Raw genomic sequence first — 56,813 nt, 5'->3', positions numbered from 1 at the left:
TACCCGGATCGCAACGACGCCGAGTACATGCAGCACACCATGGCCTACAAGGTGGGCGACGGTCTGCTCTCCGACATCCGTCTCGACTACAAGCCAGTGGTCCAGACCCGCTACGAGCCCATGGAGCGTAAGTACTGATGTCCGCACCTGTCATGGACAAGGACGCACCCGCGCTGCCGCCCGTTCCCGAGGGCGCCGTCATGGTCACCCTCAAGATCGCCCGGTTCAACCCGGAGGACGGCGAAGGCCAGCGCTGGGAGAGCTTCCAGGTCCCCACTCTGCCGACCGATCGTCTGCTGAACCTGCTGCTGTACGTGAAGGGCTACCTGGACGGCACCCTGACGTTCCGTCGCTCCTGCGCGCACGGCGTGTGCGGCAGCGACGCGATGCGGATCAACGGCGTCAACCGTCTGGCCTGCAAGGTCCTGATGCGCGACATGCTGCCCAAGGACGGCTCGCCGATCACGATCACCGTCGAGCCCATCAAGGGTCTGCCGGTGGAGAAGGATCTACTGGTCGACATGGAGCCCTTCTTCGACGCGTTCCGCGCCGTGAAGCCGTTCCTCATGACCTCGGGCAACGAGCCGACCCGCGAGCGCATCCAGTCGCAGGCGGACCGTGCACGCTTCGATGACACCACCAAGTGCATCCTGTGTGCCTGCTGCACCACGTCGTGCCCGGTGTACTGGAGCGACGGCAGCTACTTCGGCCCGGCCGCGATCGTGAACGCGCACCGCTTCATCTTCGACAGCCGTGACGAGGGCGCCGCCGAGCGTCTCGACATCCTGAACGACAAGGAAGGCGTGTGGCGCTGCCGCACCACCTTCAACTGCACCGACGCGTGCCCCCGTGGCATCCAGGTGACGAAGGCCATCCAGGAAGTCAAGCGCGCACTGCTGTTCGCCCGCCAGTGATGTTCCGGTAAGCCACGCACCACCCGTTCTGCGCACTTGCCGCTGTTCCCGACCAGTTCGGGGCAGCGGTGAGTGCGCAGAACGCGTTTGGGGGGGCGCGTAGTGTGTGAAGACGCTGCGACACGCCAGTGACCGGCCTCACAGCGACACGCTGGGTCTACTTCCATACCCTGGACTCTCGTTATGACTGCTCTCGACAAGACTGCGCGACGGCGTCTGCTGCTGACCGCCACAGCCGCCACGCTCGCCTTCGGCGCCGGGGCCGCCCCCGCCGCCGCTCTTCCCGCGGCAGCGCAGCAACCGTTGGCAGCCGACGTGGACCCCTCGCCCACCACCACTCCCCCGTTCAGCACCCCGAGCACCGACAGCTGCCCGCACCGGCAGTCACCACCGCCGGCGATCGATCTGTCCGAGGTGCCGCGCCCCGGCGAGTCGGCGCCCGCTCCCGTCCCGGTGCCGGACGACCCCGTCGGCGGCGACGCGCTCGGCAACTGCGGCATCGTCACTGCCCCGGGCACCCCGCCTCTGCCCGCGGACCTGTCCGCGACCGGCTGGATCCTGTCGGACCTCGACACCGGCCAGGTACTCGCCGCGAAGGACCCGCACGGCCGCTACCGGCCGGCGAGTACGATCAAGATCCTGTTGTCGCTGGTCGCCCTCGACGAACTCGATCTCGACAAGACCGTCGTCGCGGACGCGACCGCTGCCGCTACGGAGGGCAGCTCGGTGGGCCTCGGCGCCGGCGGCACCTACACGAACCACCAGCTGATGCAGGGCCTCGTGATGCGCTCCGGCAACGATGCCGCCCACGCCCTCGCTGCACAGCTCGGGGGCGACGAGGCCACCGTCGCCAAGATGAACGCCAAGGCACAGTCCCTGGGCGCGTTGGACACCCGGACGGCGTCGGTCTCGGGCCTGGACGGTCCCGGCATGTCGACGTCGCCGTACGACCTCGCGCTGTTCTTCCGTGCGGCGATGCAGAACCCGACGTTCGCGCAGCTGATCTCCACCGACGAGGTGATGTTCCCCGGGCACCCGGCAGACCCGACTGTGCCCGACAGCAAGCCGGTCGAGCCCTACCCGATCTACAACGACAACCTGCTGCTCGCCAACTACGCGGGGGCACTCGGCGGCAAGACCGGTTACACCGACGACGCCCGCCAGACGTTCGTGGGCGGCGCCGATCGCGACGGGCGGCGGCTGGCGGTCACGCTGATGGCCGCCGACGTGCTGCCCATCCGTCCGTGGGAGCAGGCCGCACGGCTGCTCGACTACGGCTATGCCCTCGATCCCGACACTTCCGTGGGCGCACTCGTGGATCCGATGTCCGCGACCGACGGCTCGGCGGTGGCCGTCGCGGGACCGGACAGCTCCGACGCCGGCGGTATGGATCTGGCATCCGGATCGGATCTGCCGAACAAGGACGTCGCCGGTCGGGTCGCGGTGGGGATCGTCGGATCGGGCGTGATCATCGGGCTCCTCGGCTGGGCCCGCGCGCTCACCCGCCGCCGGCGCCGCTGAGCGTCGGTCAGTCCCCCCGGCGCTTCCACAGGCCGGCCAGGCCGATGGCGGCGAGCGCGCCGGCGCCGGTGAACGCGAGCGCCTCCTTCACCGTCGGGCCCGCCCGCAGTTGCACGCGCGGGCGGATGACCGCCGAGTCCGGCGGCGGCACGAACGCGTTCTCGAGGTTCTCCCGCGCGGTCGCCGCCCACGCGGTCGCGAAGAGGATCAGGCGCGCGGTGAGATTGCTGAACACGAGCAGGCCGAGGATCGGTCCGAACGCGATACCGGCCGGCCCCTGACTGACAGCCGCCAGATAGAGCGCTCCGACCTGTCGGAAGATCTCGAACACGATCGCGGCGGCGAAGGCGGCCCGGGCGGCGCTGCGCAGCGTCACCGGTTCGCGGGGCAGGCGCGCGATCACCCAGGTCAGCACGGCCCACGTCGCGAGCAGACCGATCACGAGCGACACGATCCGCACCGCCACCCCGACACCGGTGATGTTCTCCGCGCCGAGCCATTCGACGACCTTGCCCGACAGGGGCCCGTTGCTGAGAGCGGACAGTCCGAACGACACGAGCATCGTCAGGCCCAGCCCGAGGAGGGCCGCGAGATCCTTCAACTTGGTGACGATGAAGTTCCCGGACTCGTGGGTGGTCTCCCACATCGCGGTCAGCGCGTCGCGCAGGTTCGCCATCCACCCGAGTCCCGCGTAGGCGGCACCGAGCAGACCGAGCACACCGACACCGGTACGCGCCGAGATGGCCGAGTCGATCAGGGAGTTGACGGTGTCGCCGAGCCCGCCCGGCATGTTCTTGCTGACCTGGTCCTGGATGTCGGTGATCCAGTCGGGATTACCGGCGAGCACGAAGCCCGCGACGGCGAACGCCACCATCAGGATCGGCACGATCGCAAGGATCGTGAAGTACGTGATCCCGGCGGCGTAGTAGTCGCCCTTCTGCTGCTGATAGCGCCCGCCCGCGCGAACGAGGTGATCCAGCCACGGCCGCGCCGCTCGCTGCCTGTCGAGAAAGCTCGGCGCCTCGTCCGTCATGTGCAGATCTACCCCTTACTGGTAAGGAATCCCACCTTCTCATAGACCTGGCCGAGTGTCCGGGCAGCAACTTCACGGGCCCGATCGGCGCCGGCGGCGAGGATCCGATCCAGCTCGGTCCGGTCGGACAGGTACCCGTCGACCTTCGCGCGCAGCGGGGTGACGAAGTCGGCGAGGACCTCGGCGGTGTCGGACTTGAGGTCGCCGTAGCCCTTGCCCTCGTACCCGGCGACCAGATCGTCGATGCTCTTTCCCGACAACGCCGACTGAATGGTGAGCAGGTTGCTCACGCCCGGCTTGTTCGCCTGATCGAAGCGGATCTCGCGCTCGTTGTCGGTGACCGCGGACTTTATCTTCTTGGCCGAGATCTTGGGGTCGTCGAGCAGGTTGATCAGGCCGGCCGGGGTGGGCCCGGACTTGCTCATCTTCGACGTCGGGTCCTGCAGGTCGTAGATCTTCGCGGTGCCCTTGATGATCTGCGGCTCCGGAATCACGAACGTCTTGCCGAAGCGGGTGTTGAAGCGGCCGGCGAGGTCGCGCGCGAGTTCGAGGTGCTGACGCTGGTCCTCGCCCACCGGCACGCGCTGCGGGCGGTAGAGCAGGATGTCGGCGGCCATCAGGACCGGGTACGTGAACAGACCCACGCTCGCGTGGTCACTGCCCTGCCGCGCCGACTTGTCCTTGAACTGCGTCATGCGGCTGGCCTCACCGAAACCGGTGATGCAGTTGAGCACCCACGCCAGCTCGGCGTGCTGCGGCACCTGACTCTGCACGAACAGCGTCGACCGCTCGGGGTCGATGCCCAGGGCCAGCAGCTGCGCGACGGCCCGCAGGGTGCGCATGCGCAGTTCCTTGGGGTCCTGCGGCACGGTGATCGCGTGCATGTCGGGGATGAAGTAGAACGCGTCGAACTCGTCCTGCAGGGGCACCCACTGCTGCAGCGCACCGAGGAAATTGCCGAGGTGGAAGGAGTCGGCGGTCGGCTGGATGCCCGACAGGACGCGAGGCTTCGCGGTCGGAGGGGTCGCGGTGTTCTCTGCAGTGCTCGACATAATCCCCGATACTTTCACGCGTGCGGATCGGCGATGCGAGGGAGGTGCACGCCGACGGCCAGGCATCGGTCGACCACAGCGTCGGCATGGCCGGGCCGCACCTGCAACACGATCGACCCCGGCATATCGCCCACGGCTTCCGCGAACCAGGCCAGCTCCGAGACCTGCTCTCCCAGCAGCGCGTCGGCGTCGAGGACGAACACCACGGGGTCGGGTCCGACGGTGTCGCCGATCTCGCCGAGGCACTCGTCGAACGCGTCCTTGTTGCGGCCGAAGTAGTACGGGAACTGCAGTGCGGCCGCAAACTCGTCGAACAGCGCCGGCACGGTCGACATCCGTCGTCCGCGCACGTGCCGCACCGGACGCCCGGCCGCGCGCAGGTCCTCCTCGATACCCGCCGCCCGGCCCCGATCCGTCACCAGCAGGGACAGTCCGCGCGGGAACCCGGGTGTCATCACAGCGTCCTCGTCATCAGCGCATCCTCACGAATGTTTCGTAATGGTCCGAGGTGTACCACGCGGAGCCGTCGTCACCGGTGATGATGCGTTCGGCGTCGCGACCCCGGCCGCTCTGCTTCCGGTTGACGTCCCACTCCTGGTAGCGGACCTTCTGACCGCTGTCGGACTTGCCGGGCAGCCGGCCCTCGTGATTGCCGAACACCCGCCCGCCCTGCGTGCCGGGCGCGTCGGCGGGCGGCCAGCCGCCGGCGTCGATCGCGGCCAGCGTGGTCCACACGTACTCGGGGACGGCGCTGTTCGCGGCCTTCTTCGCCGGGCTCGTGGTGGCGGTCGGGCTGGTGGTGGTCCTGGTACTGGTGGCAGGGGTGGTCTTGGTGCCGGACGCGGCGACGCTGCTCGTCACCGACGTGACCGAGGCTGCGGCCGGTGCCGTGTCGTCTCCCCCGCTCTGCGTCCCGAGGACGATCGCCACGGCGAGGCCGACGATCGCCACGAGCAGCGCCAGCAGCGAGTTCTTGGGCTTCGGTGACGCCATCAGCGGAACTGGACCGTGACGGGCGCGTGGTCCGACCAGCGCTCGGCGTACGTGGCGGCCCGCTCGACACGGGCCTCCTTCGCCCGCTCCGCCAGGCCCGGCGTAGTCAGGTGGTAGTCGATGCGCCAGCCCGCGTCGGTGTCGAACGCCTTGCCGCGGTACGACCACCACGAGTACGGGCCGTCGACCTCGGGGTGCAGCGTCCGCACGACGTCGACCCAGGCGCCGTCGGTGAGGAGGGCGTCGACCCAGGCGCGCTCGCCCGGCAGGAAACCGGACTTCTTGACGTTGCCCTTCCAGTTCTTGATGTCCCGCTCGGTGTGGGCGATGTTCCAGTCACCGCACACGAGAACCTCGCGTCCCGCCGCGGCGGACGACTCGGCGCTGCGGTTCAGGTGCGCCGCGAACGACGCCATGAAGCGTTCCTTCTGCTCCTGCTTGGGCGTCTCGGCCTCACCGGTGGGCAGATACAGGCTGCCGACGGTCAGGGTGTCGAAGTCGGCCTCGATGTAGCGCCCGGCGTCGGCGAACTCGTCGTCACCGAACCCGATCCGCACGGCGTCGGCGGCGCGACGGGACAGCACCGCGACACCGTTGCGGCCCTTCGCGGACGGCTCCGCGGAGGCGAGGTGCCAGCCGGCATCGAGCGCCGGCGCGAGGGTCTCGTGGAGCTGCTTGTCCGACGCGCGGGTCTCCTGCAGGCACACGACGTCCGCCTGCGAGCCCTCGAGCCACTCGAGCAACCCCTTGCGGGCGGCAGCGCGGACGCCGTTGACATTGACCGTGGTGATGATGTGTGGCACGAGGAGAACGGTAGCCGAGACGCCCGACGAACCGTTCTCCCGCGACAACCGGACCTATGCGGGTGCGTAGAGGTCCTCGATGACGTCCGCGTACTTGTCGTAGACGCTTCTCCGCTTGATCTTCAGGCTCGGCGTCAGTTCGCCGCTCTCCGCGGTCCATTCCGCCCCGAGCACCGCGTAGCGCTTGACCTGTTCCACGCGAGCAAGATCCGTATTGGCCAGTTCGACCGCGCCGTCGAGCTCGGCGATCACCTCGGGGTGGGTGGCGAGGTCGTTCAGGGAATCGAACGCGATGCCACGCGCGGTCGCCCACGCCGCTGCCGTCTCCTGGTCGAGCACGATCAGAGCGACGACGTAGGGCCGACGGTCCCCGTAGGCCAGAGCCTGCCCGACCAACGCGTGCTTGGTCAGTAGCGCCTCGACAGCGACCGGGGCGATGTTCTTCCCACCGGCGGTGATGATCAGATCCTTCTTCCGATCGACGATGTAGAGGTGCCCGTCCTCGTCGAGTCGACCCACGTCGCCGGAGTGCATCCATCCCTCGTCGTCGGTGACCGGGACAACGGATCCGTCGTCCTGGAGGTAGCCGGCGGACACGATCGGACCGCGCACGAGAATCTCACCGTCCTCGTCCAGCTTGATCTCGGTGCCGGGGATCGGGACACCGACCGAACCGAAACGGAAGTCCGTCTCGCTCGTCGAGGTGGCGACACCAGTGGTCTCGGTCATCCCCCATGCCTCGACGATCGCGATGCCCTGCCCCCGGAAATACTCCTGCACGTCCACCGGCAGCGGCGCAGCGGCGCTGCAAGCCCAGGTGACCTGGTCGAGCCCGACGTCCGCGAGCGACGAGCCCGGTCGCGCACGCAGTGCCGCTGCGAGCTTCTCCCAGATCCGGGGGACGCCGAAGACACTGGTCGGGCGCGTCTGACGGAGCACCCCGACCAACTGCCCCGGATCGGGACAGAACGTCACGTAGCCGGCCTTGTGGATGGCCATGTAGACCGACACCATGCGTTCGGCGATGTGCGCCAGCGGCAGGTAGCAGACGCTGCGGAAGTGCTCCGGAGTGGGCGCGGCTGCGTCCCTGGCCTCGGCGTTGGCGATCACGTTGCGGTGAGTCAGCAGCACGCCCTTGGGCACGCCTGTGGTCCCGGAGGTGTAGATCAGCGTGACGGGGTCGTCGGGGGTGATCTCACGCCAAACGGCCTCGAATGCGGTCGGGTCCGCCTCGTCCGTCACGACGTCTGGCCACGCAACGAATCGCGCGTCGTCGACCACGCATGCCTCGGGGTCGAGCACGACCACACGCTCGAGGTCGGGCAGCTGGTCGAGGACGGGCAGCCAACGATCGACCTCGGAGGCGCCTTCGAGCACCGCGACCGTCGCCCCACTGTGCTTGGCCAGGTAAGCGATCTGGGAGGACGGCATCGTGCCGTAGACCGTCGCCGGGAGCGCGCCGAGATGAACAACCGCCTGATCCGTCAGCCAGTGTTCAGGACGGCTGGACATCATGATGGCGACACGATCACCTTTCCGCACACCCAGACGTGACAGCCCCAGCGCGATCCGGGCGATGTTCGCCCGCGTCTCGCTCCAGCTCAGGACGTGTCCGTCGTGGGACAAGGCGGGCATGTCGCCGTACTGCTCGGCGTTGCGGTGGAGTAATTCGGGAATCGTCGACATTGCAGAGCCTTTCTGAGGTGCGGCCGGAGCCCGCTTCGGGTCGGATCGAACGAAATGCATGCAAAGTGCGGTTCAACCGGCCGTGACGGACGGCTGAGCAGATCTGGCGCTCTCGCACCGGAGGTAGTCGGAACGTCGAACGAATCGGGTACGCAGCCAGTACGACAACGTCGACCGCGGCCACAGCAGGGTGTTGCGCCCGGTGACGGGATCCTGGTACCAGCTCTTGCATCCGCCGGCCTGCCACACCGTGGACGAGAGCCTGCCCTGGAGGAACTGGTTGAAGCGGTCCTGGGCGTCTCGCCGTACTTCGATGACGCCGCCTCGACCCGCGAACCGCAGGCACTTGATCATGTACTCGACCTGCGCCTCGATCATGAACACCTGGGAGTTGTGTCCCAGACCGGTGTTCGGGCCGCAGAGCAGGAACAGGTTCGGGAACCCCGACACCGTCGTACCCAGGTACGCCTCCGGCCCGGACGCCCACTCCGCGCCGAGTGGCACGCCGGCGCGCCCGCGGATCGGAACCCGTGTGAGGCTGTTCTGTGCGTCGAAGCCGGTGCCGAAGATGAGGACGTCGGCGTCGTATTCGGTTCCGTCCGTGGCGACCACGGACCGCGCTCGGACCTCCTCGACACCGGCGGTGACGACGTCGACGTGCGGCTTGGCGAGGGCCGGGTAGTAGTCGCTGGAGATGAGCAGACGCTTGCAGCCGATCTCGTAGTCGGGAGTGAGCTTTGCCCTCAGCTCGGGATCGCGGATCTGCTTCGCGAGGTGGGCCGAGGCCAGAGCCTTCGTGGGCCCCATCTTCGAGGAGTCCGAGACGAATCCCTTGGCTCGCTTCTCGTGGATCCAGAACAGGCGCGCGCGTCGATTCCATCGCTTGATCGGATTGCGGCGCATCTCTTCCCGCTCGTCATCGCTGAACGAGCGATTGACCTTGGGGACGATCCACGGGGCGGTCCGCTGGAAGAGTGCGAGCTTGGAGGTTCGGTCGACGATGGCCGGTACGAACTGGATCGCGCTGGCGCCGGTGCCGACGACGGCCACTCGCTTGCCGTTCAGGTCGCATGAATGGTCCCAGTGTGCCGAGTGGAACACCGGGCCCTGGAAGTTCTCGATACCCGGCAGGCTCGGGTACGACGCATGATGCAGAACCCCCATCGCGGACACCAGGAATCGCGCCCGAAATACCGAGCCGTCCTCCGCGCGGACCGTCCACGAGCCGGCCTGGTCGTCCCACTCGGCACCGGTCACCGTCGTACCGAAGCGAATTCGCTCGGTGATCCCGAGTTCCGCGCTGGTGGCCCGGAGATAGTCGAGGATCTCCTGTTGCGGCGCGAAGAGGTGACGCCAGCCCGGGTTCTGCTTGAACGAGAAGGAGTAGAGCGGCGACGGAATGTCGCAGGCGCACCCGGGGTAGGTGTTCTCACGCCACGTGCCGCCCACGTCGTCCGCCTGCTCGAGGACCAGGTAGTCGAGGCCGGCGCGGGAGATCATCGCTGCGGCCGCGAGGCCGGAGAACCCGGCGCCGAGAATGAGTACGTCTGTTCGTGTCGAGTCGCCGGACGTGTCGGCGGAAGTCACGGAGGTCATTGCTGTTCCTGTTCGAATTGCGGCCGCGATCGGACCCGCGCCCGTGGCGGGACAACCTGGCCGAGTGAGCGGTAGATGGCATCGACGAGAACCTGACCGCGCTGGTTGAGCAGCGGTCCTGGGCCCAGCTTGTTCATGGTGTAGCCGACTGTGAGCCCGAACTCGGGGTCTGCGAATCCGATCGAGCCACCCGAGCCGCAGTGGCCGAATGCGTGGTGTCCGATGCGCATGCTGTGGCCGTCGCCGAACTGTGCGCCGTCGCCCATGGACAGCATGAACCCGCCCCGGAACCGGGTCGGCATCAACAACGTCGCGTCGAAGCCGTCGGACGCCGATGCTCCCGGCACACGAGCCGATTCGCGACCACTGAGAGCCGCTGCGAGCGTGCGATTCCGAAGGATTCTCGCGTACAGCTGCGCGAGTCCCCTCCCGTTCGTGACACCGTTCGCTGCGGGGATCTCCGCTGCGCGTCCGGCGCGGGTGTTCACCCCGGTACGAGCCCAGTTTCCCGAGTTGAACAGGAAAAGGTTCGGGATCGAGCCACGCTGTCGGAGGGCCGCCTCGAGAAACGGTGTGGCGGTGGACTCCCCGGCGATACCGTCTGCGATCGGGGCAACGCGCGGCTCGATCTCCTCCGGCAGTCCGATCCAGAAGTCGAGTCCGTACGGTCGGGCGATCTCCGATGCGAAGAACCCGCCGACGGACGAGCCGGTGACGCGACGAACGACCTCACCGAGCACGTGACCGAACGTCACCGGGTGGTATCCGTGCTGGTCCCCGGGGCACCAGAACGGATCCTGGGCCGCGATGTGGCCGACCATGTACTCCCAGTCTTCGAGCGCGTTCGGCCGAAGCGACGCGCTGAGCACCGGTATGCCGGCCGAATGGTCGAGGAGCATTCCTATCGTGATGTCGCTCTTGCCGTTCGCAGCGAACTGCGGCCATACCTGCGCCACCGGCATGTCCTGACGAAGCTCGCCGGCCTGTTCCAGGAGGTGGATGCACAGTGCCACCGCGGCCTTCGTGCACGAGAACACGACACCGACCGTGTCCGATTCCCATCGGCGTCCTGTGTCAGGGTCGGCGACACCACCCCACAGGTCCACGACCGGCGTGCCGTCGACGAGGACGCACAGCGATGCACCCACTTCGCCGCGGTCAGCGAAGTTCCGTTCGAACTCCTCCGCCACCGCAGTGAAGGCCGGGGCGGCCACGCCGCTCACCGGTCCCGCTGTGCCGGCTCGATCGCAGTTCTTCAATGCGGCAGCTCCTTTCACGAGGGCGGGTGTGCCGGGTCAGCGGTAGAGGCCTTCGGTATTGATCCCCGCTCCCCCGTCGACCCGCAGTGACTGGCCGGTGATGGCGCCGGCCCCGGACGACATCAGGAACAACACCGACGCCACCACCTCGTCCACCTCGACCAGGCGCTTCATCGCGACGTTCCGCAGTACCCGATCACGGGTGTCCTCCGACATCGAGAGAACCTTGGGGGTCGCAACAAGTCCGGGGACGATCGCGTTGACCCGGATACCGGAGTCGGCCCATTCGGCCGCAAGCGTGCGGACCAACCCGAGCACTCCAGCCTTGGCCGCCCCGTACGACACCTGACCGGGCAATCCGTCCAGGGCCCCCGTCGAGGAGAAGAGGACCAGATTCGCACGGTCACTCTCGGCCAGGGCCGAGTAGGCGGCCTGCGCCGTCCAGAACTGGGACAACAAGTTCGATTCGATGTCCCGACGGAAGGTACTCGGAGAGAAAGACTTCGCGCGGTGGACGGTTGCAACGCTTGCGGCGGCGCCGATCAGACAGTCCAACCCTCCGAGGAGCGATACCGCTCGTTCGACGGCACCCGCCGCGGCCGACTCGTCCGCGAGATCGGCTCCCAGGAGCGGGATCGCAGCGAGGTCGGCCGGCAATACCGTTCCCGGACGGTCGATTCCGACAACCGCACATCCGAGTTCGGCAAGGGAAGCAATCAGCGCGGCTCCGATGCCTCCGGCGGCGCCCGTGACCACCACCCTCATCCCGGAACTCGGGGCCACACGGGGACTGACTGTCGACAACTCCATGGCGGACTACCGCCTCTCTATCTACACAGACCGACTGGAATACGTTTGAAACCAACATCATTGGGTCGATCAATCGATCGACCACTCGAGTGCGCATCAAGTTACCCACGTCACTCGGCGTCCGTCAATGGGTCGACGGAGGGGTAGACAACCGCGCCGAACCGAAGCTAAAGTGAATTCACTTTACTAATGGAAGGTGGAACATGTACCAGACCCTGATCTACTCCGTCGCAGGTCCCGTAGCCACTATCACGTTCAACCGTCCGGATCGGCTGAACACCATCGTCCCGCCGATGCCCGACGAATTGCAGGACGCCATGACGAAGGCGAACCGGGATCCGGAGGTCAAGGTGGTCGTACTCCGCGGTGCCGGCCGATCATTCTGTGCGGGATACGATTTCAGTGGCGGATTCCGCCACTGGGACGACCAGCTGACGACCGACGGCAAGTGGGACGCCGGCAAGGACTTCGTGATGGCGACCGCACAGTCGGAGTCCCCCACCCAGAAGTTCATGAGCATCTGGCGCAGCCCGAAGCCGGTGATCGCCCAGATCCACGGTTGGTGCGTCGGCGGCGGTAGCGAGATGGCGCTCGGCGCCGACATCATCATCGCCTCCGAGGATGCCCGGATCGGTACCCCGTACGCGCGAATGTGGGGCTGCCACCTGTCCGGCATGTGGATCTACCGTCTCGGGCTGGCGAAGGCCAAGGAGTACGCTCTGACCGGCAAACCTGTCTCGGGCGTGGAGGCAGCGGAGATCGGACTCATCAACAAGGCGGTGCCGTTTGCGGAACTCGAATCCGAGGTTGCACGGCTGGCAGAGCAGCTCGCCAGCATCCCGGTCTCTCAGCTCTCCGCGATGAAGCTCATCGTCAACCAGGCCTACGAGAACATGGGCCTGGCCAGCACCCAGATGCTGGGACCGATCCTCGATGGCCTGATGCGCAACACCCCTGAGGCGCTGGAGTTCATCGAACTCGCCGAGACCCAGGGCGTCGGCGCCGTCACCACCCTGCGGGACACGCCGTTCGGCGACTACAGCACCGCACCCAAGGAAGAGCAGCCGGACCCGAACAATGTCATCATCGCCTGACAGAAGCACCTCCCCCGCACTGACGGCCCGAGGCGGAGCCACTCGACAGAGGCTCATCGAGGCCGCCCGCGCGGAACTGCTGGAGACGGGCGGAACCCTGGAGGTGGCGAAGGTCGCGACCCGCGCCGAGGCATCTCCAGGGTTGCTCTACCGATACTTCGGCGCAAAGGACGGCTTGGTCGCGGCGGTTGTGCACGAGTTCTACGACTCCTACGACACGGCAGTCTTCGCCATCGCGGTGTCTCCGGAACTCGGCTGGACCGAGCGTGAGCGCCTACGCCTGTCCCGGGAGATCGATTTCCTGTGCGAGGACCCTCTCGCGCCGATCATCGTGGGCAGGCGCCTGCGGGAGCCCTCCGCCGCACAGGCCGACGCGGAACGGCTCGCCGCGCAGATCGACATGGCCGCTCGCAACGTCGCGCACGCGCAACGCAGCGGTGAGGTCGATCCCGCGGTCGACGCACGACTCGTCTCGGCCGCATTCCTCGGAGCGTTTCGTGAACTCATGGCCGAGGCGATGAGCCGCGACGTCACTCCCTCACGTCAGGACTTGCTGGACACCATCTGGCGACTCGGCGCCAGCATCATCCCCAGCGCCTGATTACCCAGTCACATTCGCGCACAGACGTTTCCACCGGGTCCTTCTGTGCGCGAAGGAGCTGAAACTCCGAGCCGCGCATCGCGCGCATCCGAAGATTCTGCATGCCCCGGTCCACCTCGACCGCCGCACGAGGTCGCGCCGTGGCTGCGCGACCAGGAGGAAATATGGGAAACCTCGCACTCAATCTCGCGGCGAGTGCCGCGAACACCCCTGGGGCACCAGCCCTCCGCCTCGGCGACCTGACACTGGACTACGCGGCGGTCGACGCCGCCACGGCACGGGTTGCCGGATTGCTCCGGGACCGGGGAATCGGGCCTGGCGATGTTGTCGGGATCTGCCTGCCGAACATTCCGGCATTCGCCATCTGTTACTACGGCGTGCTCAGGGCCGGCGGTGTCGTCGTCCCGCTCAACCCGCTTCTGAAGGAGCGTGAACTGACGTACCACCTCGCCGACTCGGGTGCCAAGGTGCTCTTCGCGTGGGAAGACGTCGCAGAAACGGCCCGGGCCAGTTCCGCCGCTACCGGAACCGAACCGATCATCGTGACCGACAACGGGTTCGACCAACTTCTGGCACTGGCCACACCCGCGCCCCGCTACGAGGAACGCGACGACAACGACACCGCCGTCATCCTCTACACCTCCGGCACGACGGGCAGGCCCAAGGGCGCCGAGCTGACCCACGCGAACCTCGCCGCCAACTGCGACGTCGTGGCCGAGGTCCTGCTCAACCTCTCGCCGAGCGACGTGGTCCTGGGCGCGCTCCCGCTGTTCCACGTCTTCGGCCAAACCTTCGCACTGAACACGGTCGTGAAGGTCGGTGCCCTCCTCACGATGCTGCCCCGGTTCGACCCGACGGCGGCCCTCGAGGTCCTGGAACGAGACCGCGTCACGGTGTTCGAAGGTGTCCCCACGATGTACACCGCGTTGCTGCACCATCCCGACGGCAGGTCGTTCGACCTGTCCGGCCTCCGATTGTGCGTGTCCGGTGGTTCGGCGATGCCGGTCGAGGTGATGCGCGGTTTCGAGCAGGCCTTCGGCTGTACCGTGCTCGAGGGGTACGGACTTTCCGAAACCAGCCCGGTGGTCTCGTTCAACCTCCCCGATCGCGAACGCAAGGCCGGCTCGATCGGACTGCCGGTACCCGGCGTACAGATGCGCCTTGTCGACGACGCCGGACGCGAGGTGGGCGACGGCGAGGTCGGGGAGATCGCGATCCGCGGCCACAACGTGATGAAGGGGTACTGGGGCAATCCGTCCGCGACCGCCGAGGCGATCCCCGACGGCTGGTTCCGCACCGGAGATCTGGCCCGACGCGATACCGACGGCTACTACTTCATCGTCGACCGGAAGAAGGACCTCGTCATCCGGGGCGGATACAACGTCTATCCGCGAGAGATCGAGGAGGTGTTCTACGAGCACGGGGACGTCGCCGAGGTCGCCGTCATCGGCGTGCCCGACGCGAGACTCGGCGAGGAGGTGTGCGCGGTCGTGGCACTCCGGCCAGGCGGCACCGCGACGGCCGAGGACCTGGTCGAGTACTCGAAACACCGGGTCGCTGCCTACAAGTACCCGCGCCACGTGGTGCTCGTCGACGCCCTACCGAAGGGTGCGACGGGGAAGATCCTCAAGCGGGAAATCGTCGTATCCCCGCACGTCGGCTAGATTTTCCTTGCAGGACAACCGGAACCGGGTGGCGGTTCCCGTCGGAGGTGGAAGTGGCGAGAAACCTTGGGCTCGACGCCGGAGTCGATGTGGCCGAGCGGATCCGTATCGAGGCGGCTCGCCTTTTCCACCACCGCGGGTACGGCATGACCGCGATCCGCGACATCGCCGAAGCCGCCGAGATCTCGTCGTCGACGATGTATCACCACTATCGGAACAAGCAGGACGTGCTGTTCGCGATATCCCGCCAGTTCATGATCGATTTCAACGACGAACTCCTCCCGGTGCTCAGCGACCCGACACGTTCACATCGAGATCGACTGGACGATGCGATCAGGCTCCACCTGGCGATCAGCAGTCGGCGCCACGCTGAGCTGCTGACCATTCGGGGCAACCGCAGCGCACTCGCCCCCAGCCAACTGGAGACCGTGGTCGGCCTGCAGACCACCTACCAGCGCGCCGTGCGCGACGTCGTCGCCGCCGTGCAGAGAGCCGACGTCGAACTCGTCGACCTCGAGCTCACCACGATGGCGTTGATGGACCTGATCAACGGGGTATGTCAGTGGTTCGACCCGTCCGGACCACTGTCGATCGACGAGATCGCTGACCGCTACATCCGCATGGCTGATGCCCTCGTCTCGGGGACCGCGCGAACACGCTGAGCGGACCACGAGCTTCGCCCCGTCACCTCCTCGCCGTCACCACCGCGACGGCGAGGACCGCGATGCCCGTCAGGGCCAGCAGCGAGCCCACCAGGGCGGGGGCGGTGTAGCCGAATCCGGCCGCGATGACGACGCCGCCGATCCACGCGCCGAACGCGTTCGCGATGTTCAACGCGGAGTGGTTGAGGGCCGCTGCGAGGGTCTGTGCGTCCGCGGCGACGTCCATCAGCCGGGTCTGGAGTCCGGGCACCAGCGCCGATCCGGCGGCGGCGACGAGGAACAGCACGATCATCGCCGTGTACGGGTTGTGCGCGGCGACGGCGAAGAGCGCGAGCAGCACCACCAACGCGCCCATCATGACGAACAGTCCGCGGGTGAGGGCACGGTCCGCGAGCCGGCCGCCGAGGAGGTTTCCGGCGACCATGCCGAGCCCGTAGACCATCAGCGCGAGCGGCACCAGGGACATCGGCAGCCCGGCGACCTCCGTCATCGTCGAGCTCACGTAGGTGTAGACGGCGAACATGCCGCCGAAGCCGACCATGCCCACCACCAGGGTCAGCCACACCTGGCCCCGCCACAGTGCGCCGAGTTCGGTGGCCGGGTTGCTGGTGCGGATCGCGTGCAGTGGCGGAACCCACACGGTTATCGCGGCGACGGTGACGGCGCCGATGACGGCGACCACCGCGAATGCGCTGCGCCAGCCCAAGCCCTGCCCGATCCAGGTGGCGGCCGGCACGCCGACGACGTTGGCGACCGCGAGACCCGACATCACCATCGCCACCGCCTTCGCGCGGTGGCCGGGTCCCGCCAGGTGGGCGGCCACGAGCGAGGCCACACCGAAGTAGGCGCCGTGTGGCAGACCGGCGACGAAACGCGCGACCATCAGCCCGCCGTAGTTCGGGGCCACGATCGCGGCCGCGTTCCCGACGGTGAAGGCGATCATCAGGCCGATGAGCAGCGCCCGGCGCGGCATCCGCGCGGTGAGCGCCGCGATCAGCGGCGCGCCCACCACGACACCCAGCGCGTACGCGGTGATGACGTGCCCGGCGGTGGGCTCGGAGACGCCCAGGCCGCCGGCGATCTGCGGCAGCAGGCCCATCGCTACGAACTCGGTGGTGCCGATGCCGAAGCCACCCATCGCGAGCGCCAGCATCGCGCGGCGGCGGCCGGTGGGTGAGAGGAACACGTCCGTGGACGTCTGGGCGGGGGCCGAGATGGTCAAGAAGAGATGCCTTTCGGGGCACAGTGAAAACAGCAGACGTTCGACGGTACCGACCGAAAGAAAACGGGACGTTCCCACGAGGGGAACGTCCCGTTTCAGCTGAAGTCAGCGACGCATCAGCGTGACGCGCGAGCCTTCTGCAGGTTCTCGTCCAGCGTGGAGAGGAACTCCTCGGTGGTCTGCCAACCCTGGTCGGGTCCGATCAGCAGAGCGAGGTCCTTCGTCATCTGACCGTTCTCGACGGTCTTGATGACGACGTCCTCGAGCTGCTGCGCGAAGTCGATGACCTCGGGGGTGTTGTCCAGCTTGCCGCGGTGCTCGAGGCCCCGGGTCCACGCGAAGATGGACGCGATCGGGTTCGTCGAGGTGGGCTTGCCCTGCTGGTGCTGACGGTAGTGGCGCGTGACGGTGCCGTGTGCGGCCTCCGCCTCGACCGTGCGGCCGTCCGGGGTCATCAGCACGGAGGTCATCAGACCCAGCGAGCCGTAGCCCTGCGCGACCGTGTCCGACTGCACATCGCCGTCGTAGTTCTTGCAGGCCCAGACGTAGCCACCCTCCCACTTGAGCGAGGAGGCGACCATGTCGTCGATGAGGCGGTGCTCGTAGGTCAGACCTGCGGCATCGAACTCGGCCTTGAACTCGGTCTCGTAGATGTTCTGGAACTCGTCCTTGAACATGCCGTCGTAGGCCTTGAGGATGGTGTTCTTCGTGGAGAGGTACACCGGGTAGTTCTGCTGCAGGCCGTACGCGAGCGAGGCGCGGGCGAAGTCCTGGATGGACTTCTTGTAGTTGTACATCCCCATGACGACGCCGCCGTCCTCGGGAATCTTGCACACCTCGTGCTGGATCGGCTCGGAGCCGTCCTCGGGGGTGTAGGTGATGGTGACGGTGCCGGCGCCGGGGACCTTGAAGTCCGTGGCGCGGTACTGGTCACCGAACGCGTGACGTCCGACGATGACCGGCTTGGTCCAACCCGGGACCAGACGCGGGACGTTGGAGATCAGGATCGGCGCACGGAAGATGGTGCCGCCCAGGATGTTACGGATGGTGCCGTTCGGGGAACGCCACATCTTCTTCAGGCCGAATTCCTCGACCCGGGCCTCGTCCGGGGTGATCGTCGCGCACTTGACGCCGACGCCGTGCTTCTTGATCGCTTCTGCAGCGTCGATCGTCACCTGGTCGTCGGTCGCATCGCGATGCTCGATCCCCAGGTCGTAGTACTCCAGGTCGACATCCAGGTAGGGATGGACCAGCTTGTCTTTGATGAACTGCCAGATGATGCGAGTCATCTCGTCGCCGTCGAGTTCGACGACCTTACCTTCGACCTTGATCTTGGACATGGGGGCTTCGTGTCCTCCTAGGAAGTTTCCCTGGTTCCACGTGCACGGACCACTTTGTGGGCGGGTCCGCCAACGGTTCAATTATCAAACGTATACGGTCCGGATCTCCCGCGTGAGGGCCGATCCAAACATGACGAGCGTACTGCTATCCGCCCGGACCGCAACCACCGGGCCGAAAGCCGCACACCCTACCGTTCAGTAACCAGACTTCCGCAGAGGGCCGCCGCGATTGCGCGCGGCGACCCTCCGTCGGGCGATCAGCCGAGTTCGCCGACGACGGCCTCGGCGCTACCGAGCAGCGCACCCGACGCAACCAACTGCACCGCAGCCTCGATCTCGGGGGCCAGGTAGCGGTCCGTGCCGGGACCCTCGACGTGCTCGCGGAGGGTGTCGCGCACGGCACTGGTCGCAGGCGACGGCTGCAGGGGCGCCCGCAGGTCCAGACCACGCGCCGAGGTGAGAGCCTCGATGGCCAGCACCCGGGTGAGTCCGTCGATCGCGCGGCGCAGCTTGCGCGCCCCCGACCAACCCATCGACACGTGATCCTCCTGCATCGCCGAGGACGGAATCGAGTCCACACTCGACGGCGCGGCGAGGCGCTTGAGCTCGGAGACGATCGCAGCCTGGGTGTACTGAGCGATCATGTGTCCACTGTCGACACCCGGATCGTCGGCCAGGAACGGCGGCAGCCCGTGGTTGCGCGCCTTGTCCAGGAACCGGTCCGTCCGGCGCTCACTCATGCTCGCCACGTCGGCGACGACGATCGCCAGGAAGTCCAGCACGTAGGCCACGGGCGCACCGTGGAAGTTGCCGTTCGACTCGACCCGGCCGTCTAGGGTGACGACCGGATTGTCGACCGCACTCGCCAGCTCGTAGGACGCGATCCGCTCCGCGTGGGCGAGGGTGTCGCGCGCACCGCCCGCGACCTGGGGCGCGCATCGCAGGGAGTAGGCATCCTGGACGACGGTGCAGTCCGGGTTGGCGTGGCTGGCGACGATCTCCGAGCCGGCGAGGATCCGGGTCATGTTTGCGGCCGCGACCGCCTGCCCGGGCTGCGGGCGCAGCGCCTGGAGGTCCGCGGCGAAGACCTTGTCCGTTCCGAGCAGGCCCTCGACGCTCATCGCCGCGGTGATGTCGGCGAGCGAGAGCAGCTTGTGCAGATCGTGGCAGGCGAGGACCAGCTGGCCCAGCATGCCGTCGGTGCCGTTGATGAGGGCGAGGCCCTCCTTCTCCTCGAGCTGTACGGGCTCGATCCCGGCCGCGGCCAGCGCCTCGGCGGTGGGCATCAGCTCGCCGTCGGCGTTCCGCACGGTGCCTTCCCCGATGACGACGAGCGCGACGTGCGCCAGCGGCGCGAGGTCGCCGGAACAGCCGAGGCTGCCGTACTCGTGGACCACCGGGGTGATGCCGGACGACAGCAGCGCCGCGTAGACCTGCGCCACCTCCGGGCGAACCCCGGTGCGGCCGGTCGCGAGCGTCGACAGGCGCAGCAGCATCAGCGCCCGGACCACCTCACGCTCCACCTCGGGACCGGACCCGGCGGCGTGCGAGCGGATCAGGCTGCGCTGCAACTGTGCCCGCAGCTCCAGCGGAATGTGCCGGGTGGCCAGGGCACCGAAACCGGTGGACACTCCGTAGACCGGCTTCGGATCCTCGGCGAGTGCCCGGATACGGGCGCGGCTCTCGCCGATGGCCGACAGGGCCTCCTCGGACAGTTGCACCGTCGCACCGAATCGTGCGACGCGCACGACTTCCTCGGGCGTCACCGCGCCGACACCGACAACGACAGGTGCGATCTCCTTCGCTGCCTGGTCTGCGGTACGCGGGAGGGTGTTCGTGCTCATCTTTGTTCTCCGTTTCGAAAGTAAGGGTCGTGCTCGAAGTTGTGGTCGGTGTCAGACGGGATCGACGAGGATCTCGTCCTCGACTACGGGCTCCGGTCGCGCCCAGCGGCGGTAGGCCAGGGCGAGCAGCACCAGCCACACCGCTCCGACCACGAGTGCCACCCGAGAGTCGGCGTCGAAGGCCAGCACGGCGATGACGAAGACCAGGAAGCCGATCGCGATCAGCTGCCCGTACGGCCAGAACGGCACCGGGAACTTCAGTGCCGCAACCTCGTCCGCGCTCATCTGCTTCCGCGAGCGGTACTGGGCGAACAGGATCATCAGCCAGACGAAGACCGTCGCGAAGGTCGCGATCGACGCGATGACGAGGAAGACCCGGTCCGGCATCGTGTAGTTCAGCAAGACGCCGACCAACAGTGCGGCGACCATGATCACCACCGTCATCCACGGGACCCCGTTGCGGGAGACCCGGCTCATCACCTTCGGCGCGTACCCACGCTGCGCCATTCCGTACATCATGCGGCCGGCGCCGAAAATGTCGCTGTTGATCGCGGACAGCGCAGCGGTGATCACCACGACGTTCAGCACCGTCGCGGCCGGACCGATGCCGAGTCCCTGGAAGATCTGCACGAAGGGGCTGCCCTCGGACCCGATGTTCTGCCACGGGGTGATCGCCATGATCACGGCGAGTGTGAGCACGTAGAAGACGATGATCCGGATGGGCACGGTGTTGATCGCTCGTGGAATGGTCTTCTTCGGGTCCTCGGCCTCGCCCGCTGTGATGCCGATGATCTCGGTGCCACCGAATGCGAACATCACGATCGCGAAGCAGCCGAGGAACCCGCCGAGCCCAGTGGCGAAGAACCCGCCCTCGTTCCACAGGTTCGACACTCCCTCGCTGGTGTCGTGAAGACCGAACCCGAAGATCAGAACCGCGATACCTCCGGCGATCATCGCCACGATCGCCACGATCTTGACGATCGTGAACCAGAACTCCACCTCACCGAAGACCTTGACGCTGAGCAGGTTGATCGCGCCGATGAAGAAGATGACCGACAACACCCAGATCCACCGCGGGACATCCGGAAACCAGAAACCCATGTAGACGCCGAAGGCCGTCACGTCGGCCAGACAGACCACGATCATCTCGAACGTGTAGGTCCAGCCGGTCGCGAATCCCGCGAGCGGACCCAGATACTTGCTCGCGTACTCGCCGAACGAACCCGAGACCGGATTGCTCACCGCCATCTCGCCGAGCGCACGGAGCACGATGTAGATCACCGCGCCGCCGATCAAGTAGGCCAGCAACACGGACGGCCCCGCCTGGCTTATCGCCTCCGCGGAGCCGTAGAAAAGGCCTGTGCCTATGGCGGAACCGAGGGCGATGAAGCGGATATGGCGCGCTGTGAGACCTCGGGTCAGCGCCGGGGCAGTGTCTGTCACAATCGAACTCCCTGGACGGTGGCGTTATCGGCGGACGCAGCGCGGATCGGAAACCCACAGTTTTGTGCGAGTTTTGTGCCCTGCGTCACAACCTGCGGCACATGTCTAGTCCTGTATATACAGCTAAGTCAAGTGGGGCTCGTCACTTTCCCTTCTCGACGCGCTTGCCCGCCCTCCTTCCAACCGCGCGGTCGATACCGCTACTATCGGCGGCAGGTCATGAGTGCCAGCGTCAAGCCCCGGCTCGCTGGTCGGCAACCCTCCAACCGCGGTGGGGTGCCCCGGGTGATGACCAGGTTTCCCGGCGAGAGTCGGGTGACAAGCGCGGGTCCGCTGGGACGGACCCACTGACCGGGCCATGCCCCACCGGAGGTTTCTCATGTGTTGTTGTCGCAGATAGCCCAGTCATTCCGGCGCGCGTACGCCGCAGCGCCGACTCATCACCTCCCCAACCTGGAGTAGACGACTCATGACCGACATCACGGACGCCGCGACCGATCCGACGGCCGACTGGAGCTTCGAGACCAAGCAGATCCACGCTGGCCAGTTGCCGGACGGCACCACCAACGCGCGCGCGTTGCCGATCTACCAGACCACCTCGTACACGTTCAACAGCACCGACCACGCCGCCGCGCTGTTCGGGCTGGCAGAGCCGGGCAACATCTACACCCGCATCATGAACCCGACGCAGGACGCCGTCGAGCAGCGGATCGCCGCGCTCGAGGGTGGCGTGGCAGCGCTGCTGCTCGCGTCCGGTCAGGCCGCCGAGACGTTCGCGATCCTCAACCTCGCCGAGGCCGGCGACCACATCGTGTCGAGCCCGCGCCTGTACGGCGGCACGTACAACCTGTTCCACTACTCGCTGCGCAAGCTGGGCATCGAGGTCTCGTTCGTCGAGGATCCCGACGACATCGAGCAGTGGCGCGCCGCCATCCGCCCGAACACCAAGGCGTTCTACGGTGAGTCCATCTCGAACCCGCGCAACGACGTGCTGGACATCCCCGGCATCTCGAAGGTCGCGCACGAGAACGGCATCCCGCTGATCGTCGACAACACGGTCGCGACCCCGTACCTGATCCGTCCGCTCGAGTTCGGCGCGGACATCGTCGTCCACTCGGCCACCAAGTACCTCGGCGGCCACGGCACCGCGGTCGCCGGCGTGATCGTCGACGGCGGCAACTTCGACTGGACACAGGGCCGCCACACCAACTTCACCACCGCCGACCCGAGCTACCACGGCGTCGTCTACGCGGATCTCGGCGCACCGGCATTCGCGCTCAAGGCCCGCGTGCAGCTGCTGCGCGACCTGGGTGCGGCCATCTCGCCGTTCAACGCGTTCCTCATCTCGCAGGGCATCGAGACGCTGAGCCTGCGCATGGAGCGCCACGTCGCGAACGCGAAGGCCGTCGCCGAGTACCTCGAGGCCCGCCCCGAGGTGACCTCGGTGTCGTACGCCGGTCTGCCGTCGTCGCCGTGGCACGAGCGCGGCAAGACGCTGGCCCCCCGCGGCACCGGCGCCATCGTGGCGTTCGAGCTGGCCGGTGGCGTGGACGCGGGCAAGAAGTTCGTCAACGCCCTCACCCTGCACAGCCATGTCGCCAACATCGGTGACGTGCGGTCGCTGGTGATCCACCCCGCCTCGACGACGCACTCGCAGCTGACTCCCGCAGAGCAGCTCGCCTCCGGCGTCACCCCGGGTCTCGTCCGCCTCGCCGTCGGGATCGAAGGCCTCGACGACATCCTCGCCGACCTCGATGCCGGGTTTGCGGCGGCGGCATCTTGACCGTCAGCTCCGTTCGCAACGCCCGTCCGGCCGGATTCCCTCCGCCGGACGGGCAGTTGGGCACTGTCCACATCGGCTCGATCGAGCTCGAGAGCGGTGCGGTGCTGCCCGACGTCACGCTGGCCGTCCAGCGGTGGGGTGAACTGGCACCCAACCGCGACAACGTGATCCTGGTCGAGCACGCCCTGACCGGCGATTCGCACGTGACCGGGCCGGCGGACGCCGAACACCCCTCCCCCGGCTGGTGGGACGGCATGGTCGGGCCCGGCGCGCCGATCGACACCAACGAGTGGTGCGTGCTCGCCACCAACGTGCTGGGCGGCTGCCGCGGCACCACCGGCCCGGGTTCACTCGCGGCCGACGGGTCGCCGTGGGGTTCACGGTTCCCCGCGATCTCCATCCGCGATCAGGTGACCGCCGAGATCGCGCTCGCGGACCTGCTCGGCATCGAGCGCCTGTCCTCCGTCGTCGGCGGGTCGATGGGTGGCATGCGCGCACTCGAATGGGTCGTCGGGCGCCCCGATCGGGTCGATTCGGCGCTGATCCTCGCGGTGGGCGCGCGTGCGACCGCCGACCAGATCGGCACCCAGACCACCCAGATCGCGGCCATCGAGGCCGACCCCGACTGGCAGGGCGGCAACTATCACGGCACCGGCCGCGTCCCGGCGACCGGACTGCGCCTCGCCCGCCGGATTGCACACCTGACGTACCGCACGGAGAACGAGCTGGACTCGCGCTTCGCGAACGACAGCCAGGGCGACGAGAACCCTTGGGACGGCGGACGTTACGCGGTCCAGAGCTACCTCGAACACCAGGCCGACAAGCTGGTCTCCCGGTTCGACCCGAGCACGTACGTGCTGCTGACCGAGGCCATGAACCGGCACGACGTCGGACGCGGACGCGGCGGTATCGAGGCGGCGCTCGCGTCGACCGACGTTCCGGTGATCGTCGGTGGCGTCGACTCGGATCGGCTGTACCCGCTGCGGCTGCAGAAGGAGCTCGCGGACGGCCTGCCCGGCTCCGACCGGCTGCGGGTCCTCGAGTCGAAGGACGGCCACGACGGCTTCCTCACCGAGGCCGACGCGGTGGCCGAACTGCTGAAGGAAACGATGGAGTTGGCGCGCGCGGCGCGCTGATCCCGTAGAGCAGGTCCCGGCGGTCCGCTCGGCGCGTCAGTCGGTGCCGAGCGGATCGATCGAGACCGCCAGCGCGAGGATCGTGACGCCGACGACCGCCATGGCCGCGACGTCGAACCCCTTGCCCCGCACGGCCAGCAGCCCGACCCGGTCGGGCGAGAGGATGCCGCGCAGGAACGCCGCGAGCAGCATGGCGCCTCCGAGCACGAAGGCGCCACGCCGCCAGCGGTCGGCGAGGACCAGCACGAATGCGGCCGCCACCACGAGGAGGACGGCCAGCATCGGGAGGTTCTGTCGCACGAACCGCGTCACAGGCTGGGACACTGGGCGAGCCTAGTCGCGCAGACCGGCGAGCTGCTCGGCGCGCTCCACGACGTTGGTGAGCAGGAATGCACGGGTGAGGGGTCCGACGCCACCGGGGTTCGGGGAGATGAATCCGGCGACCTCGCGGACGTCGGGGGCGACGTCACCCTTGAGTCCGTCGGCGGTGCGGCTGACACCCACGTCGAGCACCGCGGCACCCGGCTTGACCATGTCGGCGGTGATCAGTCCCGGCACGCCCGCGGCGGCGATGACGATGTCCGCCTGGCGCACCTGCGCCGCGAGATCGCGGGTTCCGGTGTGACACAGGGTGACCGTCGCGTTCTCCGACCGGCGGGTGAGCAGCAGGCCGATGGGACGGCCGACCGTGACGCCACGACCGACGACGGCGACGTGCGCGCCGGCGATCGGGACCTCGTAGCGGCGCAGCAGGTGGACGATGCCGCGCGGGGTGCACGGCAGCGGGGCCTCCTTGCCGAGGACCAGACGACCCAGGTTCACCGGGTGCAGACCGTCGGCGTCCTTCTCGGGGTCGATGCGCTCGAGGGCCGCGTTCTCGTCGAGGTGCTTGGGCAGCGGGAGCTGCACGATGTAGCCGGTGCACTCAGGGTTGGCGTTGAGTTCGTCGATGGTGGCCTCGAGGTCGGCCTGGGTGATATCGGCGGGCAGGTCGCGGCGGATGGAGGTGATTCCGACCTTGGCGCAGTCGTTGTGCTTGCCACGAACGTAGGCCGCCGAGCCGGGGTCGTCACCGACGAGGACGGTGCCGAGTCCGGGCGTGATGCCCCTCTCCTTCAGGGCCGCCACCCTGGCCTCGAGGTCCTCGAAAATCTCGTCGCGGGTTGCTTTGCCATCCAGGATCGTTGCAGTCACGGCGACCATTGTTCCAGGCTGGAGTGACTCCGCGTCACCGGCTCCGAATCTTCGCGGTCACCACGGCTCGACGACGAGTCCCATCGCGGTCGCGTAGGCCACCGCCTGGGTGAGTTCCACCTGGGTCTTGTCGAGCTTCGCGGTGGTCCACAGCCCGGCGTCGACGTGGGCTCCCCGCAGGTCGGCGCCCTCGAGTCGCGCACCCTCGACGCGGGCGCCGAGCAGGTCCACCGACCGCAGGATCGCGCCGCGCAGGTCCGCCTGCACCAGGTTGGCCTCGCGGAACCGGGAGTCGGTGAAGTCGAGCCCGCGCAGGTCGGCGCCGCCCATCGACACCAGCGTGAAGTCCACCTCGTCGATCAGCAGCGGCCGTAGCTGACAGTCGACGAACACCGATCCGAGCAGACTGCAGTTGCGGAAGCTGCTGTGCCACATGGTGGTCCGCGCGAACATGCACGACCGGAACGCACTGCCGTGATGATGCGAGTCGGTGAGATCGGCACCGGTGAAGTCGCATTCGGTGAAGACGGCGAACTCGGTGTGCAGCTCGGACAGGTCGGCGTCCCGGAACGAGCACGCGGTGTAGTGCTGCCGGTTCCAGTTCTCCCGCGACATGCGGGCGTCGGAGAAGTCCTCCCCGACGATCTCCACGAGTTCTCCCGTCATACGTCCATGCTGCCCTCGGGTACCGACAATTACGACCGGTCCTCTAGCAGTTGTCGAACTGCCAGCGAACGTCGATCAGCGTCCAGGTGCGCGGCTCCATCGCGTGCGCGAGTGCGTTCGGGTCCGCGTCCACCGTGACCACCTGGCCCGACGATCCGATCACGCGAACGGTCCAGCTGGTCGGCCGCGGGTCCCGGCCTGCATAGAAGGCGTCGAGCAGACGACGGTAGGACTCGACGTCCCCGATCTCCGCCTGGCATCGCTGCGAATAGAAGTCCCAGGCAGTGTCGGCGTCCTTTGCGGCGGCGGCCAGATCGAGCGCCTCGGCCGCATCCCTGAGACGGTACTCGAGGCCGCCGCGCCCGAGTATCGGAGCACCTCCGGCGCCTGGCAAGCTGAACGCCGTGTTCCGAGTGATGTTCCACGAGCCCCGCATTCCCCCCAATACCGGCAACGCGATCCGGATGGTCGCCGGTACCGGCTGCGAACTGCACCTCGTGGGACCACTCGGGTTCGACCTGTCGGAACCGAAGCTTCGCCGCGCCGGCCTCGACTACCACGACCTGGCCTCGGTCACCGTGCACGAGGATCTCGATGCGGCGTGGGCGGCGCTGAATCCGGACCGGGTGTTCGCGTTCACCGCGCACGCGTCGACGTCGTACGCCGACATCGCGTACCAGCCGGGCGACGTCCTGTTGTTCGGTCCCGAGCCGACGGGCCTGTCGGAGGAGGTTCTCGCCGATTCGCACGTGACCGCGCACGTGCGGATCCCGATGGTTCCGGGCAGGCGGTCGCTGAATCTGTCCAACGCCGCCGCCGTCGTGACGTACGAGGCGTGGCGTCAGCACGGATTCGCCGGAGGCGTCTGAGTCCCGAGTTGGACACTTGACCGATCCGGTGTACGACGACCGGGTCACACGCGCTACAGTGCCCTCGAAAACCTGAATTAGCAGGGGGAATGCGTGTTAGCGCGCGTCGCAGGTATGTCGGGTGCCACCCCTCGGAGTGGCTGAGGGGTCACCATGCGTACTGAAGCAGTGCACCGTCTGCGGAGCGCCTGCGCCGCGGTACTGTCCGTGACGGCACTCGTCGTGACCGGGCTCCTTGCCCAGGCACCCGCGGCGAGCGCCGAACCCGCACCGCGCGTGACCCGGGTGGACGACGACGGCTCACGTGCGGTCACCGCACAGGTCTACTCCCCGTCGATGGACCGGGTGATCCCCGTTCGTGTGCTGCTGCCCGCGGAGACCTCGACTCCTCGCCCGACGCTCTACCTGCTCAACGGCGCCGGCGGCGGGAATACGGACGCGACGTGGCAGGAGAACACCGACGTCACCGAGTTCTTCGCCGACAAGCACGTCAACGTGGTCACCCCGATGGACGGCGCCGCGAGCTACTACACGGACTGGGAGCGCGACGATCCGATCCTGGGCCGCAACAAGTGGCAGACGTTCCTGACCCGCGAGCTGCCCCCGATCATCGACGCCGAGTTCGGTGGCAACGGAAACAATTCGATCGCCGCCATCTCGATGACCGCGACGTCGGTCCTGAACCTGGCCATCGCCGCTCCCGGCCTGTACAAGGGTGTCGGGTCGTACAGCGGTTGCGCCGAAACGAGCAGCCCCGCCGGTACCGCGTTCGTCGACCTGGTCGTCCGATCGGCGAAGGGTGCCGACCCGACGAACATGTGGGGGCCCGTCGGCGGGCCGGGCTGGATCGCCAACGATCCCGTGGTGAACGCCGAGAAACTCCGGGGCACCGCCCTGTTCGTCTCGTCCGGCTCGGGGCTGCCGGGACAGTACGACCACCTCGGCGCCCCCGGAGTGGACGGCGACCTGGTTGCCTTCGCGCGGCAGGTCGCCGTCGGCGGCGTCATCGAGGCCGCCACCAACATGTGCACGCACAACCTCGCGAATCGCTTGCAGCAGCTCGACATTCCGGCCACCTTCGATTTCGCGCCCTCGGGCTCGCATTCGTGGTTGTACTGGCAGGACGATCTGCACCAGTCGTGGCCGCTGTTGGCGCGTGCGATGGGGATCTGACTCCCGCCCGGATTCCGGGCCTGCGGTCAGCTTCCCGTGCGGGCGATCTCGAGGAAGTCGCGGGCGGCTCCGCGCAGTCCGCGGGACTCGTCCCACACCGCGAGCAGCCGTCGCGGCATCCGCAGACCCTCCACCTCGACGGACGAGAGCCGACCGTCGTTGAGGTCCGCTTCGACCGCGAGCGACGACACGACGGCTGGAGCGTTGCCGGCCACGACGGCCGCTTTGACCGCCGTGCACGACGTCAGTTCCAGCAGCGGCTCGACGCATCCGGGCACCGCGTGCTCGAGTGTCGTTCGAGTGCCGGACCCCGATTCCCGCTGGATCAGTGCCGTGGCCGCGAGTTCACTCGCGGCGATCGGTGCGCGTGAGATCCAGGTATGGCCGGGCGGGACGATCACGACCAGTTCGTCCCGGGCCACCTCGACCGACCGGAGGCCGTCCGGGACCACGGGCCCCTCGACGAAACCGAGGTCGGCCTCCCCCGCCCGTACCTGCGCGGCGACGTCGGTGGAGTTGAGCAGCCGAATCGAGGTGACGACGTTCGGGTGCTTGCGCCGCATCGTGACCGTCCAGGCGGGCACGAGGTACTCGGCGATGGTCATGCTGGCCGCGACGGTGAGGTTGGCCTCCATCTCGCCGCGCAGCGCGGCGACTCCGGACGCGAGCTCCTCCGCGGAGTCGAGGATCGCGGACGCCCATTCCAGGATCAGTGCGCCCTCGGCGGTGGGCTGGACGCCGCCGGAGCCGCGGTCGAACACGCGGATCCCGAGCTGGCGTTCCGCGGAGCGCACGCGCGCGCTGACGGCCTGCTGGCTGAGTCCGTGCTCGCGCCCCGCGGCCCCCATGCTCCCGAGCCGACCCACCGCGACCAGCACGTCCAGCGCGGCGAGTTCGGGTACGCGGTTCGAAAGCGGCATACCACCAAGGCTAGCCCCACAAAGCGCGTTTGTACCCCATCTACCCCAAGGCTTCTACCGGGGACAACGACGAGACGGGAGAGTTGGTGTCATGCTCACAGCTTCACGTCTGGCACACCTGACCCCCAATTGGTTCGCCATGGTGATGGGCACGGGAATCATCGCCGTCGCCACGTCGTCGCTCCCGGTCGACCTCCCCGGACGGCGCGGAATCGCGCTCGCGTTCTGGCTGCTGGCGACGGCCCTGCTGGTCGTGCTGGTGACCGCGTTCGTCATCCACTGGGTCCGCCACACCGAGCACGCCCGCGGTTACGCCCGCAGCGCCACCATGTTCCCCTTCTACGGCGCGCTGCCGATGGCCGTGCTCACCGTGGGAGCCGGGACCGCGGCCGTCGGGTCCACCGTGATCAACGCCGATGCGGCCTTCGCCATCGCGGGCACGCTGTGGGCAATCGGCACCGCGGGAGGACTCGTGACGAGCGCGGTGATGGGGATGCGGTTGCGGTCGGTCGCCGATCGCGGCACTCCGGTGCCCGCTTGGCTCATGCCGGTGGTGCCGCCGATGGTGTCGGCCGCGACCGGCGCCGCCCTGGTGCACCACCTGCCGGAGGGCTGGCCGCGTGTGGCGATGCTGACCGGCTGCTATGCGCTGTTCACGGTCGCTCTGGTCTTCGCGCTGGTCATCGCCACGATGGTCGGACGCGAGTTCGGCGAGCGTGGACTCCCGCCGCTGCAGGCCCTGCCGACCATGTGGATTCCGCTCGGCATCGTCGGACAGTCGATCGCGGCGGCGAACCTGCTGGGCACGGCGGCGGAGGGGGCCGTCGGTCACGACGTCGCCGACACCCTGCACATCTTCGGGCTCGGGTACGGACTGCTGATGGGCACCATCATGATCGTCGCGCTGACCGCGGTCGGCGTGGTGACGGCCCGCGCGTTCCGCAACGGTCTGACCTTCACGATGAGCTGGTGGAGCTTCACCTTCCCGGTCGGTGCCTGCGCGGTCGGGATGGGAGCATTCGGTGTCGCGGGTGACTTCGAGATCCCGCGAGTGTTGTCGGCCGGACTGCTGTGCGCCCTGGTCGTCGCCTGGTGCGTGGTGGCAGTGCACACCGCACACAAGGTTCGGACCAGGGCGCTTCCGGCCCCGGCCTGAGCCGGGCCGAACCGTCGGTCAGGCGAGGGCGTCGATGGCAGCCTGGAGTCGGGTCGTGGCCTCGTCGGCGACGGACTCGAGTCCGGGCTCCTTGGTCACCTCGACCATCAGCGCGGGGTTCATGGCCTCGACGATCACGCCGTCACCGTCGGCGCGGACGACGACGTTGCACGGCAGCAGCAGGCCGATCTGACGATCCACCCCGACCGCGCGGTGCGCGAGCTGCGGATTGCAGGCTCCGAGGATGACGTACTGCTCCATCTCGGCGCCGATCTTCGTCTTCAGCGTGGCCTGCATGTCGATCTCGGTGAGGACACCGAAACCCTGCTCCTGCAACGCGGCCCGCGTCTTGGCGATTGCGTCGTCGAACTCGGTGTTCAAGCGGGTCGAGATTCCCAGATCCATGACGAACTCCTCACGGTTGTCGGTTCGGTTTCCCGGCGATCACGCCAGTGCCAGGAACAGCTTCTCCAGTTCGGCCTCGGTCAGCGGCTCGGACGCCTTCCCGTCGCCGGCCAGGCACTCACGCAGACCGGTGGCGACGATCTTGAATCCGGCCCGGTCCAGGGCCCGCGACACCGCGGCCAGCTGGGTCACGACGTCCTTGCACTCGCGGCCGTTCTCGATCATCGAGATGACGCCCGCCAGCTGCCCCTGCGCGCGGCGCAGTCGGTTGAGCACCAGGGCGATGCTCTCTTCGTCTCCGGTCATGGGACCTCCTAGTTCTACTTCCAGATTACCCACAGGGGTATCCGACCGGATCCGGCTGTGACAACGATCATCAGCCGGATCCGGCGCCGGAGTCACCCGTGCGAGAACGTGATGTTCGGCAGCGCCCGGCGCAGCCAGCGCGGGGACCACCAGGCGGCGTTGCCGGTCAGGCGCAGCAGCACCGGCAGCAGCACCAGGCGGATCAGCACCGCGTCGAGCAGCACCGCGACACCGAGCAGGATGCCCATCTCCTTCGGCGGCAGCGGCTCGGCCAGCGCGAAGCTGAAGAACACGCCCACCATGACGGCGGCCGCCGCGAAGATGACCCGGCCCGAGTGCGCCATGCCCCCGATCTGGGCGCGACGGGCGTCACCGGTCTTCTCGTACTGTTCCTTGACCGTCGACAGCAGGAACACCGTGTAGTCCATCGCGATCGCGAAGATCATCGCGAAGAAGAACACCGGACCCCAGCCGTCGAGGAAGCCCTGCGGTTCGAAACCGAGCAGCCCGGACAGGTGGCCGTCCTGGAAGATCAGCTTCGAGACACCGAACGCGGCGGCGGTCGAGAGCAGGCTCACCACGGTGCCGATCAGCGACACCAGCGGGGCCTGCAGCGCGACCAGCAGCAGCAGGAAGCCGAGCGCCAGGATCACGCCGATCACCAGCGGCAGGTAGTCGTTGAGCGCCTGCTGCAGGTCCAGGTTCTCCGCCGGCGCACCGCCGACGAGAGCGCTGTCGGGCAGCTCGGCACGGAGCTGGTCGAGCGTTCCGCCGAGCGCGGGATCGGACGGATCCACTGTCGGCAGCGCCTGCATCATCATCAGGTCGGAGCCGTCCATCGCGGGCATCGCGGGTGTCACCGCGGCGACACCGTCGACGGCCGCGGCCGCTTCGGCGGCTGCCGGGGCGTCGGACGCGGGCACGACGATCTGCAGCGCACCCGGTGCGCCGATGCCCATCTGTTCCTGCACCAGTTCGTAGCCCTGACGGACGGGGGCGTCCTCGGGCACCACCTGGATCGACGGCATCGCGACCTCGAGCCCGCCCAGCGGAATCGCGAGTCCGATCAGGATCGCGACGGCACCGACCGCGAACGGCCACGGGTGCCGGTCCAGCAGTCGTCCCCACTTCGCGAACAGCGGCGAGCCGTCCTTCTGGGTCTGCTGCTTCTTGGCGTACGGCAGCGAACCGGCGTTGACCTTGCGGCCCAGCTTGGCCAGGACCGCGGGCAGCAGCGTCAGCGTCGCGGCGAGGACGAACACGACCGCGAGCATGATGCCGACCGCCATCGTCCGCACCGCCGGTGCGGGCACCAGCAGCACCGCCGACAGACTCACCAGCACGGTCAGCCCGGACAGCAGCACGGCCTTGCCGGCAGTGTCCATCGTCTCCGCGACGGCGAGCCGCGCGTCGGCCTTGGCGCGCAGCGCCTCCCGGAAGCGGACCACCAGGAACAGTGCGTAGTCGATGCCGAGGGCGAGGGCGAACATCATCGCGAAGTTCATGGCCCACACCGAGATCGGCGTGATCTCGTTGAGCAGCACCAGCGCACCGGCCGACGCGACGAGTCCCGCGAGGGTCAGCAGCAGCGGCAGACCGGCCGCGACGAGGGAGCCGAATGCGAGCACCATGATGCCGAGCGTGACCGGCCACGACATCATCTCGGCCTTGATCATCGCCTCGTGGTTGGCCTTGTTGAAGTCGCTCCACAGCGCCGACGCGCCGGTCGGGTAGACATCGATGCCGTCGCCGGACAGGGCCGTCAGGTCACCACCCAGGTCGTCGACCGCGCGCACCATCTCGTCGGTGTTCGCGTTCGCGCCGGCCACCAGGATTCCGGTGTGGCCGTCGGGGCTGATGGTCATGCCGGGCTGCGGCGGGATCACCTCGCCGATGCGGGCGTCGGCCTTCAGGATCGACGTGGCCTCGCCCAGCACCTGCTGCATCGCGGGATCGTCGAGCGGCTTGTCGTCGGAGTGGACGACGACCTGGACCGCGGACGACGCGTTGCCGCCGAAGTGTTCCTGCGCGAGTTCGCGGACCTGCACCGACTCGGAGCCGTTGGCCTGCCAACCGGCGCCGGCCAGCGAGTTGAACACCGACGGCGCCGCGGCGCCGAGGGCGACGACGAGCACCAGCCAGGCGGTGATCACCCATTTGAAGTTGCCGGCCATCGCGGCGCCGAGTCGTGCGAGCGGTCCGCCGACTGACTCGCTGGAGGGCGGCGGGGACTTCGCAGTTTCTCGCTGCTGTCCGGTGGTGGTCATGAGCTTGCCCTTCATGGTTCGAAAATACGGGTGGGGGTATATGAACGGCCCGAAGAAACCCGGCCGAGTACGTGACGACCTCGACCGGGTCCGGAGGAGACTAGCTGCCGGCGTCGACGGCGCGGCCGGACTGCATCCAGGCCATGGTGCCGCCGGCGACGTTGACGGCGTCGACGCCGCGGGCCACGAGGTACTCGGCAGCCTGGCCGCTGCGGCCGCCGACCGCGCAGATCATGTACACGGTGGCGTCCGCGGGAACCTCGTCGACGCGCGCGACGAACTCGCTCAGCGGGATCGAGACGGCACCCGGGACGTGCCCGCCGGCGAACTCGTCCGCCTCCCGGACGTCGACGAGCGGGGCGCCCGAGGCCAACACCGATTCGAGTTCGGTCACGTCAATTTCGCGCATGGGGTTCCTTCCGGATGTTCTTCAGCAGTCGTTCGATTGTCGCGGTTCGTCACGAGACGGTGGCCGGCGCGTTCACACGCCGTCCCGCGTCCCACGTCCTGTAGCCGCCGTCGAGGTTGGCCGCGGGCCGACCCAGCTGTCCGAGCAGGCGCACCGCGGTGTGACCACGCTGGCCCACCTGGCAGTGCACGACCAGGTCACCGGCCGGCAGTTCACCGACACGGTCCCGGAGCTCGTCGAGCGGAACGTTGACGGCACCGGGGATGGCGCCGGCCGCGAACTCGTCGGCGGTGCGGACGTCGACCAGCGACGCACCGTCGGCGACCAGGGTATCGAGTTCGTGCCACTGGACGGTGCGGGTGGAGTCGGTGCGCAGGTTGTCGGCGATGTAGCCGAGCATGTTCACCGGGTCCTTCGCCGAGCCGAACTGCGGCGCGTACGCCAGTTCGAGGTCGGCCAGATCCGACGCCGTGAGCCCACCGGCCATCGCGGTGGCGATGATGTCGATCCGCTTGTCGACGCCGTCCCCGCCCACGGCCTGGGCGCCGAGGATCGCGTCGGTCTCGGGATCGACCAGCAGCTTGATCGACATCTGCTGCGCGCCCGGGTAGTAGCCGGCGTGCGACTGCGGATGGGTGTGGATGGCCCGGTACGGGCGGCCCGCGGCCCGCAGCCGCTTCTCGTTCCAGCCGGTCGCGGTGACGACGAGCCCGAAGACCCCGACCACCGCGGTGCCCGACGACGAGCGCGCGTGCACGGGTCGGCCCGCGATGACGTCGGCCACCAGGCGGCCCTGACGGTTCGCCGGGTTGGCCAGCGGGATCAGCGCTGCGCTGTCGCCGATCGCGTCGTGCTTCTCGACGGTGTCGCCGACCGCGAAGATGTGCGGGACCGAGGTGCGCATCTGGTCGTCGACCGCGACGCCGCCACGCTCCCCCAGCTTCAGTCCGGCCATCTTCGCGAGCGCAGTCTCGGGCCGGACACCGATCGCCATGACCACGACGTCGGCCGGGACGGTGCGCCCGTCGGCCAGGTCGGCGGTGGTCGCGTCGATGCGGGTGAGCTGGGTGCCCAGCTCGAGGTTCACCCCGTTCTCGCGCATGCGGTCGGCGACCGGTGCGGCCATCTCGGGGTCGAGGGGCGCGAGCACCTGATCGGCGAGCTCGACGACGGTGACGTCCAGGTCGCGGTGACGCAGGTTCTCGGCGAGTTCGACGCCGATGAACCCGGCCCCGACGATGACCGCGCTGCGCGCCGTCTCCATCTGCCCGACCAGGCGGTCGACGTCCTCGACGTCGCGCAGGATCAGGGCGCGCTCGACGCCGGGCAGCGGCGGCACGATGGGGCTCGCGCCGGTGCTCAGGACCAGTTCGTCGTAGCTCTCGACGTAGGCGTTCCCGGACTCCAGGTCGCGGACCGTGACGGTGCGCGCGTCGGCGTCGATGGAGACGACCTCGCTGCGGACCCGGACGTCCAGGCGGAAGCGGGCGCCGAGACTCTCGGGGGTCTGCAGCAGCAGTTCGTCGCGGTCCTCGATGACGCCGCCCGCATAGTAGGGCAGACCGCAGTTCGCGAACGACACGTGTGCGCCGCGCTCGAACACGACGATCTCCGCCGACTCGTCCAGACGACGCATGCGGGTGGCCGCGGACATGCCGCCGGCGACACCTCCGACGATGACAACCTTCACGATCTACCTCCTCGATGTTGGAGTCGAGCATACCCCAGGGGGTATATAGCGGGGTGTGAAGCTGCTCTCAGCGGAAGTCCCGGGACTTCGTCGGCATCCGCAGGTCCATCAACTGGAGATGGTCCGCGACGATCGTCACCGCGCCCTCCGCGTTCTGCACCCGCCCGCGCACCAGCAGCGCCGGGGCACTGTTCGCGAGCCTGCGGTACTTCGCCCACAGGCCAACCGAGCACACGACGTTGACCATTCCGGTCTCGTCCTCGAGATTGACGAAGGTCACCCCGGCGGCCGTCGCGGGACGCTGGCGGTGCGTGACCGCTCCCCCGACCAGCACCCGGTCCCCGTCGGGGACGTCCAGCAGTCGCGACGCGGGAATCACCCCGAGGGCCTCGAGTTGCGGGCGCAGGAACTGCGTCGGGTAGCTGTCCGGCGAGACCCCGGTGGCCCAGACGTCGGCTGCGGCGAGTTCGATGTCGCTCATGCCGGGCAGCGTCGGCGCCCGTGTCGACGCCCCCATTCCCGGCAACCGGTCCGGGCGCTCCCCCGCCGCGGCACCCGCCGCCCACAGCGCCTCCCGACGCGAGATCCCGAAGCAGCCCAGCGCCCCGGACGTGGCCAGCGACTCGGCCTGCGCCGTGCTCAGTTCCACCCGCCCGGTCAGGTTCAGGAACGAGGTGAACGGCCCGTCCTCGTCGCGGGCCGCGACGATCCGCTCGGCCAACGCGGTCCCGATGTTGCGGACCTCCCCCAACCCCAGCCGCACCTCGGTGCCGGCCGCCTCCACCGTCGCGTGTGGGAGGCTCGCGTTGACGTCCGCCCCGTGCACCGTCACCCCGTGCCGCCGGGCGTCGGCCACCAGCGACTGCGGCGAGTAGAAACCCATCGGCTGCGCCCGCAGCAGCCCGGCACAGAACGCCGCCGGATGGTGCAGCTTGAACCACGACGAGTAGAAGACCAGCGACGCGAAGCTCTGCGAATGACTCTCGGGGAAACCGAAGTTCGCGAACGCGTACAGCTTCTCGTAGATCCGGTCGGCCACCGCGCCGGTGATGCCGTGCAGCTCCCGCATGCCGTCGTAGAGCCGCCCGCGCAGCCGCTCCATCTTCTCCGGTGAGCGCTTGGACCCCATCGCCCGCCGCAATTGGTCGGCCTCGGCGGCACTGAATCCGGCGACGTCGACGGCCATCTGCATGAGCTGCTCCTGGAACAGCGGAACCCCCAGCGTCCGTTCCAGTGCCTTCTCGAGACACGGATGGTCGTACGTGACGGGTTCGCGGCCGTTGCGGCGTCGGATGTAGGGGTGCACCGAGCCGCCCTGGATCGGCCCGGGGCGGATCAGCGCGACCTCCACGACGAGGTCGTAGAAGTTGCGGGGCTTCAGCCGCGGCAGCGTCGCCATCTGGGCGCGGGACTCCACCTGGAACACGCCCACCGAGTCGGCCCGCTGCAGCATCTCGTACACCGCCTGCTCGGACAGGTCGAGTTGCGCCAGGTCCACGGCGATCCCCTTGTGCTCGGCGACCAGGTCGATCATGTAATGCAGCGCCGAGAGCATGCCGAGGCCCAGCAGGTCGAACTTCACCAGTCCCACTGCGGCGCAGTCGTCCTTGTCCCACTGCAGGACGCTGCGGTTCTCCATGCGCGCCCATTCCACCGGGCACACGTCGGCGATGGGACGGTCGCAGATCACCATGCCGCCGGAGTGGATCCCGAGGTGTCGCGGGAAGCCCTCGATCTGGGCGGCCAACTCCAGGACCGCCGGCGGGATGTCCGTCCCGGTTTCGGCGCCGACGCCGCTCCACCTGCTGACCTGTTTGCTCCACGCGTCCTGCTGCCCCTGCGAGAAGCCGAGCGCGCGGGCCATGTCCCGCACCGACGACCTGCCCCGGTAGGTGATGACGTTGGCGACCTGCGCGGCGTACTCGCGGCCGTACTTGGCGTAGACGTGCTGGATGGCCTCCTCCCGGCGGTCGGATTCGATGTCGACGTCGATGTCGGGCGGGCCGTCGCGTTCGGGCGAGAGGAACCGTTCGAACAGCAACTGGTTGCGCACCGGGTCCACGTTGGTGATGCCGATCGCGTAGCAGACGGCCGAGTTGGCCGCCGATCCTCTTCCCTGACAGAGGATGTCGTTGTCCTTGCAGAACGAGACGATGTCGTGGACCACGAGGAAGTACCCAGGAAAGTTGAGCCTCTCGATGATTCCGAGTTCGTGTTCGATCTGCTCGTAGGCGGCCGAATTCGATGACGGCGGCCCGTAACGCCGACGCGCACCCCGCATGGTGAGCTCACGCAGCCAACTCGCCTCGGTGTGCCCGTCCGGGACGTCGAACGGCGGCAGTTGCGGCGCGATCAGCCGCAGGTCGAACGCGCACTCGAGCCCCAACTCGGCCGCACCCGACACGGCTTGCGGGTACTGCGCGAACAGTCGCGCCATCTCCACCCCCGACCGCAGGTGCGCGCCGCCGGTGGGAGCGAGCCAGCCCGCCGCCTCGTCGAGACTCTGCCGGGCCCGCACCGCGGCCATCGCCATCGCGAGCCGTCGCCGTGACGGTCCCGCGAAGTGCGCGGCCGTGGAGGCGATCACGGAAAGGCCTTGCCGCCCGGCCAGTTCTGCGAGCCGCGCGTTGATCTCGTCGTCCTCCGGCAGCCCACGATGTGTCAGTTCGACCGTCACCCGATCCGCACCGAAGCGGTCGACGAGATCGCGTAGGGCGGCGGCGGCCGCGTCGGGGCCGCCCGCCGCGAGCGCGCTCCGCACGTGACCCTTGCGGCAGCCGGTGAGGATCTGCCAGTGCCCGCCGGCGGCCTCGGTGAGCGTGTCGTAGTCGTAGCGCGGCTTGCCCTTCTCACCGCCGGCCAGGTGCGCGGCCGCGATCTGACGGGACAGTCGCCGGTAGCCCTCCTGCCCGCGCGCCAGCACCAGCAGGTGGGTGCCGTCCGGATCGGGGATGCCGGTACGCGGCGCCGCGTCGAGCGACAACTCGGCCCCGAACACCGTCCGCATGTTCAGTTCCTTCGCGGCCTCGGCGAATCGGACCACCCCGTACAGCCCGTCGTGGTCCGTCAGCGCGATCGCGTCGAGACCGAGCCTCACCGCTTCCTCCACCAACTCCTCGGGCGGGCTGGCACCGTCGAGGAAGCTGAAGGCCGAGTGCGTGTGCAGTTCCGCGTAGGGAACGGTGGCACCGACGGGTCGGGACGTCTCGCCTCGATAGTCTCCGCGCTTACGGGACCACGCCGGACTGTCGCCGCCGTCGCCCGGGAACTCCGCATCCCGACGCGGCCGCCCCGACAGCACCCGCTCCATCTCCGCCCACGTCGGCGGACCGTTGCCCCATCCCATCCCTCTGCAGCCTTCCCGCAGGCACCAGCCCGCACACCAGGGAAGATGCCGACGGGGAAGACGCATCTTTCGAACTCATGTTCGAGTCTGACACGTGTGCCCGGCGGGGTCAACGCGGACCCCGCCGGGCAACCGCCTATTTCCGGTCGAGGCTGCGATAGGTGATGGTCTCGAAGTCGAGATAGCCCCCAATCGACGCCGGGTCGACGAACGGCAGGACCTGCGTCGCCCAGAATCCGGCGATGCCGTTGCGTCGGTCGATCCAGTAGTAGAGGTTCGCGAGCCCGGCCCAGCCGAGAGATCCGGCCGGTCGGCCGGTCGGCGCGTCCTCGTCGTTGACCATGAACGTGTACGCCCACGACTTGCGCTGGCCGGGGAAGAACTCCGCGTCGTGCGAAAGTTCGGGTTCGACACCGGGCAGCATCGTCACCTGGTGACCGTCCAACCCGCTCTGCACGGCCTGCCGCACAGTGTCCGGAGCGAGGACACGCCCGTGCTCGCCCGCCCCGTCACCGAGCCACATGCGGAGGAACTTCGTGTAGTCGCCGGCCGTCGAGTAGAGCCCGTGCCCACCCATGTGCACCTCGGGATCCTGCGGCAGAACCAGGTCGAGCGGTTCGAGCGTGCCGTCCGCGCCCCGCTGATGGACGGTGGCCCTACGCCGTTCCATCTCCGGGGTCATCGTGAACGCAGTGTCGGCCATCCCCAGGGGGGCGAAGATGCGTTCGGCCATCACGTCACCCAACCGCTCACCTCTGACAGCCTCGACCACGAGGCCGGCCCAGTCGATGTTCGAACCGTACTGCCAGCGTTCACCGGGCTCGAACAGCAGCGGCGTCTCCAACGACGCCCGGGTCCCGGTGATGATGCTGGGCTGACCGTGCTCGACCGCCAGGCGGTGGTAGGTCTCGTCGAAGAAGGAGTATCCGAGTCCCGCGGTGTGCAGCAACAGCATGCGCGTGGTGATCTCACGCCGGGGCGCCCGCAGCACCGGGGCCCCCGACGCATCGAACCCGTCGATCACCTGGAGCTTTCCGATCTCCGGGAGGTAACGTGCTGCCGGCGCATCCAGGTCGACGAGCCCCTCCTCCACGCACTGCAGCACGGCGGTGCCGGTGATCGCCTTCGTCGTCGAGAACATCGCGAAGACCGTGTCGAGGGTCATCGGCTGCTGTGTGCCACCGACCGATCGGAGCCCGGCCGCACCCTCGAACACGGTGCCGTTCCGGTCCGTCAGCATCGCGACCACACCGGGCACCTGCCCGGCACCGCCGGCCGCCGTCACGTCACGCAGGACGGCGTTCAGTTCCGAATCACGTTGGCCCATGGTTTTTCTCCTGTCAGCGAGAAGTCGTTGCAGGAGAGCAACCTACGAGGATCTGCGCGGCACCCATGTCCCCGATCGGCAACACCCGTCCCGAATCGGCAGCCGTTCGTGAGCCGCGTCACCCCTGCGCGCGACTCAGGGTGTCCGACGGATTCTCGCCGAATCGCCGCCGGTAGGCGGCTGCGAACACACCCATGTTCACGTACCCCCACGCACCGGCAGCGGCAGCGACCGTGGATGTCGACGACGACAGTTCTCGCCGCACCCCCTGCAACCGCTGCTCCCGCAGACAGTCTCGCGGCGTGATCCCGAGGTACTCACGGAACGCGCCGGACAGGGCACGCACGCTGACACCGACCGACCCCGCAACCTCTGACACGGTCGGTAGGTCCTGCGCATTGTCCTCGATGTAGCGCACGGCGCGCCGGACATAGCCCGGGGCACGCACACCGCTGGTCGACACCGGATCGATGCCGGCGTCGGCGGCCCACTCGGCGAGCAGCTGCGCGGCGATCAGTTCCTGCAGGTTCAGCCGGACACGTTCGTGATCGACCAGGTTCCGTGCACTCGACAGGGTGCGAGTGACGTACTCCATCAACCCGAGCCACGGGCCGCCCGGCCCACCGATGACGCACTTGTGCCGCCACAATCGGTCGTCGGGCATCCACCCCCACCAGCTCAGTGCCAGATCGGCGAGCATTCGGTGCGGAATCGTGAGGTTCAGTTGCAGGTGCGCGGCGTCCGCGTCGAACCGGTAGTCGACCCGACTGCAGTCGGCGACGAAGGTCTCCCCGGTCGTCAGATCGACACTCGACTTCGCAGTGATCTCGTGCCGCGTCCACCCGGCGAGTGTGGTGAGCACCAGGATGTTGCCCGCCTCCGGGGCGAACTCGCCGATCGTCACCGGGATTCCGTAGCTGAACCGGGTCAACGTCATCTCACCGATCTCCGCCGAGAACATGCTGGACGCAGGGGCGAGCGCGCGGCCGACCGGTCGCACCTCGTACGGCATGTAGACCGCGTCCGACCACTGCTTGATCTCGTCCCAGTCGGTGACCAGTCCCGCCGCCCGCTCATCGCGGGTCCGGGGATCGAATGTCGATGACACACCGGGAGCATAGGCAGCTTCGCCCCGACCGGGAACCCCTCGGCGTCCCGGCGCCGTTCGCGGATCAGGAATCGGCGATCCACGTGTCCCAGGCAGGCCGGGTCAGTTCTGCGAGCTCCCGGTACCCACCGCTGTCCGGGTGTGCGCCGTCGCCGTTGCGTACCTCCTCCGCCCAGACCGCGTTGCCCGACAACTCCGCGAACACCGCGACGTACGGCACCCCGGCACCGAGGCAGATGTCGGCGAAGGATCGGTCCAATCGTGCCGTCCGCTCGTTCTGCCCGACGTCCGCGATCGGCGGCGGTCCGACGACCAGCGCCCGCCACCCGGTCTCGGCGCATTCCTTCAGTACCGCGGCCAGATTCTCCACGGACCGGGCAGGGTCGACCCGCACCGATCCGTTCTCGACCGTCGTGTCGTTGACGCCGAACGAGAACACCACGCGCCCTTCGCAACCGGACGGCAGTCGGGGCGTGCACTCCCCCAGCCAGCGGTCGCGGATCTCGCTCGACGTCTGCCGGCGCACCCCGAGGTTGTAGGCCGTCAGACCCGCCCGCGCCGTTCCCGCCGCGAGTCGGCCCGCCCACCCCAGGTACTCGGAATCACCGACCCCCGCAACGAAGGAGTCGCCGACGAAACACACCCGCACATCATTCATAGCCATGATGATGTCAGCGTCGACGTCCGAACCAACCCCGCTTGCGCTTGCTCTGCCCGGCATCGAACCTCAGCCGTAGGACGGTGCGTTCGGGATCGATGTCGCTCGGGGCGTGATCGACGACGATCTCGGCGACCTCGGTGCTCCCGATCGTGTCGCCGTCGTTGATGACGGGGCCTTCCTCGAGAAGGTACGAGGTGATGCCGGTGAGACGGTCGAACGTGTCGCCGGCGGACTCGGGGGTGTCCGGGATCTCGATGTCCGGGAGGTCGAGCATGTCGAGACCTCGTGTGTGACCGGTCATCACGCCGTCGGGGCGCCGGCCGACGTTGATCGCGACCCAGGCGAGCAACGGCGGCTCGGGCAGCATGTCCTTCACGAGGTCACGGAACAGTGCGGGCAGGATGATGTGATTCGCACTGCCGAAGTACACGGCGCGGATGGTGCCGCTGAGCGCGACGAGCGACGCGACGACACGGGACAACAACACCGCGTCCGCGATCGCGTCCTCGTCGGTGCTTCCCGGACGGAGCACGGTGACGATCGTGTGCGCGGTGTAGTCGGTAGGAGCGGGCACCTCCTTCGGCCACAGCCGACTGTGCCCGGCGATGTCGGCGACGTCGTCGCCCACCGGGGAAGGAACTGTGAGCAGCGCAATCATCCTGCCGTCCAGGTCGAGACGCACCGGCCCGTCCCGGTCTGCGGACTCGTCCCGATCGACGGCAAGGCCGGAGAGTTCGACGTCCGGCCAGTCCAGCCGCATTTGCGCGGCGAGCGCTTCGGCAGTGACGTCGGCGTCGAGCCGGTCCTGGAACAGCATCGCGAGCGCGGGCATGGGCTCCCTCGGAGAATCGTGTGCGTATCGACGCGATCGGCGACCGCACGGGATGCTTCCAGGACCGCGTCGCGCTACACCCTATCCGTGGACCGGACATCCTCGACATTCTGCCCACGCGGCGGACAGCCGACGACCTCGCGACCGAATCAGTCGAACCCGAACCACGAATCCGGCGCGAACACCTCGTAGTGGACCTTCTCCGGCGAAATACCTTTGACGACAGCGATCCTGCGAACCTGTCGCATGAATCGCGGTGATCCGCACAGGTATACCTCAGCGCCGCTGTCCCATTCGCGGTCACGCAGAAGTGGCACCGCCTCCTCCGCGTCGTCGACGTAGTACGTCTCGAGCCACGAATAGCCGGGATACGCCTCGAGGAGACCGAGGATCCGACTCCGATGAGCGAACGACTGCTCGTCCTTGTCGACGTGCACCACATAGACCGGCCGGGTGTCCCGCACGGCGATCATCTCCTGCAGGATCGCGACGGTCAGCGACGAGCCGACACCGGACGAGCCGAGCACGACCGGGTTGTCGTTCCGGACCGGGTACGCGGTCCCGGACGGGATGGACACCACCAGCGGATATCCGATCCCGGCCTCGGCGATCAGCTTGTTCGACACCAGACCGCCCGGCATGGGGTCGACGGTAATCTCCCACGTGTCCGGCTCGTCCCCCGACATCACCGTGTACTGACGGATCTGCCGAGCGCCGTCGCCGACGATCATCGCGACCGAAATATACTGTCCAGCAGAATAGTTCACCATCGAAACACCCGTACCGCCTGCCAGCGTGAACGTCCACACTCCCGGCGCGACCTCACGGCGACCGACCACCGTGAGCACATGCCACACGCATCCTGCCGCAACCTCGGCCCGGTCGTACATCGCCGCTTCCTGCGCGATCAGCGAGTCGGCCATCAGCCAGTACACCTCGTCCCAGGCAGCCGCGACCTCCGGGGTCACGGCGTCACCGAGCACGTCGCCGATGGCCCTGAACAGCGCCCGGTGCACCAGGTCGTAGTGCACCCGCGAGATACCCAGGGACGCATGCTTCGCGGCGATCCGCGACATCACCCGGTCGACCGGCGGTGCATCCTCGGTGACCAGCAGGGTGGCGAACGCCGCGATCGAACCGGCCAGGGCCTTCTGCTGCTCGCCGTTCGCCTGATTGGACCTGTTGAACAGGTCGGACTCCAGCGCGGGCACCCCGTCGAACAGATGACGGTAGAAGACCTCACTGATCTCCCCCAGGTGCTCCCCCACCACCGGCAACGTAGCCTCGATGATCGGAAGCGAGTCCGGCGACAGCAGAGACGAATTCGGTGCGGACGCCCTCCCGGTTCCGGAGTCGCCGGCGCCCACGACGACGGAGGGCGCGACAGTGGAGATGCCGACGGGGGCGACTACGATAGACATGAGGAAATCAGAGACCTTTCGGGACCGACCGGTTACCGCAATACAGCATCACCGATCCCCCCACGACAGGCAATTTATGGAGTTCGGGGCAATTGCCCGGTTTAGATCGGCTTGAGCGCCCACTCTTCGTCCCGATCCGCGGGATCCCGTCTCGAACCCGCGGGAACGGGCGCTCGGGCCGACAGGATCAGCCGTTCACCGGCGTGTGTTATCCAGAAGCCATGAGCGCAGGTTCCCCCGAATCAGAGTCAGCTTCCGGCACGCAGTTTCCGATCGGCACGACGACCGCGACCATCCGGGCGATGGCGGCAGGGCTCGCGCCGAGCGAACGCCGCGTCGCGGACGTGTGCGTGGAGCGGCCGCGCGAGGTGGCGTGGTGGTCCGCGGCGGATCTCGCGGAGGCGGCATCGACGTCGACCGCGACCGTGGTGCGCGCGTGCCAGAATCTCGGCTTCACCGGCTTCCAGCACGTACGGATGCTGCTGCTGCGCGACCTCGGCGCGGAGACCTCCACGACGCCGCAGGACGCCTCGCCGCCGGGCAGCATCGGCGTGCTGCAGGCGATCGTCTCGGAGGTCGGTTCGGACCTGTCCGGAGGTCTGGCGCCGCTGTCGGAGAAGTCCTTCGACGACACGGTGCGCGTACTCGCGAACGCGCGGCGAATCTTCGTCGTCGCGAACGGCGGCTCGGCACCGGCCGCCGCCGCCTTCGCGGTTCGGATGCTGGTCAACGGCAGGATCGCCGAGGCACCCACCGACACCGTCGTCCAACTGTTCGCAGCACGGACCCTGACCGCCGACGACGTCTGCGTCGCGGTCAGCGACTCGGGCATGAACGCGTACACGATCGACGTGACGAGGGCCGCCCGCGCGGCCGGCGCGTACGTCGTCGGCGTGACCGGCCATGCCCGGTCCACGTTGGTCGAACTGTCGGACTCCGCGCTGGTGATCGGGAACGGGTCGGGCCCGTACGCCGGGCACGGGGTGTCGGCGACAATCATCCAGCTGACGTTCCTGTTGGGGCTGCAGGTCGCGGTGTCCGAGGTCGACGGGGCGACCACCGACGCCGCCACGAAGAGCCTGGAACACTTTGCCGCCCTGATGAATCCGCCGATCATCGAGAACGAGCCGACGGACCGCATCTAGCCCACCAAACCTCATCGTTCGTTGCTGGACCATTCAGTTCACGTTCACCTTCGACTGGCTAACTACTCGATGTAATGAGAATTCCGAATCGAGCCGATTCGGGTAATCACGTTTCATCGGGAGAGGGTCATGGGCAGTATTCGAATCGAGGGCCTGGGCAGGAGCTTCGGCGGCGTCACCGCCGTCGACGACATCTCGATGGAGATCCAGGACGGCGACTTCCTGGTGCTCCTGGGCCCCTCAGGCTGCGGCAAGACCACGCTCCTCCGAATGATCGCCGGACTACTGGAGCCGACCAGCGGACGCATCGTCCTCGACGGCGAGGACATCACCTCGGCGCCCGCGCGCAAGCGTGACGTCGCGATGGTCTTTCAGAACTACGCGCTCTACCCGCACCTGTCGGTGGCCCGCAATCTCGGTTTCCCGCTCAAGGTGCGGAAGGTCGAGAAGAGTCAGGCCGCGGAACGGGTCGACGAGGTCGCGCGCCAACTCGAGATCGCGCACCTGCTCGACCGGAAGCCGAAGGAACTGTCGGGCGGCCAGCGACAGCGCGTGGCTGTCGGGCGCGCGATCGTCCGCAATCCCAAGGCGTTCCTGATGGACGAACCCCTGTCCAACCTGGACGCCAAGCTGCGGACCGCGACACGACGCGAACTCACCGATCTGCACCGACGACTCGGCGCGACGTTCGTGTACGTCACCCACGACCAGGTCGAGGCGATGACGATGGCGACCCGGATCGCGCTCCTCAACGGTGGCGCCGTCGAACAGATCGGCACCCCGGAGGAGGTCTACGACCGCCCGGCCTCGGTGTTCGTCGCCGGCTTCCTCGGCAGCCCCGCGATGAACCTGCTCGACGCCACGGTCCGCACCGTCGACGGCGCCGTGTGCGCCCTCGCCCCCGGCATGCGTGCGGACCTGTGGCCGGGCGAGACCGACGACCTCGACGTGGTCCTCGGCATCCGTCCCGAACACCTTCGCGTCGGCGACAACACCGAATCCGTATGCCTCACCGCGACTGTCGATTCCGTCGAGAACCTCGGCAGCGAGGAGATCGCGTACTGCACGGTCGGCGACACGACGGTGTGTGTCCGGTCCCCGCGGCCGATCGCGATGAAGCCCTTGCAGATCCTCACCCTGACCGCCGATCCGCAACACGTGCACCTGTTCGACCGCGCGAGCGGTCGGCGAATCGAGTGGATCGATGTACCCCAGCACACCGACGTTCCTGTTTCTCCAGCTAGGAGCTTGACCCATGCGTAGACGCACCACCGGCCTGGCGCTGCTGTCGCTGGCCGCCCTCACCCTCACCGGATGCGCCACCGGCGCCGGCGCCTCGAGTTCGTCGTCCGACGGCGTCGTGCCCGAACTCGACCCCGACCAGAAGGTCGAGATCACCTTCGAGTCCTACAACCTGACACAGGCAGGTCCGTGGACGGACACCATCACCGGATTGATCGCCGACTTCGAGGCCGAACATCCCAACATCGATGTCAAACCCCAACCACCGCAAGGAACATCGGCCGCGGGAAGCGGAACGGCGAGCAGCGTGCAGACCCAGTTGCTCGCCGGAACCCCGCCCGACGTGGCGCAGTTGACCTTCGACACGCTCGACTTCGCCGTCAACGAGCTGGGTGCCCGTTCCCTCGACTCGATGGTCGGCGCCGATGCCGTCGACGAGCATCTCGCAGGCGCGCACCCCTATCACCCGCGGGCCGCGACCCTCGGCGACTGGGAGGGCCAGACGTACGGCATGCCGTACGTCTTCTCCACCCCGGTCCTGTTCTACAACGCCACCGCGTTCCAGAAGGCGGGCCTGCCGGACGACACCGACCTGTCGACGTGGACCGATGTCGCGGCGGCCGCGAAGAAGATCACCGCGACGACAGGCAAGCCGGCGCTGACGATCTCGTGCGCGGTCAAGGGCGGCAACTGGTGCATGCAGGGACTGTTCCGGTCGGCCGGCGGCAATGTGCTGTCCGAGGACCGCAGCACCGTCGAGTTCGCGAGCGACGATTCGCTCGCGGCGGTGCAGATGCTGCGCGACCTGTACGACCAGGGCGTGCTCGCCAACCAGGACTCGGCGGGCCAGATGGAGAGCTTCATGAAGGGCGACAGCTCGATCCAGCTGCAGTCCTCGGCGGTCCAGGGCATGCTGCTGGGCGCGTCGAAGGCCGCCGGCTGGGAACTGCGGGCCGCGGCGATGCCCGCGTTCGCCGGCGGCGAGGCGGTGCCCACCAACTCCGGCTCGGCGCTGTTCGTGTTCTCCCAGGATCCCGCGAAGCAGCGCGCATCGTGGGAGCTGATCAAGTTCATGACGAGCGATCACGCGTACACCGAGATCTCGTCCAAGATCGGCTACCTGCCCCTGCGCACGTCGCTGACCACCGACCCCACGGCACTGAAGGCCTGGGCCGACGGCAACCCGCTCCTCGCCCCCAATCTGAAGCAGTTGGACCGGCTCGAGCCGTGGCAGTCCTACCCGGGCAACAGCTACGTTCAGATCGACGACATCCTCGCCACCGCGATCGAGGAGTCGGTCTTCTACGGCAAGGACCCCGCCTCCACGATGGCCGCTGCCCAGCAGCGCGCCCAGGACCTGATCGGCTGAGTGAAACGAACATGACGACCAACCTCGACCGCACCCCGTCCCGCCGCCTCCCGGCCCGCGGTGTGCACAACCTCCGCGATGTCGGCGGATATCCGACAGTGTCGAACCTGACGACCAAGTGGGGCAAGCTCTTCCGCTCGGACGCCCTGCACGGAATCGACGCCGACGGTCGTGCCGAACTGGCGGGCCGCGGCCTGGCGCTCGTCATCGACCTGCGGGAGACGGACGAACGGACCAGCGCACCGAACGCACTCGACGGCGTCGGGCACCGCGAGGTGCACCTGCCCGTCTACCGCGACGGACTCGGCACCCGCGGCGCGACCTACACCGCCGAGACCCTAGACCTCGGCGGGATCTACACCTGGATGCTCGACGACCACGGCTCCGCCCTGACCGACGCCGTCCGCCTCATCGCCGACTCCGGAAGCGACCCGGTCCTGGTGCACTGCACTGCCGGCAAGGACCGCACCGGCCTGGTGATCGCCCTGGCCCTGGCGGCCGTCGGCGTCGACGACCGCGACATCGCCGCCGACTACTCCCTGTCCGAGCTGATGCTGGCCGGTGAATGGGTGGACGCGATGACCGCCGTGATGGCGGCGCGCGGCCTGCCCGCCGGAACCGACATCACCCAGATCGTCGCATCCAGCCCGGCCCCGCTGATGCTCGCCACGCTCGCGTCACTGCGCGAGCGCCACGGCGACGTGCCCGACTACCTGCGCGCGCACGGCATGACCGACACCGAACTCGGCAATCTGCGCGTCTGCCTCCTCGGCTGACCCCCACCCTCACGAACCCGAAGGAAGACAACCATGTCCACGAACGGACAGTACGGCGCCACCGAACACTTCGTCCTGCACATCAGCGACACCCACTTCGTCGGCGACGGCGAGTTGCTCCACGGCAGCGTCGACAGCGACGCCAACCTGGGCCGCCTGTTCGACCGCCTCGACCGCGCCGGGCAGCGACCCGAGGCGATCGTGTTCACCGGCGACCTCGCCGACGCCGGCAACCCGCAGGCGTACGCCCGGCTGCGGGACATGGTCGAGCCTGCAGCGGAGAAGCTGGGCGCCCAGGTGATCTGGGTGATCGGCAACCACGACAGCCGGCCCGAGTTCCGTGCGGGCCTGCTCGGCACCGAGCCCACACAGGAGTCGGTGGACATGGTCCACGACATCGACGGCCTGCGGATCATCGCGCTCGACAGCACCGTTCCCGGCCACCATCACGGCGAGATCACCGACGAGCAGATCGATTGGCTCCGTGATGTTCTCGCGACTCCTGCCCCGCACGGGACGCTGCTGGCGCTGCATCACCCGCCGGTGCCGAGCCCGCTGGAACTGCTCGAGTCCGTCGAACTGCGCGACCAGCACCGACTCGAGGACGTGCTGCGCGGCACCGACGTCCGCGGCATCCTCGGCGGCCACCTGCACTACTCGACCACCTGCACCTTCGCAGGCATCCCGGTGTCCGTCGCATCGGCCACCTGCTACACCCAGGACCTGTTCCCTGCGGGCGGCGGCATGCGCGGCCAGGACAGCGGGCAGTCGTTCAACCTGGTGCACGTGTACTCCGACCGGATCCTGCACACCGTCGTACCGGTCGAGGAGGGCCCGACGCTGTACGAGGTGACGATGGAGCAGCTGCGCTACTACCAGTCGCTGTCCCCCGAGGAGCAGCTCGCGGTCATGGCCGACGCGTCGAACCACTGATCCGACCCCGAAACCGATTGCGAGTATTCGATGTTCGTCGAAGTTCCGGCGAGCGCTGAGCCGCGGAGCGTCACCCCGGCCCTGCCTGTGCAGGCAGGGCCGGGGTGGCGGTCACGCGCAGCACGGCGCGCCGTCCCCTACATGTTCCTGCTGCCCGCGGTCGTCCTGCTCGTGATGTGGACCTACAAGCCGCTCGCCGAGACGGTGGGGCTGTCGTTCTACAAATGGAACATGATCCCGACCAGCCCGAAGACGCCGGTCGGCCTGGACAACTACGTCACCGTGCTCTCGCTCCCCGAACTGCACCAGGCACTGTGGAACACCGCCCTCTACATCGGCGCGTTCATGGTGTTCTCCCTGGTTCTCCCGCTCGCGATCGCGCTCCTGTCCGCCCGGGTGAGCGGCCGGGCCCGCACGTTCTACCAAGCACTGATCTTCGTCCCGTTCCTCGTGACTCCCGTTGCGAGCAGCGCCATCTGGCGCTGGCTGTTCAATCCCGACAACGGCATGATCGCCCGCAACTCGGCGACGATGGGTCACGACCTCGGCAACGTGTTCCGAGATCCGAAGCTCGCGCTGATCGGCGTGGTCGTGATCGTCGGATGGCAGATGCTCGGCTTCGGCGTTCTCGTCATCTCTGCGGGAATGGCGGGGATCAGCCCCGACTACGGCCACGCGGCCGCGCTCGACGGCGCCACGCCGTCGACGATCACGCGCCGGATCACGCTGCCGCTGCTCTCCCCCACCCTGCTGTTCCTGGCGATGATGACGATCCTGCTCAGCGCGCAGTGGACCTACCCGGTGATCGACGTCCTCACGCAGGGCGGACCCAGCGGCTCCTCGACCAACATCTACTACCTGTTGTACGAGTTCGGTTTCCGCAACTTCGATGCCGGCATGTCGGCCGCCGCGGGCACCCTGTTCTTCCTCGGCTTCGGCGTCATCGCGCTCGTGTTCGTGCGGCTGACCGAGCGCCTGAGCTTCTACGACAACTAGGAACCAGTCATGGCCTTCGTCCTCCTCGACCCGCCCAAAGTGCCCACTGCAACCAACGCACCCACCGCGCCGTCCGGATCGCCCGAACCACAGCGCAGGAGCGGTCGCCGAGTCGCGCTCGGTCACGTGGCGCTCGCAGCGCTCGCGGTGTTCAGTGTCTTCCCGGTGTACTGGATGTTCGCCACCGCGTTCCGCCGACCGGAGGACACGTTGTCCGGCAGCCCGGTCCCGTGGCCGCTGAGTACCGAGAGCTTCCGGTACGTGTTCGACACCATCCCGATGCTGTCGATGCTCCTCAACACCTTCGCGATGGCGTTCGTGGTCGCGGTCAGTCAGCTACTGGTAGCCCTGCTCGCGTCGTACGCGTTCGCACGCTGGGACTTCGTCGGCAAGCGCCTGCTGTTCCTTCTGTTCGTCGGATCCTGGCTGGTGCCGTTCCAGGTCACGATGATCCCGAACTACCTGTTGATCTCGCAGATGGGCCTGCTCGACACCGTGGCCGGCGTGGTGATCCCCAACCTGTGCTCGGCGTTCGGCGTCATGCTGCTGCGCCAGCACATGGAGGCATTCCCGCGTGAGCTGCTCGACGCGAGCGAGATGGACGGGCAGGGTGCGTGGGCGTCGCTCTGGCGTGTGATCGTGCCGAACATGCGACCGGCACTCGCGGCCCTGGGCATCATGCTGTTCATCTCGGCGTGGAACGAGTACCTCTGGCCGTCGCTGATCCTGCGGAACTCCGATGCCCTGGTGCAGATCGGTATCCGCAGCTTCCTCGGCGCGGAGGGCAACAACTGGGGCGCGGTGATGGCCGCCTCCGGCATCGCATGTCTGCCGATCTTCCTGATCTACATGTTCCTGCAGCGGCACGTCGTGGACGCCTTCGTGCGATCCGGGTTGAAGTGACCGGCGCCTGACAGCGCAGGTGGTCAAGCTCCGTGGCGGTAACGCGATTCGTAGGCGTCTCGTTCCTGGCCGAGTCGCTGTTGTTTGTGGGCGTTGAGCAGTTCCGGGTCGAGACCGTGGCTGACGAGGCGGTGTCGAAGGTAGATCGCCTTCAGCGCCAGCAGGAAGTACACGAAGGGCAGAAACAGCAACAGCACCATGCCGATTCGGATGATCCACGGTCCGGGGATCAACAGCAGAGCAACCAGGATCGGTACCAGCGGAACCAGGCAACGGACCGCGTAGCGCCGGGTGGCGCCCGGCCCGGTGATGTCCCGGACAACCCACTCGTGCAGGTGGTCGGGAAGCGTCCTGCCCAGGATGTAGCCGAGGCGCTGACCGCCGGTGGGCGCCGGCGAACTCGGCCTCGCCGGAAATGTGCTGTGTGTCATCGTCAGTCCTCGCTGGCAATCGTTGGATGGCGGGTATCGGCGAAGACGATTGCGCGTGCGTGCTCGATCGCTTCGGGGGTGGTGGCGAAGAGTCGGCGGCTCTCGCCGTCACTGGTGGTGAACACGCCGAGCGCGGCCAGGGGGCGCAGATGCTCGGGTTTGGCACCGGCGATCAGGACGGTGATCTGACGATTCTCGAGCTTCGCGATGACGTCCTGGAGTACGAGGGTGCCGGTGGCGTCGAGGGCGGTGATCCGCGACATTCGCAGGATCACCACCTTGACGTCGGAGACTTCGGCGAGTTCGAGCAGGAATCGATGCGCAGCGGCGAAGAACAGGGCACCGTCGATCCGGTACGCGACGATGTGCTCGCGCAGCAGTTCGTGTTCCTCGGCCAGGTGATCGCCGGTCTCGTCGAGCGGGACCTGTTCGATGCGGGCGGAGCGCGCGACTGCACGCAGCGCAAGGATCGCGGCGAACCCGACGCCGACGGCAACAGCCGCGACCAGGTCGAACACGACGGTGACCAGGAACGTCGCCACCATGACGATCGTGTCGGCCCTGGTGGCGCGCACGATCGCGAGAATGGACGCGGTCTCGACCATCCGGACAGTGGTAGCCAGGAGAACTCCGGCGAGTGCGGCCAACGGGATCTCGGCGACCAGTCCGGCGGCGAGGTAGACGATGGCGGCGAGGATTGCCGCATGGGTGAGCGCGGCCAGGCGCGTGCGGGCACCGGATCGAACATTGACCGCGGTCCGGGCGATCGCCCCCGTGGCGGGCACTCCGCCGAAGAGGGGTGCGGCGATGTTCGCCAGGCCCTGACCGAGCAGTTCACGGTCCGGGTTGTGGCGTGTTCCCACCGCCATCGAGTCGGCGGCGGTCGCGGACAGCAGCGATTCGAGGGCGCCGAGGGCTGCGACGGCGAGGGCGGGCGCCAGCAGTGAGGTCACCTCACCGGGATGCAGGAAATCCAGGGACGGGGCCGCGAATCCGGAAGGGATGGAACCGATCCGCGCGAGATCGAGGTGGAACAGCTGCGCCACGATCGTGGCGACAGCGACCGCCAGAAGCGAGAACGGCACTCGGGGCAGGTAGCGGCCGCCGACGAGGATCACGGCGGCCACGCACAGCGCGGTCGCTGGAGTCAGGACCGACGGGTTCTCCAGGTAGCGGCGAACAGCGTCGAAGGCGCTCTGCCACACCTTCTCCCCCTCCGCGCCCGAAACACCGAGCGCGGCCGGAACCTGCTGCAGGGCGATGACGACGGCGATGCCCGCGGTGAACCCCTCGATCACCGGGGCAGGCACAAAGCGCACGGCCCGCCCGACGCCCGCGAACGCCAGCAGCACCAGGATGATGCCGGCGATCAAGCCGACAGCGAGCACTCCGGTCGGCCCGTACTGGGCGACGATCGGGACCAGGACGACGGTCATCGCACCGGTCGGCCCCGACACCTGGAACCGCGAACCGCCGAAGACGGCGGCGACCACACCGGCGACGACCGCTGTCGTCAAGCCTGCTGCGGCGCCGAGACGGGAACTGATTCCGAATCCCAACGCGAGTGGCAGCGCGACGAGCGCGACGATGAGTCCGGCGAGCAGATCGGCGCCCGGCGCGCGGACAGCGGGGCTCCAGTCGCTCCAGCGCGGCATCAAGACGACTGCGGCGCGCGCGGCGTCGGCGACGCGGCCGCCCGAGGCGGGAACGGAACGAGGTTCAGACATTCACGGTGATCCTGGTAGATGGGCTGAGAGTGGCCCGACCCGAGTCGAGATCGGTTCGGCTCGGGTCGGGCCGAGAAGGCGTGGAGCGCAGGGGGATCGACGTGACGCGCTCCACGCCTCGTCATGGACGGGGCGTTCTACCCCGATTGCGGGCGCGTCACCGCTCGTCGCGACGAACCCGGCTGAAGTGCTCGTCGCGCACCGGCACCGGATCACCGAGCAGGTCCCGGCCGGACAGTCGCAGCTTGAGGGCCGCGAGTTCATCGCGAAGCGCGTCGGGCAGGGTGTTGCCGCCGATGGTGGCGAACCACTCGTCGATCAGTCGAGTCTCGGTGATCCACTCGTCGGGATCGACGTTCAGCGCCGCCGCCACCTCGGCCTTGTCGACCGTCAGGCCATTCAGGTCCAAGTCGTCGACGGCGGGCACGTTCCCGATCGGCGTCGCCTCGGCCCCAGCCGCGCCGTCGATCCGGCGCAACGCCCATTCGAGGATCCGGGCGTTCTCGCCGAACCCGGGCCACAGGAAGCGTCCGTCGTCACCGCGGCGGAACCAGTTGACATAGAAGATCCTCGGAAGCAGCGACGGGTCGGTCTTGGTGCCGATGTCGAGCCAGTGCGCGAAGTAGTCACCGACGTGGTAACCGAGGAACGGCAGCATCGCCATCGGGTCACGGCGCACCACACCGACGTTGCCGGTGGCCGCGGCGGTCGTCTCCGACGACAGGGTGGAGGCGAGGAACACCCCGTGCTGCCAGCTCGAGGCCTCGGTGACCAGGGGAACGGTGGTGCCGCGGCGGCCGCCGAAGAAGATCGCCGAGATCGGTACGCCGGCGGGGTCGTTCCATTCCGGCGCGACGGTCGGGCACTGCGCGATGGGGGTGCAGTACCGGGAGTTCGGGTGGGCCGCAGGCTCGCCGGAGTTCGGGGTCCAGTCCCGACGCCGCCAGTCCGTCAGATGTGCGGGCGGCTGATCGGTCATGCCCTCCCACCAGATGTCGCCGTCGTCGGTGAGCGCGACGTTGGTGAAGATCGAATTGCCTCGCTCGATGGTCGCCATCGCGTGCGGGTTCGTGTGCGCGCCGGTGCCCGGTGCGACACCGAAGAACCCGGCCTCCGGGTTGACGGCGTACAGCCGACCGTCCTGCCCGAATCTCATCCAGGCGATGTCGTCGCCGATGGTCTCGGCGGTCCACCCGTCGAGGGCGGGCTCGAGCATCGCGAGGTTCGTCTTGCCGCACGAGGACGGGAACGCCGCCGCGATGTAGCGGACCTCGCGCGAGGGAGAGGTGAGCTTGAGGATGAGCATGTGCTCGGCCAGCCAGCCCTCGTCCTTGGCCATCTTCGACGCGATCCGCAGCGAGTAGCACTTCTTCCCGAGCAGTGCGTTGCCGCCGTAGCCGGAGCCGTAACTCCAGATCATGCGTTCCTCGGGGAAGTGCGAGATGTACTTGGTGTGATCGCACGGCCACGTCGCGTCTGCCTGGCCGGGGCGCAGAGGGGCACCTAGCGAGTGCAGGCATTTGACGAATTCTGTTCCGGCGGTGAGCTTGTCCCACACCGGCGCACCGGATCGGGTCATGATCTGCATCGACACGGCGACGTATTCGGAGTCGGTGACCTGAACACCGAACTTCGGCTCGGCGGCGTCCAGCGGACCCATGCAAAAGGCGATGACGTACATCGTGCGCCCGGCCATGGCCCCGCGGTACTGCTCGGTCATCACCGTCTTCATGTCGACGGGGTCCATCCAGTTGTTGGTCGGCCCGGCATCGGACTGCGATGCCGAGCAAATGAACGTGCGGTCCTCCACCCGCGCGACATCCGCCGGATCCGAGGCACACCAGAACGAATTGGGTTTGCCCTCGAGTCGAACGAAGGTGCCCTTGTCGACCAGCAGCGCGGTCAAACGGTCCCATTCGGCGGCAGAACCGTCGCACCACACCACGTTCTCCGGTTCGGTGAGTGCGGCGACATCGGCCACCCACGAGACGATCTCCGGGTGTCCGGTTGCAGTGCATGCCGATCCGGCAGGGGTACTCGTCATGACGTCTCTCCTCGTCCAGGGCTCGTGAACCGACCACCCGACGGCGAGGCCGGCTGCGTGTTCACCACGATCGATATCGAATCACAGAAGATAAGAAGTTTAGAAAGTTCGCAACTAGTGAGTAGCAGTGGGCCGCCTGAAGAAGACATCAACTCAGCCCCGCGACTCGCCTGACAGCACCGACACCTGGGGGGCCTCCTCGAGAAGCTCGGCCTGGCCGGCGACCACACCGGTGAGGATCTCTCGCGCGGTCTTCAACAGTTCGGCAACTCGGGGTGAGGTCAGCGCATACGACACCGACAGCCCCTCCCGCCGGGCCGTGACCAACCCGGCCCGCCGGAGGATCGATAGCTGCTGGGACAGGTTCGCCGGCTCGATTCCGACCTCGGGCAGCATTTCGGAAACGGCATGCTCGCGCTCACTCAACAACTCGAGAACCCTGATCCGGGCTGGATGCCCGAGGGTCTTGAAGAAATCGGCCTTCATCCGATACAGCGGCTGGTGCGAGTTCGCGACCATGTCACCTCCTGTCGTACCCATCGAAATCAGCAACTCTCCACCGAGAGGTGCACACCCTGCCCAGACAGCACGGCAGACCCGCCGTCCGCGAACTATGCTACACATTGATGCACTAGTTGCGCATCTTAGCAATTTGCCATGCCTCGCCTGTCGCCACCCGTCGGCCACCACCACAGGTCGTCCCCTGCTGTTCCAATCCAGCCCTGGATATCTCCCGAATCCTCTTGCCATATCGACTTTTTGATGTGCCGCTGATATGAAGAACACGTTCTAGTAGGTAGACACACGGAGGTTCTTCGCCATGGGCACACCAGTAATCGTCGAGGCAGTTCGCACACCGATCGGGAAGCGCGGTGGCTGGTTGTCGGGTCTGCACGCGGCCGAGATCCTCGGTGCCGCACAAAAGGGAATCGTCGATCGCGCGGGAATCGATCCGGTACTGGTCGAACAGGTCATCGGCGGCTGTGTCACGCAGGCCGGCGCGCAGTCCAACAACGTCACCCGCACCGCGTGGCTCGCCGC

At 67.9% G+C, this 56,813-nt stretch carries 52 protein-coding genes, 1 pseudogene and 1 riboswitch; of the genes and pseudogenes, 20 read left to right on the top strand and 33 right to left on the bottom strand.

The window, feature by feature from the left end:
• The 3 genes from DEU38_RS26015 to DEU38_RS26005 form a co-directional block, all read left to right on the top strand.
• The coding region (locus DEU38_RS26015) for a hypothetical protein (protein WP_147283580.1) at window positions 1-138 on the top strand (138 nt) is incomplete at its 5' end.
• On the top strand, window positions 138-914 hold the full coding sequence (locus tag DEU38_RS26010; RefSeq protein WP_114724263.1) for a succinate dehydrogenase iron-sulfur subunit: 777 nt from the start codon (window positions 138-140) through the stop codon (window positions 912-914). The genes DEU38_RS26015 and DEU38_RS26010, both read left to right, overlap by 1 nt.
• 183 nt (window positions 915-1,097) lie before the next feature.
• The gene (locus DEU38_RS26005; RefSeq protein ID WP_114724262.1) at window positions 1,098-2,435 is read left to right on the top strand and encodes a D-alanyl-D-alanine carboxypeptidase family protein; all 1,338 of its coding nucleotides are present in this window, start codon (window positions 1,098-1,100) and stop codon (window positions 2,433-2,435) included.
• 7 nt (window positions 2,436-2,442) lie between these two features.
• Here the strand turns inward: DEU38_RS26005 and yhjD are convergent, their stop codons facing one another.
• The 9 genes from yhjD to DEU38_RS25960 all read right to left on the bottom strand — a co-directional run bounded on the left by yhjD (window position 2,443) and on the right by DEU38_RS25960 (window position 11,622).
• Window positions 2,443-3,468, bottom strand: a complete 1,026-nt coding sequence (gene yhjD / locus DEU38_RS26000) for an inner membrane protein YhjD (RefSeq protein ID WP_114724261.1) — start codon at window positions 3,466-3,468, stop codon at window positions 2,443-2,445.
• Between the two features lie 8 nt (window positions 3,469-3,476).
• Complete coding sequence (gene trpS / locus DEU38_RS25995) at window positions 3,477-4,520, bottom strand: tryptophan--tRNA ligase (protein ID WP_114724260.1); 1,044 nt, start codon at window positions 4,518-4,520, stop codon at window positions 3,477-3,479.
• Between the two features lie 14 nt (window positions 4,521-4,534).
• Window positions 4,535-4,975 (bottom strand): barstar family protein, encoded by a 441-nt coding sequence (locus DEU38_RS25990; RefSeq protein WP_114724269.1) that lies wholly within the window; start codon window positions 4,973-4,975, stop codon window positions 4,535-4,537.
• A gap of 16 nt (window positions 4,976-4,991) precedes the next feature.
• Window positions 4,992-5,513, bottom strand: a complete 522-nt coding sequence (locus DEU38_RS25985; RefSeq protein ID WP_114724259.1) for a ribonuclease domain-containing protein — start codon at window positions 5,511-5,513, stop codon at window positions 4,992-4,994.
• Window positions 5,513-6,316, bottom strand: a complete 804-nt coding sequence (locus DEU38_RS25980) for an exodeoxyribonuclease III (RefSeq protein WP_114724268.1) — start codon at window positions 6,314-6,316, stop codon at window positions 5,513-5,515. Before DEU38_RS25980 ends, DEU38_RS25985 begins: the two co-directional genes overlap by 1 nt.
• A gap of 54 nt (window positions 6,317-6,370) precedes the next feature.
• Window positions 6,371-8,002 (bottom strand): long-chain fatty acid--CoA ligase, encoded by a 1,632-nt coding sequence (locus tag DEU38_RS25975; protein ID WP_220181969.1) that lies wholly within the window; start codon window positions 8,000-8,002, stop codon window positions 6,371-6,373.
• A 72-nt stretch (window positions 8,003-8,074) separates the two neighbouring features.
• Entirely contained in the window at window positions 8,075-9,598 is a 1,524-nt protein-coding gene (locus DEU38_RS25970; protein WP_114724257.1) for an NAD(P)/FAD-dependent oxidoreductase, read from the bottom strand.
• Window positions 9,595-10,857 (bottom strand): serine hydrolase domain-containing protein, encoded by a 1,263-nt coding sequence (locus DEU38_RS25965; protein WP_181818953.1) that lies wholly within the window; start codon window positions 10,855-10,857, stop codon window positions 9,595-9,597. The genes DEU38_RS25970 and DEU38_RS25965 overlap by 4 nt, the downstream gene beginning before the upstream one ends.
• Window positions 10,858-10,893: 36 nt before the next feature.
• A complete protein-coding gene (locus DEU38_RS25960) occupies window positions 10,894-11,622 on the bottom strand; it encodes an SDR family NAD(P)-dependent oxidoreductase (RefSeq protein ID WP_258558169.1) in 729 nt (242 codons plus the stop codon).
• Between the two features lie 248 nt (window positions 11,623-11,870).
• Here DEU38_RS25960 and DEU38_RS25955 point away from each other — a divergent pair, with 248 nt between their 5' ends.
• The 4 genes from DEU38_RS25955 (at window position 11,871) to DEU38_RS25940 (ending at window position 15,688) form a co-directional block, all read left to right on the top strand.
• A complete protein-coding gene (locus DEU38_RS25955) occupies window positions 11,871-12,761 on the top strand; it encodes a crotonase/enoyl-CoA hydratase family protein (protein WP_114724254.1) in 891 nt (296 codons plus the stop codon).
• Window positions 12,745-13,362 (top strand): TetR/AcrR family transcriptional regulator, encoded by a 618-nt coding sequence (locus DEU38_RS25950; RefSeq protein ID WP_114724253.1) that lies wholly within the window; start codon window positions 12,745-12,747, stop codon window positions 13,360-13,362. The genes DEU38_RS25955 and DEU38_RS25950 overlap by 17 nt, the downstream gene beginning before the upstream one ends.
• Before the next feature lie 164 nt (window positions 13,363-13,526).
• Window positions 13,527-15,026 (top strand): long-chain fatty acid--CoA ligase, encoded by a 1,500-nt coding sequence (locus DEU38_RS25945; RefSeq protein ID WP_114724252.1) that lies wholly within the window; start codon window positions 13,527-13,529, stop codon window positions 15,024-15,026.
• A 53-nt stretch (window positions 15,027-15,079) separates the two neighbouring features.
• Window positions 15,080-15,688 (top strand): TetR/AcrR family transcriptional regulator, encoded by a 609-nt coding sequence (locus tag DEU38_RS25940; RefSeq protein WP_147283591.1) that lies wholly within the window; start codon window positions 15,080-15,082, stop codon window positions 15,686-15,688.
• 22 nt (window positions 15,689-15,710) lie between these two features.
• On the opposite strand, the gene DEU38_RS25935 is transcribed toward DEU38_RS25940, so the two are convergent.
• The 4 genes from DEU38_RS25935 to DEU38_RS25920 all read right to left on the bottom strand — a co-directional run bounded on the left by DEU38_RS25935 (window position 15,711) and on the right by DEU38_RS25920 (window position 21,537).
• Window positions 15,711-16,841, bottom strand: a complete 1,131-nt coding sequence (locus tag DEU38_RS25935) for an MFS transporter (protein ID WP_114724267.1) — start codon at window positions 16,839-16,841, stop codon at window positions 15,711-15,713.
• A 185-nt stretch (window positions 16,842-17,026) separates the two neighbouring features.
• A complete protein-coding gene (locus DEU38_RS25930; protein ID WP_114724250.1) occupies window positions 17,027-18,250 on the bottom strand; it encodes an NADP-dependent isocitrate dehydrogenase in 1,224 nt (407 codons plus the stop codon).
• Window positions 18,251-18,507: 257 nt separating this feature from the next.
• A complete protein-coding gene (gene hutH, locus DEU38_RS25925) occupies window positions 18,508-20,094 on the bottom strand; it encodes a histidine ammonia-lyase (RefSeq protein ID WP_114724249.1) in 1,587 nt (528 codons plus the stop codon).
• Window positions 20,095-20,145: 51 nt separating this feature from the next.
• Window positions 20,146-21,537, bottom strand: a complete 1,392-nt coding sequence (locus DEU38_RS25920) for an amino acid permease (RefSeq protein ID WP_114724248.1) — start codon at window positions 21,535-21,537, stop codon at window positions 20,146-20,148.
• Between the two features lie 215 nt (window positions 21,538-21,752).
• Window positions 21,753-21,868: riboswitch (SAM riboswitch) on the top strand.
• Window positions 21,869-22,006: 138 nt separating this feature from the next.
• Between DEU38_RS25920 and DEU38_RS25915 the strand changes: the two genes are divergently transcribed.
• Both DEU38_RS25915 and DEU38_RS25910 read left to right on the top strand, forming a co-directional pair.
• Window positions 22,007-23,320, top strand: a complete 1,314-nt coding sequence (locus tag DEU38_RS25915; protein WP_114724247.1) for a bifunctional o-acetylhomoserine/o-acetylserine sulfhydrylase — start codon at window positions 22,007-22,009, stop codon at window positions 23,318-23,320.
• On the top strand, window positions 23,317-24,456 hold the full coding sequence (locus DEU38_RS25910; RefSeq protein WP_181818952.1) for a homoserine O-acetyltransferase: 1,140 nt from the start codon (window positions 23,317-23,319) through the stop codon (window positions 24,454-24,456). The genes DEU38_RS25915 and DEU38_RS25910 overlap by 4 nt, the downstream gene beginning before the upstream one ends.
• Window positions 24,457-24,492: 36 nt before the next feature.
• Here DEU38_RS25910 and DEU38_RS25905 read toward each other — a convergent pair whose 3' ends face one another.
• From DEU38_RS25905 to DEU38_RS25890, 4 genes are read right to left on the bottom strand one after another with little or no spacing between them, the layout of a single operon-like run.
• Window positions 24,493-24,738 carry a DUF3017 domain-containing protein gene (locus DEU38_RS25905; protein ID WP_174914896.1) on the bottom strand — a complete coding sequence of 82 codons (246 nt, stop codon included), beginning with the start codon at window positions 24,736-24,738 and terminating at the stop codon, window positions 24,493-24,495.
• 51 nt (window positions 24,739-24,789) lie between these two features.
• Window positions 24,790-25,650, bottom strand: a complete 861-nt coding sequence (locus tag DEU38_RS25900) for a bifunctional methylenetetrahydrofolate dehydrogenase/methenyltetrahydrofolate cyclohydrolase (protein ID WP_174912133.1) — start codon at window positions 25,648-25,650, stop codon at window positions 24,790-24,792.
• A gap of 57 nt (window positions 25,651-25,707) precedes the next feature.
• Entirely contained in the window at window positions 25,708-26,316 is a 609-nt protein-coding gene (locus DEU38_RS25895) for a pentapeptide repeat-containing protein (RefSeq protein ID WP_114724244.1), read from the bottom strand.
• Between the two features lie 43 nt (window positions 26,317-26,359).
• Entirely contained in the window at window positions 26,360-26,710 is a 351-nt protein-coding gene (locus tag DEU38_RS25890; protein WP_147283590.1) for a hypothetical protein, read from the bottom strand.
• Between the two features lie 10 nt (window positions 26,711-26,720).
• Between DEU38_RS25890 and DEU38_RS25885 the strand changes: the two genes are divergently transcribed.
• Window positions 26,721-27,185 carry a tRNA (cytidine(34)-2'-O)-methyltransferase gene (locus DEU38_RS25885; RefSeq protein WP_114724242.1) on the top strand — a complete coding sequence of 155 codons (465 nt, stop codon included), beginning with the start codon at window positions 26,721-26,723 and terminating at the stop codon, window positions 27,183-27,185.
• Window positions 27,186-27,338: 153 nt separating this feature from the next.
• Window positions 27,339-28,358 (top strand): alpha/beta hydrolase family protein, encoded by a 1,020-nt coding sequence (locus DEU38_RS25880; protein ID WP_114724241.1) that lies wholly within the window; start codon window positions 27,339-27,341, stop codon window positions 28,356-28,358.
• A 26-nt stretch (window positions 28,359-28,384) separates the two neighbouring features.
• Here DEU38_RS25880 and DEU38_RS25875 read toward each other — a convergent pair whose 3' ends face one another.
• A complete protein-coding gene (locus tag DEU38_RS25875; RefSeq protein WP_114724240.1) occupies window positions 28,385-29,278 on the bottom strand; it encodes a LysR family transcriptional regulator in 894 nt (297 codons plus the stop codon).
• Window positions 29,279-29,369: 91 nt separating this feature from the next.
• Here DEU38_RS25875 and DEU38_RS25870 point away from each other — a divergent pair, with 91 nt between their 5' ends.
• Window positions 29,370-30,434: a TDT family transporter gene (locus tag DEU38_RS25870; RefSeq protein ID WP_114724239.1), complete on the top strand. Its 1,065-nt coding sequence runs from the start codon at window positions 29,370-29,372 to the stop codon at window positions 30,432-30,434.
• 18 nt (window positions 30,435-30,452) lie between these two features.
• Here DEU38_RS25870 and DEU38_RS25865 read toward each other — a convergent pair whose 3' ends face one another.
• The 11 genes from DEU38_RS25865 to DEU38_RS25815 all read right to left on the bottom strand — a co-directional run bounded on the left by DEU38_RS25865 (window position 30,453) and on the right by DEU38_RS25815 (window position 44,206).
• Window positions 30,453-30,839 carry a DUF302 domain-containing protein gene (locus DEU38_RS25865; protein ID WP_114724238.1) on the bottom strand — a complete coding sequence of 129 codons (387 nt, stop codon included), beginning with the start codon at window positions 30,837-30,839 and terminating at the stop codon, window positions 30,453-30,455.
• A 39-nt stretch (window positions 30,840-30,878) separates the two neighbouring features.
• Window positions 30,879-31,145 carry a metal-sensitive transcriptional regulator gene (locus DEU38_RS25860; RefSeq protein ID WP_114724237.1) on the bottom strand — a complete coding sequence of 89 codons (267 nt, stop codon included), beginning with the start codon at window positions 31,143-31,145 and terminating at the stop codon, window positions 30,879-30,881.
• Window positions 31,146-31,237: 92 nt separating this feature from the next.
• A complete protein-coding gene (locus DEU38_RS25855) occupies window positions 31,238-33,412 on the bottom strand; it encodes an MMPL family transporter (RefSeq protein ID WP_114724265.1) in 2,175 nt (724 codons plus the stop codon).
• A 100-nt stretch (window positions 33,413-33,512) separates the two neighbouring features.
• Entirely contained in the window at window positions 33,513-33,821 is a 309-nt protein-coding gene (locus tag DEU38_RS25850) for a rhodanese-like domain-containing protein (protein ID WP_114724236.1), read from the bottom strand.
• Window positions 33,822-33,870: 49 nt separating this feature from the next.
• Window positions 33,871-35,514 (bottom strand): FAD-dependent oxidoreductase, encoded by a 1,644-nt coding sequence (locus DEU38_RS25845; protein ID WP_220181970.1) that lies wholly within the window; start codon window positions 35,512-35,514, stop codon window positions 33,871-33,873.
• Between the two features lie 64 nt (window positions 35,515-35,578).
• A complete protein-coding gene (locus tag DEU38_RS25840) occupies window positions 35,579-38,857 on the bottom strand; it encodes an error-prone DNA polymerase (RefSeq protein ID WP_114724234.1) in 3,279 nt (1,092 codons plus the stop codon).
• A gap of 136 nt (window positions 38,858-38,993) precedes the next feature.
• Window positions 38,994-40,184, bottom strand: coding sequence for a serine hydrolase (locus DEU38_RS25835; protein ID WP_114724233.1), 1,191 nt, complete (start codon window positions 40,182-40,184; stop codon window positions 38,994-38,996).
• 118 nt (window positions 40,185-40,302) lie between these two features.
• On the bottom strand, window positions 40,303-41,292 hold the full coding sequence (locus DEU38_RS25830) for an AraC family transcriptional regulator (RefSeq protein ID WP_114724232.1): 990 nt from the start codon (window positions 41,290-41,292) through the stop codon (window positions 40,303-40,305).
• Window positions 41,293-41,356: 64 nt separating this feature from the next.
• Window positions 41,357-41,956: a GDSL-type esterase/lipase family protein gene (locus DEU38_RS25825; RefSeq protein ID WP_114724231.1), complete on the bottom strand. Its 600-nt coding sequence runs from the start codon at window positions 41,954-41,956 to the stop codon at window positions 41,357-41,359.
• A 7-nt stretch (window positions 41,957-41,963) separates the two neighbouring features.
• The gene (locus DEU38_RS25820; RefSeq protein WP_114724230.1) at window positions 41,964-42,785 is read right to left on the bottom strand and encodes a DUF4261 domain-containing protein; all 822 of its coding nucleotides are present in this window, start codon (window positions 42,783-42,785) and stop codon (window positions 41,964-41,966) included.
• 149 nt (window positions 42,786-42,934) lie between these two features.
• On the bottom strand, window positions 42,935-44,206 hold the full coding sequence (locus DEU38_RS25815; protein WP_258558168.1) for a globin domain-containing protein: 1,272 nt from the start codon (window positions 44,204-44,206) through the stop codon (window positions 42,935-42,937).
• Between the two features lie 221 nt (window positions 44,207-44,427).
• On the opposite strand from DEU38_RS25815, the gene DEU38_RS25810 reads away from it, so the two are divergent.
• The 7 genes from DEU38_RS25810 (at window position 44,428) to DEU38_RS25780 (ending at window position 51,570) form a co-directional block, all read left to right on the top strand.
• Window positions 44,428-45,351: a MurR/RpiR family transcriptional regulator gene (locus tag DEU38_RS25810; RefSeq protein WP_114724229.1), complete on the top strand. Its 924-nt coding sequence runs from the start codon at window positions 44,428-44,430 to the stop codon at window positions 45,349-45,351.
• 129 nt (window positions 45,352-45,480) lie between these two features.
• Window positions 45,481-46,614, top strand: a complete 1,134-nt coding sequence (locus DEU38_RS25805) for an ABC transporter ATP-binding protein (protein WP_114724228.1) — start codon at window positions 45,481-45,483, stop codon at window positions 46,612-46,614.
• Window positions 46,607-47,962 (top strand): ABC transporter substrate-binding protein, encoded by a 1,356-nt coding sequence (locus DEU38_RS25800; RefSeq protein ID WP_114724227.1) that lies wholly within the window; start codon window positions 46,607-46,609, stop codon window positions 47,960-47,962. The genes DEU38_RS25805 and DEU38_RS25800 overlap by 8 nt, the downstream gene beginning before the upstream one ends.
• A gap of 11 nt (window positions 47,963-47,973) precedes the next feature.
• Window positions 47,974-48,738: a tyrosine-protein phosphatase gene (locus DEU38_RS25795; RefSeq protein WP_114724226.1), complete on the top strand. Its 765-nt coding sequence runs from the start codon at window positions 47,974-47,976 to the stop codon at window positions 48,736-48,738.
• Window positions 48,739-48,771: 33 nt separating this feature from the next.
• Window positions 48,772-49,671 (top strand): phosphodiesterase, encoded by a 900-nt coding sequence (locus tag DEU38_RS25790; protein ID WP_114724225.1) that lies wholly within the window; start codon window positions 48,772-48,774, stop codon window positions 49,669-49,671.
• Between the two features lie 30 nt (window positions 49,672-49,701).
• A complete protein-coding gene (locus DEU38_RS25785) occupies window positions 49,702-50,667 on the top strand; it encodes a carbohydrate ABC transporter permease (protein WP_114724224.1) in 966 nt (321 codons plus the stop codon).
• Between the two features lie 9 nt (window positions 50,668-50,676).
• The gene (locus tag DEU38_RS25780; RefSeq protein ID WP_114724223.1) at window positions 50,677-51,570 is read left to right on the top strand and encodes a carbohydrate ABC transporter permease; all 894 of its coding nucleotides are present in this window, start codon (window positions 50,677-50,679) and stop codon (window positions 51,568-51,570) included.
• Window positions 51,571-51,593: 23 nt separating this feature from the next.
• Here the strand turns inward: DEU38_RS25780 and DEU38_RS25775 are convergent, their stop codons facing one another.
• From DEU38_RS25775 to DEU38_RS25760, 4 genes are all read right to left on the bottom strand, one after another.
• Window positions 51,594-52,001, bottom strand: coding sequence for a DUF5313 family protein (locus DEU38_RS25775; RefSeq protein ID WP_114724222.1), 408 nt, complete (start codon window positions 51,999-52,001; stop codon window positions 51,594-51,596).
• A gap of 2 nt (window positions 52,002-52,003) precedes the next feature.
• The gene (locus DEU38_RS25770) at window positions 52,004-53,728 is read right to left on the bottom strand and encodes a SulP family inorganic anion transporter (protein WP_114724221.1); all 1,725 of its coding nucleotides are present in this window, start codon (window positions 53,726-53,728) and stop codon (window positions 52,004-52,006) included.
• A gap of 157 nt (window positions 53,729-53,885) precedes the next feature.
• On the bottom strand, window positions 53,886-55,772 hold the full coding sequence (locus DEU38_RS25765) for a phosphoenolpyruvate carboxykinase (GTP) (RefSeq protein ID WP_114724220.1): 1,887 nt from the start codon (window positions 55,770-55,772) through the stop codon (window positions 53,886-53,888).
• 153 nt (window positions 55,773-55,925) lie between these two features.
• On the bottom strand, window positions 55,926-56,291 hold the full coding sequence (locus DEU38_RS25760) for a helix-turn-helix transcriptional regulator (protein ID WP_114724219.1): 366 nt from the start codon (window positions 56,289-56,291) through the stop codon (window positions 55,926-55,928).
• 301 nt (window positions 56,292-56,592) lie between these two features.
• Here DEU38_RS25760 and DEU38_RS25755 point away from each other — a divergent pair.
• A pseudogene (locus DEU38_RS25755) lies at window positions 56,593-56,813 on the top strand (steroid 3-ketoacyl-CoA thiolase); the annotation flags it as partial.

Origin of the sequence: Rhodococcus sp. AG1013, assembly GCF_003350365.1 — a bacterium.
Lineage (GTDB): Bacteria > Actinomycetota > Actinomycetes > Mycobacteriales > Mycobacteriaceae > Prescottella.
Note: the sequence above shows the minus strand (reverse complement) of the source record. Positions and strands in the feature narration are given on the sequence as shown.

What these genes read in the sequence shown, in the direction of transcription:
- DEU38_RS25765 (WP_114724220.1), bottom strand. Translation starts at nt 55,772, where the DNA reads ATGACGAGTACCCCTGCCGGATCGGCATGCACTGCAACCGGACACCCG.
- DEU38_RS25960 (WP_258558169.1), bottom strand. Translation starts at nt 11,622, where the DNA reads ATGAGGGTGGTGGTCACGGGCGCCGCCGGAGGCATCGGAGCCGCGCTG.
- DEU38_RS26005 (WP_114724262.1), top strand. Translation starts at nt 1,098, where the DNA reads ATGACTGCTCTCGACAAGACTGCGCGACGGCGTCTGCTGCTGACCGCC.
- DEU38_RS25850 (WP_114724236.1), bottom strand. Translation starts at nt 33,821, where the DNA reads ATGCGCGAAATTGACGTGACCGAACTCGAATCGGTGTTGGCCTCGGGC.
- DEU38_RS25760 (WP_114724219.1), bottom strand. Translation starts at nt 56,291, where the DNA reads ATGGTCGCGAACTCGCACCAGCCGCTGTATCGGATGAAGGCCGATTTC.
- DEU38_RS25950 (WP_114724253.1), top strand. Translation starts at nt 12,745, where the DNA reads ATGTCATCATCGCCTGACAGAAGCACCTCCCCCGCACTGACGGCCCGA.
- DEU38_RS25870 (WP_114724239.1), top strand. Translation starts at nt 29,370, where the DNA reads ATGCTCACAGCTTCACGTCTGGCACACCTGACCCCCAATTGGTTCGCC.
- DEU38_RS25780 (WP_114724223.1), top strand. Translation starts at nt 50,677, where the DNA reads ATGGCCTTCGTCCTCCTCGACCCGCCCAAAGTGCCCACTGCAACCAAC.
- DEU38_RS25775 (WP_114724222.1), bottom strand. Translation starts at nt 52,001, where the DNA reads ATGACACACAGCACATTTCCGGCGAGGCCGAGTTCGCCGGCGCCCACC.
- yhjD (WP_114724261.1), bottom strand. Translation starts at nt 3,468, where the DNA reads ATGACGGACGAGGCGCCGAGCTTTCTCGACAGGCAGCGAGCGGCGCGG.
- DEU38_RS25785 (WP_114724224.1), top strand. Translation starts at nt 49,702, where the DNA reads ATGTTCGTCGAAGTTCCGGCGAGCGCTGAGCCGCGGAGCGTCACCCCG.
- DEU38_RS25810 (WP_114724229.1), top strand. Translation starts at nt 44,428, where the DNA reads ATGAGCGCAGGTTCCCCCGAATCAGAGTCAGCTTCCGGCACGCAGTTT.
- DEU38_RS25990 (WP_114724269.1), bottom strand. Translation starts at nt 4,975, where the DNA reads ATGACACCCGGGTTCCCGCGCGGACTGTCCCTGCTGGTGACGGATCGG.
- DEU38_RS25795 (WP_114724226.1), top strand. Translation starts at nt 47,974, where the DNA reads ATGACGACCAACCTCGACCGCACCCCGTCCCGCCGCCTCCCGGCCCGC.
- DEU38_RS25935 (WP_114724267.1), bottom strand. Translation starts at nt 16,841, where the DNA reads ATGCTGGCGCTCGCGATGGGTGGCTTCGGCATCGGCACCACCGAGTTC.
- DEU38_RS25865 (WP_114724238.1), bottom strand. Translation starts at nt 30,839, where the DNA reads ATGGATCTGGGAATCTCGACCCGCTTGAACACCGAGTTCGACGACGCA.
- DEU38_RS25820 (WP_114724230.1), bottom strand. Translation starts at nt 42,785, where the DNA reads ATGCCCGCGCTCGCGATGCTGTTCCAGGACCGGCTCGACGCCGACGTC.
- DEU38_RS25805 (WP_114724228.1), top strand. Translation starts at nt 45,481, where the DNA reads ATGGGCAGTATTCGAATCGAGGGCCTGGGCAGGAGCTTCGGCGGCGTC.
- DEU38_RS25970 (WP_114724257.1), bottom strand. Translation starts at nt 9,598, where the DNA reads ATGACCTCCGTGACTTCCGCCGACACGTCCGGCGACTCGACACGAACA.
- DEU38_RS25880 (WP_114724241.1), top strand. Translation starts at nt 27,339, where the DNA reads ATGCGTACTGAAGCAGTGCACCGTCTGCGGAGCGCCTGCGCCGCGGTA.
- DEU38_RS25945 (WP_114724252.1), top strand. Translation starts at nt 13,527, where the DNA reads ATGGGAAACCTCGCACTCAATCTCGCGGCGAGTGCCGCGAACACCCCT.
- DEU38_RS25975 (WP_220181969.1), bottom strand. Translation starts at nt 8,002, where the DNA reads ATGTCGACGATTCCCGAATTACTCCACCGCAACGCCGAGCAGTACGGC.
- DEU38_RS25835 (WP_114724233.1), bottom strand. Translation starts at nt 40,184, where the DNA reads ATGGGCCAACGTGATTCGGAACTGAACGCCGTCCTGCGTGACGTGACG.
- DEU38_RS25860 (WP_114724237.1), bottom strand. Translation starts at nt 31,145, where the DNA reads ATGACCGGAGACGAAGAGAGCATCGCCCTGGTGCTCAACCGACTGCGC.
- DEU38_RS25800 (WP_114724227.1), top strand. Translation starts at nt 46,607, where the DNA reads ATGCGTAGACGCACCACCGGCCTGGCGCTGCTGTCGCTGGCCGCCCTC.
- DEU38_RS25955 (WP_114724254.1), top strand. Translation starts at nt 11,871, where the DNA reads ATGTACCAGACCCTGATCTACTCCGTCGCAGGTCCCGTAGCCACTATC.
- DEU38_RS25840 (WP_114724234.1), bottom strand. Translation starts at nt 38,857, where the DNA reads ATGGGATGGGGCAACGGTCCGCCGACGTGGGCGGAGATGGAGCGGGTG.
- DEU38_RS25930 (WP_114724250.1), bottom strand. Translation starts at nt 18,250, where the DNA reads ATGTCCAAGATCAAGGTCGAAGGTAAGGTCGTCGAACTCGACGGCGAC.
- DEU38_RS25825 (WP_114724231.1), bottom strand. Translation starts at nt 41,956, where the DNA reads ATGGCTATGAATGATGTGCGGGTGTGTTTCGTCGGCGACTCCTTCGTT.
- trpS (WP_114724260.1), bottom strand. Translation starts at nt 4,520, where the DNA reads ATGTCGAGCACTGCAGAGAACACCGCGACCCCTCCGACCGCGAAGCCT.
- DEU38_RS25855 (WP_114724265.1), bottom strand. Translation starts at nt 33,412, where the DNA reads ATGACCACCACCGGACAGCAGCGAGAAACTGCGAAGTCCCCGCCGCCC.
- DEU38_RS25815 (WP_258558168.1), bottom strand. Translation starts at nt 44,206, where the DNA reads ATGTCTATCGTAGTCGCCCCCGTCGGCATCTCCACTGTCGCGCCCTCC.
- DEU38_RS25905 (WP_174914896.1), bottom strand. Translation starts at nt 24,738, where the DNA reads ATGCTGGCCGTCCTCCTCGTGGTGGCGGCCGCATTCGTGCTGGTCCTC.
- DEU38_RS25875 (WP_114724240.1), bottom strand. Translation starts at nt 29,278, where the DNA reads ATGCCGCTTTCGAACCGCGTACCCGAACTCGCCGCGCTGGACGTGCTG.
- DEU38_RS25790 (WP_114724225.1), top strand. Translation starts at nt 48,772, where the DNA reads ATGTCCACGAACGGACAGTACGGCGCCACCGAACACTTCGTCCTGCAC.
- DEU38_RS26010 (WP_114724263.1), top strand. Translation starts at nt 138, where the DNA reads ATGTCCGCACCTGTCATGGACAAGGACGCACCCGCGCTGCCGCCCGTT.
- DEU38_RS25770 (WP_114724221.1), bottom strand. Translation starts at nt 53,728, where the DNA reads ATGTCTGAACCTCGTTCCGTTCCCGCCTCGGGCGGCCGCGTCGCCGAC.
- DEU38_RS25915 (WP_114724247.1), top strand. Translation starts at nt 22,007, where the DNA reads ATGACCGACATCACGGACGCCGCGACCGATCCGACGGCCGACTGGAGC.
- DEU38_RS25985 (WP_114724259.1), bottom strand. Translation starts at nt 5,513, where the DNA reads ATGGCGTCACCGAAGCCCAAGAACTCGCTGCTGGCGCTGCTCGTGGCG.
- hutH (WP_114724249.1), bottom strand. Translation starts at nt 20,094, where the DNA reads ATGAGCACGAACACCCTCCCGCGTACCGCAGACCAGGCAGCGAAGGAG.
- DEU38_RS25895 (WP_114724244.1), bottom strand. Translation starts at nt 26,316, where the DNA reads ATGACGGGAGAACTCGTGGAGATCGTCGGGGAGGACTTCTCCGACGCC.